The organism is Streptomyces sp. CB03234 (assembly GCF_001905885.1).
Classification (GTDB): domain Bacteria; phylum Actinomycetota; class Actinomycetes; order Streptomycetales; family Streptomycetaceae; genus Streptomyces.
Genome location: NZ_LIYH01000003.1, coordinates 681,422 through 739,092 on the forward strand (window position 1 = coordinate 681,422; position 57,671 = coordinate 739,092).

31 protein-coding genes (2 of these 31 running past the window's edge) are annotated in these 57,671 nt (G+C 73.9%); 6 read left to right on the forward strand and 25 right to left on the reverse strand.

The window, feature by feature from the left end; all coding sequences use genetic code 11:
- Positions 1-484, reverse strand: the beginning of a protein-coding gene (locus tag AMK26_RS16175) for a glycoside hydrolase family 78 protein (protein WP_073755323.1). 1,823 nt of this gene lie to the left of the window's left edge; only the first 484 of its 2,307 coding nucleotides appear in the window; the start codon lies at positions 482-484; its stop codon lies beyond the left edge, outside the window.
- Between the two features lie 47 nt (positions 485-531).
- Entirely contained in the window at positions 532-2,001 is a 1,470-nt protein-coding gene (locus AMK26_RS16180) for an MFS transporter (protein WP_073755324.1), read from the reverse strand.
- Positions 2,002-2,256: 255 nt separating this feature from the next.
- On the opposite strand from AMK26_RS16180, the gene AMK26_RS16185 reads away from it, so the two are divergent.
- The gene (locus AMK26_RS16185; protein WP_073755325.1) at positions 2,257-2,880 is read left to right on the forward strand and encodes a TetR/AcrR family transcriptional regulator; all 624 of its coding nucleotides are present in this window, start codon (positions 2,257-2,259) and stop codon (positions 2,878-2,880) included.
- A gap of 485 nt (positions 2,881-3,365) precedes the next feature.
- Positions 3,366-3,728: a hypothetical protein gene (locus tag AMK26_RS16190; protein ID WP_073755326.1), complete on the forward strand. Its 363-nt coding sequence runs from the start codon at positions 3,366-3,368 to the stop codon at positions 3,726-3,728.
- 181 nt (positions 3,729-3,909) lie between these two features.
- On the opposite strand, the gene AMK26_RS16195 is transcribed toward AMK26_RS16190, so the two are convergent.
- The 18 genes from AMK26_RS16195 to AMK26_RS16280 all read right to left on the reverse strand — a co-directional run bounded on the left by AMK26_RS16195 (position 3,910) and on the right by AMK26_RS16280 (position 21,926).
- Positions 3,910-4,671 carry a thioesterase II family protein gene (locus AMK26_RS16195; protein ID WP_073755327.1) on the reverse strand — a complete coding sequence of 254 codons (762 nt, stop codon included), beginning with the start codon at positions 4,669-4,671 and terminating at the stop codon, positions 3,910-3,912.
- A gap of 8 nt (positions 4,672-4,679) precedes the next feature.
- The gene (locus AMK26_RS16200; RefSeq protein ID WP_073755328.1) at positions 4,680-5,204 is read right to left on the reverse strand and encodes a YbaK/EbsC family protein; all 525 of its coding nucleotides are present in this window, start codon (positions 5,202-5,204) and stop codon (positions 4,680-4,682) included.
- On the reverse strand, positions 5,201-6,838 hold the full coding sequence (gene serA / locus AMK26_RS16205) for a phosphoglycerate dehydrogenase (protein WP_073755329.1): 1,638 nt from the start codon (positions 6,836-6,838) through the stop codon (positions 5,201-5,203). Before serA ends, AMK26_RS16200 begins: the two co-directional genes overlap by 4 nt.
- 72 nt (positions 6,839-6,910) lie before the next feature.
- Positions 6,911-7,936 (reverse strand): 2,3-diaminopropionate biosynthesis protein SbnA, encoded by a 1,026-nt coding sequence (gene sbnA / locus AMK26_RS16210; RefSeq protein ID WP_073755330.1) that lies wholly within the window; start codon positions 7,934-7,936, stop codon positions 6,911-6,913.
- A gap of 38 nt (positions 7,937-7,974) precedes the next feature.
- Positions 7,975-9,015, reverse strand: coding sequence for a 2,3-diaminopropionate biosynthesis protein SbnB (sbnB, locus tag AMK26_RS16215; protein WP_073755331.1), 1,041 nt, complete (start codon positions 9,013-9,015; stop codon positions 7,975-7,977).
- A 107-nt stretch (positions 9,016-9,122) separates the two neighbouring features.
- Entirely contained in the window at positions 9,123-12,653 is a 3,531-nt protein-coding gene (locus AMK26_RS16220; RefSeq protein WP_073755332.1) for a non-ribosomal peptide synthetase, read from the reverse strand.
- A 60-nt stretch (positions 12,654-12,713) separates the two neighbouring features.
- On the reverse strand, positions 12,714-13,448 hold the full coding sequence (locus AMK26_RS16225) for a 2-hydroxychromene-2-carboxylate isomerase (RefSeq protein ID WP_241837920.1): 735 nt from the start codon (positions 13,446-13,448) through the stop codon (positions 12,714-12,716).
- A complete protein-coding gene (fabG, locus tag AMK26_RS16230) occupies positions 13,445-14,188 on the reverse strand; it encodes a 3-oxoacyl-[acyl-carrier-protein] reductase (RefSeq protein ID WP_073755333.1) in 744 nt (247 codons plus the stop codon). The genes AMK26_RS16225 and fabG overlap by 4 nt, the downstream gene beginning before the upstream one ends.
- Entirely contained in the window at positions 14,185-14,682 is a 498-nt protein-coding gene (locus AMK26_RS16235; protein WP_073755334.1) for a 3-hydroxyacyl-ACP dehydratase FabZ family protein, read from the reverse strand. Before AMK26_RS16235 ends, fabG begins: the two co-directional genes overlap by 4 nt.
- On the reverse strand, positions 14,679-15,092 hold the full coding sequence (locus AMK26_RS16240) for a 3-hydroxyacyl-ACP dehydratase FabZ family protein (RefSeq protein WP_073755543.1): 414 nt from the start codon (positions 15,090-15,092) through the stop codon (positions 14,679-14,681). Before AMK26_RS16240 ends, AMK26_RS16235 begins: the two co-directional genes overlap by 4 nt.
- A 5-nt stretch (positions 15,093-15,097) precedes the next feature.
- Positions 15,098-16,201: a beta-ketoacyl synthase N-terminal-like domain-containing protein gene (locus tag AMK26_RS16245; protein ID WP_073755335.1), complete on the reverse strand. Its 1,104-nt coding sequence runs from the start codon at positions 16,199-16,201 to the stop codon at positions 15,098-15,100.
- Positions 16,198-17,205 carry a hypothetical protein gene (locus tag AMK26_RS16250; RefSeq protein WP_073755336.1) on the reverse strand — a complete coding sequence of 336 codons (1,008 nt, stop codon included), beginning with the start codon at positions 17,203-17,205 and terminating at the stop codon, positions 16,198-16,200. The genes AMK26_RS16245 and AMK26_RS16250 overlap by 4 nt, the downstream gene beginning before the upstream one ends.
- 51 nt (positions 17,206-17,256) lie before the next feature.
- Entirely contained in the window at positions 17,257-18,003 is a 747-nt protein-coding gene (locus tag AMK26_RS16255; RefSeq protein ID WP_073755337.1) for an alpha/beta fold hydrolase, read from the reverse strand.
- Positions 18,000-18,968, reverse strand: a complete 969-nt coding sequence (locus tag AMK26_RS16260; RefSeq protein WP_073755338.1) for a beta-ketoacyl synthase N-terminal-like domain-containing protein — start codon at positions 18,966-18,968, stop codon at positions 18,000-18,002. Before AMK26_RS16260 ends, AMK26_RS16255 begins: the two co-directional genes overlap by 4 nt.
- Complete coding sequence (locus tag AMK26_RS16265) at positions 18,965-20,098, reverse strand: beta-ketoacyl-[acyl-carrier-protein] synthase family protein (RefSeq protein ID WP_073755339.1); 1,134 nt, start codon at positions 20,096-20,098, stop codon at positions 18,965-18,967. The genes AMK26_RS16260 and AMK26_RS16265 overlap by 4 nt, the downstream gene beginning before the upstream one ends.
- Complete coding sequence (locus tag AMK26_RS16270; RefSeq protein WP_073755340.1) at positions 20,095-21,390, reverse strand: beta-ketoacyl-[acyl-carrier-protein] synthase family protein; 1,296 nt, start codon at positions 21,388-21,390, stop codon at positions 20,095-20,097. The genes AMK26_RS16265 and AMK26_RS16270 overlap by 4 nt, the downstream gene beginning before the upstream one ends.
- Positions 21,391-21,427: 37 nt before the next feature.
- The gene (locus AMK26_RS16275) at positions 21,428-21,679 is read right to left on the reverse strand and encodes an acyl carrier protein (RefSeq protein ID WP_073755341.1); all 252 of its coding nucleotides are present in this window, start codon (positions 21,677-21,679) and stop codon (positions 21,428-21,430) included.
- A gap of 28 nt (positions 21,680-21,707) precedes the next feature.
- On the reverse strand, positions 21,708-21,926 hold the full coding sequence (locus AMK26_RS16280) for an MbtH family protein (RefSeq protein ID WP_073755342.1): 219 nt from the start codon (positions 21,924-21,926) through the stop codon (positions 21,708-21,710).
- Between the two features lie 392 nt (positions 21,927-22,318).
- On the opposite strand from AMK26_RS16280, the gene AMK26_RS16285 reads away from it, so the two are divergent.
- Positions 22,319-23,071 (forward strand): thioesterase II family protein, encoded by a 753-nt coding sequence (locus tag AMK26_RS16285; RefSeq protein WP_073755343.1) that lies wholly within the window; start codon positions 22,319-22,321, stop codon positions 23,069-23,071.
- 51 nt (positions 23,072-23,122) lie between these two features.
- Here AMK26_RS16285 and AMK26_RS16290 read toward each other — a convergent pair whose 3' ends face one another.
- Positions 23,123-23,674 carry a hypothetical protein gene (locus AMK26_RS16290; RefSeq protein WP_241837921.1) on the reverse strand — a complete coding sequence of 184 codons (552 nt, stop codon included), beginning with the start codon at positions 23,672-23,674 and terminating at the stop codon, positions 23,123-23,125.
- Between the two features lie 141 nt (positions 23,675-23,815).
- Here AMK26_RS16290 and AMK26_RS16295 point away from each other — a divergent pair, with 141 nt between their 5' ends.
- The 3 genes from AMK26_RS16295 to AMK26_RS16305 all read left to right on the forward strand — a co-directional run bounded on the left by AMK26_RS16295 (position 23,816) and on the right by AMK26_RS16305 (position 27,003).
- A complete protein-coding gene (locus AMK26_RS16295; RefSeq protein WP_079277620.1) occupies positions 23,816-25,099 on the forward strand; it encodes a sensor histidine kinase in 1,284 nt (427 codons plus the stop codon).
- A gap of 80 nt (positions 25,100-25,179) precedes the next feature.
- Positions 25,180-26,127 carry an ATP-binding cassette domain-containing protein gene (locus AMK26_RS16300; protein WP_241837922.1) on the forward strand — a complete coding sequence of 316 codons (948 nt, stop codon included), beginning with the start codon at positions 25,180-25,182 and terminating at the stop codon, positions 26,125-26,127.
- Between the two features lie 24 nt (positions 26,128-26,151).
- Entirely contained in the window at positions 26,152-27,003 is an 852-nt protein-coding gene (locus tag AMK26_RS16305; RefSeq protein ID WP_073755346.1) for an ABC transporter permease, read from the forward strand.
- Between the two features lie 100 nt (positions 27,004-27,103).
- Here the strand turns inward: AMK26_RS16305 and AMK26_RS16310 are convergent, their stop codons facing one another.
- The 4 genes from AMK26_RS16310 to AMK26_RS16325 form a co-directional block, all read right to left on the reverse strand.
- Positions 27,104-28,228, reverse strand: a complete 1,125-nt coding sequence (locus AMK26_RS16310; RefSeq protein WP_241837923.1) for an NYN domain-containing protein — start codon at positions 28,226-28,228, stop codon at positions 27,104-27,106.
- Positions 28,229-28,505: 277 nt separating this feature from the next.
- Positions 28,506-29,570, reverse strand: a complete 1,065-nt coding sequence (locus AMK26_RS16315; protein ID WP_073755348.1) for a hypothetical protein — start codon at positions 29,568-29,570, stop codon at positions 28,506-28,508.
- A 216-nt stretch (positions 29,571-29,786) separates the two neighbouring features.
- On the reverse strand, positions 29,787-44,546 hold the full coding sequence (locus tag AMK26_RS16320; RefSeq protein WP_107420956.1) for a non-ribosomal peptide synthetase: 14,760 nt from the start codon (positions 44,544-44,546) through the stop codon (positions 29,787-29,789).
- A gap of 14 nt (positions 44,547-44,560) precedes the next feature.
- Positions 44,561-57,671, reverse strand: partial view of a non-ribosomal peptide synthetase gene (locus AMK26_RS16325; protein ID WP_073755350.1) — the 3' portion only. Its footprint extends 2,396 nt past the window's final position; the window shows 13,111 of its 15,507 coding nt (coding positions 2,397-15,507); its start codon lies off the right edge, out of view; its stop codon occupies positions 44,561-44,563.

The following is a 57,671-nucleotide window of genomic DNA, read 5'->3' on the forward strand; positions in this document are numbered from 1 at the left end:
CCCCCTCGTACAGGCCGGCGGCGGTGACCGGACCGGCCGCCGCGCGCCAGCCCGGACCGGTCGTGACCGTCTGGACGCTGCCGTCGGCGTACTCGATCCGCAGCTCGGCGAGCAGTCCGGTGTGCGGTCCGTAGATGTCGCGGTTGCCGCCGTTGAAGCCGAGCAGGCCCCGGTACCAGCCGTCCGCCAGGTGCGCGCCCCAGGCGTTGGGACCGGGGCGCAGCATCCGGGTCACGTCGAACGACTGGTAGCGGTGGCGGTGGCGGTAGCTGGTCCAGCCCGGCGCCAGGACGTGGTCACCGACCACGGCGCCGTTGAGATGCGTCTCGTACACCCCCAGGGCGGTGACCCTCAGCTCCGCCTGCCTCACCTGGCCGCTCACGGTGAACACCTCACGCAGCAGCGTGGCCGGGCGGCCCGACGTACCCGGTGGATCTTCCGGCCAGGCGTGGGTGATGACCTGAGCGGTCCAGGTGTGTGGCATGTCTGCCTTTCTCGGTGTCGGGGGGAGGCCGTGCGGGCGAGGGCCGTTCAGACGGCGGGGGCGGCGTCGGTTTCCGCCGGGTCCCGCAGTGGGGGAATGAACAGCGAGATGGCGAGAGTCAGCGCGGTGAGCAGCGCTCCCGTCCAGAAGAGCCAGGCGTAGCCGCCGTCCTGGTAGAAGGCGGTGCCGTCCACGACGGTGCTGTGGGTCGCGAGGGCGGCGAACGAGAGGGCGGTGACGATGGCGCCGAAGAAGTTGATGCCCATGTTGAGCATGCCGCTGCCCAGCCCCTGCTCGTCCTTGGACACCACGCCGACGACCAGCGCAGGAGCTCCCGCGACGACGAGGCCGGAGCCGAGGTTGGCCAGGCAGGAGGTGAGGATGAGTTCGGTCTCATCGGCGTGGAAGAAACCCACCAGGCCGTAGCCGACCGCCATCAGAGCCAGCCCCGCCCACCAGATCAGCCGGGCGTCGACGGTGCGCAGGAGGCGGCTGGCGACGATTCCGGTACCGAACATCACCACGTTCCAGGTCACGCTGACGACGGCGTTGTGCTGTGCGGTCCACCCGAGACCGGCGGAGACGCCGGGGATGTGGGGGTAGAGGGCGAGCAGGATCGCCATGCCCGGCATGGTGTACGCGACGGCCTGAGCGAGTCCGCCGCTGACGAGGACCAGCGCGACCGGGCGCCGGCTGAGTACCTTCAGGTCCAGGATCGGGTGGGCACTGGAGCGCTCCACGAAGAAGAAGACGACCAGTGCGGCCAGGCCGGCGGCGAGCCAGCCGAGCGTTTTGGCGTCGGCCCAGCCCCAGCTCTGCCCCTGGCCGACCGCGTAGACGACCGCGGTCAGACCTCCGCCGAGGACCAGACCACCGAGCCAGTCGAAGCCGGGCCGGAAGTCGTGCCGTGGGGTCTGGGGCACCAGGAGGGCGATCAGCGCGAAGCCGACGGCGGAGGCCGCGGCGAGGAACCACATCACGCCCTTGTAGCCCCAGCCGTCGACCAGCCAGCCGGCGAGGAACGGCGCAGCCAGGGCGACCAGGCCGACGCTGCTGCCCAGGATGGCGCTGGCCGGCTTCACCAGCCGGGCGGGGAAGGTGTCCCGCACGGCGGGGAAGGCCAGGGCGGCGAACGGGCCGTAACAGCCGGCGACGGCCCGTCCGAGCAGAAGGAGCCAGAAACTGCCCGCCATCGCGGCGATGACGTCTCCGACGACTCCCAAGCCGGTCATCACGAGCATGAGCCGTTTCTTGCCGTAGCGGTCACCCAGTTTCATCACGAACGGCGTCAGCAGCGTCGAGACGAGGACGACGGTCAGACCGAACCAGGCCACGTGGGTGGTATGGAAACTCTGTGCCACATCGGCGGTCGCATTGGCGCCGAGGATGCCGGCGGCGGCCAGGAGCTGCGTCGGCCAGATGAGCGCGAGGAGTACGGCGACCAGGCGCGGGGTCCATCTCGCGGTGTCGTCGGACGAAGCTGCGTCGAGCGAGGGGCTGGCAGACGTCGGTGTCATGAAGCCGCTCCTTTCGCGAACAGGGAAGGTCGGGTTCGTGCCTGGAACGGCAGGCAGGCCGTCAGCCAGGGCTCGTATCCGGCCACAGGCGCGAAACGTTCCCTCGCTTTCGGATGATGATGAGACCAATACTTAGTGCGCGCTAGGCATTGGAAGAGTGACGCACATCACACGGCTGGGGGGTGGAGTGCCCCGTGCGGTGCGGCAGCGACACTCCCGTGGGGACCGGCCACGGCGCTCGGTACGGTGGTACGCATGGGGACACCACGCGGGCCGCGCGGCGGCTACACAACAGGGCTGGCCAGGCGCAACCAGATCCTCGAGGCCGCGCTGCTGCGCTTCGGCCAGGATGGTTATCGCAAGACCTCACTGGCCCGCATCGCCCGCGACGCCGACATCACCGACGCCGGGCTGCTCCACCACTTCCGCGACAAGCAGCAGCTACTGCTGGCCGTGGTGCAGTACTGGCACGAGCGGCTCGACGAGCAATGGGTACGCGTGCCCGACTCCGTCCGGGACGCCTTCCGCTGCCACCTGGAAGACACCGCCGAAGCACTGAACATGCCGGGGATCCTCGAACTCGCCGTCGTGATCGGTGCCGAAGCCACGGCACCGGACCACCCCGCGCACGAGTTCTTCTCCCAGTGGCAGGAAAAGGGCGTACGCGAACTCGCGGACCGCCTGCGCGCCGGCGCCGAGTCCGGTGAACTCAAAGCGGGACTGGACCACGAGAACATCGCCCGGGAGTGCGCGGCACTCGACGCCGGACTACGGCTCCAGTGGCTGGCCGGCGGGCGCTCATTCGATCTGATCGCAGTGATGCGCTCACATCTGGACCGCCTGATGAGCACGATCTCGGCCGACGGCGAGGGGCTGTAGCGCCCAGACGGAACCGGGGTACGCGGCTACTTCCACCGGAGCGCGCTGAAGACGGCCGGCTACCGGCCCGCCTGCGGTCCGCGGGCAGTCGTCGAGGTCGCCGGCGACGATGACGGTGAACGGCCCACAGGTGCTTGCCCTGCTTCACCAGGAAATCAGCCATGCCGTCCGCCGTCCTGGTCCGGGACTTCGGCGACTCCACTCGCCCCAGAACGGAAAATGAATCAAGTGTCCAGGAATCCGGCCCTTTCCAACCTGGAAGGCATCGTTCGACGTGTCCCTCTGGACGGGAAGTCGAGCCGGTACACCGACACCTGACGCGGTACGCGTCGATATGCCGTCGCATGTGACGGATCGGATCCGGGTGTCACATAAATGCCATTCGCCAGGAAAGGCTGGCATTTATCGGTCACTGACCTCCACCATCTGCGGCATCTGAAGCAGCATGATTCCGTCAAATTTCCCCCGACTACAAGGGATTTCACATGCGCATATCGTTCACGGCCAAGGCCGCCGTGGCCGCCGCCCTGGCCGCCGCCTCCCTGACCATCGCCGCCCCGGCCAACGCCGGTCAGCAGACGGTGCTCAGCGAGGTCAAGTGCACCACTGACAAGGACCAGCTGCAGTTCACCAAGTTCATGGGCTGGAGCCGCTGTTTCAAGGGCGTTGGCGACCTCGACGTGCAGCCGACGTTCAACACCGAGGCCAACTGGGTGAGCACCGGCAACCACTCGGGCTGGTTCAGCTACGAGCCCACCCCGGGTGACGTGAAGGTTCAGCACTTCGGCAAGTACCAGTCCCTGACGGGCCAGTTCTACCCGCTCCGGCACATCCACGTGGACGGTTGAGCCGGCTGATCCATCAGCGATGACCCGCCGGAGGTAGCCCGCCGGCTCGTCCTCGTCGCCGTCCCGGACGGCGACGAGGACGACTGGGATGCCGGGGGCGCGCCGTCGTCGAACGCGGTCGGCGCGGGCAGGGCCACGTGGTTCCGGGCCCGCGACAGCAGGTCTGTCCGGTGCCTGGCACTTATCGGGCCGGGCGGGCCCGGTTCGTCGACGGCGTCATGTGGTCGGAGATGGCACGTGTGAGGGTGGTGGGGTGGTCGAGGAGGTAGAAGTGACCGCCGGGGTAGGTGGTCAGGGTGAAGGGGTAGGGGGTGACGTCCGACCATGCCGCCATGTCGTGGGGGGTGGTGGACACGTCGTGGTCGCCCGCGTGGGCGTGCACGGGGCAGTCGACGGCGGCCGGGGGGCGGGGGCCGTAGGTGCCGACGATGGTGAAGTCGGCGCGGATGGCGGGGAGGACCAGCGCGCGGAGGTCGGGGTCCTCGAGGAGGGTGGTGTCGGTGCCGCCCAGGCGGCGGACCTCTTCGATCAGGGCGTCGTCGCTCTGGAGGTGCAGGGAGCGGGGGGTGAGGCGGTGGGGGGCCTTGCGGCTGGAGACGTGCAGGGCGGCGGGGCGGATGTCGTAGCGGTCCTGGAGGCGGAGGGTGACCTCGTAGCCGAGGGAGGCGCCCATGCTGTGGCCGAAGACGGTCAGCGGGAGGTCGAGCCAGGGGCGGAGGGCTTGGGTGACCGCGTCGGCGAGGACGTCCATGTCCGTGATGAGCGGGTCGGTCAACCGGTCGTGGCGTCCGGGATAGCGGGCGACGAGGAGTTCCGTGCCGTCGTCGAAGGCGCTGCCCCAGGAGTGGAAGAAGCTCGCGGAGCCGCCTGCGTGCGGCAGGACGAGGAGCCGGCGGCGGGTGCGGCCGGCGCTGCGGTAGCGGCGGAACCAGTCGGTGGTCATGGGACCTCTCAGGTGCGGACGGCGGCGAAGGACGCCCGCGGCTGCTGGGCGATGCGCGCCACACGGGGAGCGGCGAGCGCCACGTAGTCCGCGGTGGCCAGGGACATCGACCGGTCGAGCCGGGCCGCGTTGAAGAATATCTCGTCGTGTTCCAGCAGGTCCGGGTCGGCGACCAGGTCCAGGTCGGGGTGGAAGGCGAACGGCAGGATCGAGCCGCTGACGCTGCCGGCCAGGTCCTCGGCTACCGAACGGGTGGCGAAGGACGCCTCGGTGCCACCGTAGAGGGCGCACAGCCCGTCGAGGTCGACGCGACGGTCGCCGGGGACGACGGCGAGGACGTAGCGGCGGGCGCGCCGGCCGAGGGCGACCCGGACGACCAGGCATTTGGCCGCCTGGTCGAGAGGGTTGCCGCGCAGCAGGCTGGCGGGGCCGGTGTGGCCCTCGGCGGGGTGGTCGATCAGCCGGTAGCGGGCTCCGCCCTGTTGGAGGAGATCGAGGAGCCGGTGGTAGGTCGGGTGCGTGCTGGTGGTCATCCGGTCTGCTCCAGGAACCAGTTGCGGGTCGCGTCGATACGGGCGGCGGCGTCGGTCAGAACGTCCTCGGGGACCGGGACGGCGGTGCTCAGGGCGACCAGGACCTCGCCGGGGGCGGCGGGCGTGTGGGCGAGGTGGAGAGCGGTGATGGGGATGCCCGCGCGGCCGAGGACGTCACTGACCCCGCCGATGACGCCCGCACCGTCCGGGGCGCGGAGGAGGGCGATGTTTCCGGGCAGCGGCAGGTCCACCTCGAATCCGCCGACCTCGAGCAGGCGTTCCCCGCCCGGCAGGCCGGTGAGGGTGGCCGCGACGGAGACCTCGGCACCGGACGGCAGGCTGCCGAGGACGCGGATGAGGGCGCGCGCTGCGTCGAACACCGTGCTCGCGGTGGTGATGCTGCGCTCCTTGGCGATCAGCGGGGCGTTGACGTACGACACCCCTCCCTCCACGACCCCGGTCAGCGCACCCTTGAGCGCGGCGAGTTCGAGGGCGGAGGCGCCGTGACGGGCGACGTCCGCGGAGATCTCGACGCGGAGGGTGGCGGGCAGGGTGCCGGCCGTGGCGGTGAAGAGCCGGCCCAGCCGCTCCGTGAGGGCCAGCCACGGGTCGAGGCCGGCGTCCACCGTGCCGAGCCGGACGTTGACGGCCTCGGGGACGAACCGGCCCGCGAGGGCCTGGCGCACCGAACGGGCCACGGCGACGCCCGCGCGTTCCTGGGCCTCGGAGGTGCCGGCGCCCAGGTGCGGGGTCACCACGACGTTGTCCAGCTCGAAGAGCGGCGAGTCGGTGCAGGGTTCGGTGGCGAAGACGTCGAGGGCGGCGCCCGCGACCCGTCCCTCCTTGAGGGCGGCGTACAGCTCGGCCTCGTCCACGATCCCGCCGCGGGCCACGTTGACGATCCGGACGGAGGGCTTGACCTGGTGCAGCGCGTCGAAGCCGATCAGGCCGGCGGTCTCCGGGGTGCGGGGCAGGTGGACCGTCAGGAAGTCGGAGACGGCGAGGACGTCCGCGAGACCGGCGGTGCGTATGCCCAGCTCGGCGGCGCGTTCCGGCTGGACGTACGGGTCGTACGCCACCAGGTTCATGCCGAATGCGGCCATTCGACGGGCGACCAGGGTGCCGATGCGGCCCAAGCCGATGATGCCGAGGGTCTTGTCCGCCAGCTCCACGCCGGTGAACCGGCTGCGCTGCCACTGGCCGGCCTTGAGGGCGGCGTCGGCCTGCGGAATGTTGCGGGCGACGGCGAGCAGCATGCCCACGGTGAGCTCGGCCGCGCTGACGATGTTGGAGGTGGGGGCGTTGACGACCATGACGCCGGCCCGGGAGGCGGCCGTGACGTCCACGTTGTCCAGGCCCACGCCGGCGCGGCCGATCACCTTCAGCCGGGCCCCCGCAGCGACCGCCTCGGCGTCGATCCGGGTGGCCGAGCGCACCAGGACCGCGTCGGCTTCCGGCAGCGCCGCCAGCAGCGCCGCCCGGTCGGTACCGGCGACGTGCCGGACGTCGGCGTCCGGGCCGAGCGCGGCCATGGTGGCCGGGGAAAGTTCTTCGCAGATCAGCACGACGGGCCTGGCGGGCTGGGCGGGCCGCGCGGACTGGACGGGCCTAACTGGCTTGCCTGGCTGGGGCATGACTCGCTTCCTTCGGTGGCAGGAGGGCGCGGGGGCGGTTCCGCGCCCTCCGTCGGGAGGGCGCGAGGGGAATCAGCTCGCGCTGGTGACCAGCTGGGAGTCCCGGGGGGCGGCCGCGGACACGGGCGGCGTGACGTCCGGGTCCCAGGTACGGGGGGCACCGAAGTGCTGTTCCACCCACTCCGGGTCGTACAGCGTGTCCAGGTAGCGGTCGCCCTGGTCGGGAGCAAGGGCGACCGTGGTGAGCGCGGAGCCGTCGGGGTGCCCGGCCAGCCAGCGCAGCGCGCCGGAGACGACGGTGCCGGTGGAGCCGCCGAACAGGAAGCCGTGCCGGGCCATGGCGTGGCAGGCCTCCAGGGTGTCCCGTTCGGGCACCATCACCACGTCGTGCACCAGGCCCTCGTCGAGGAGCTGGGGGCGCACGCCCGCGCCGAGGCCGGGGATGTGGCGGGTGAGGGCGGGTCCGCCGAAGGTGACCGAGCCGACACTGTCCACGGCGACGATCCGGACGCGGGGGTGGTGCTCGCGGAAGTAGCGGGCGCAGCCCATCAGTGTTCCGGTGGTACCGGCGCCGACGAAGAGCACGTCGAGGCCCGGGAACTCGGCGGCTACGGCGGGCGCGGTGCTGCGGTAGTGCGAGAGCCAGTTGTTGGGGTTCACGTACTGGTTGAGCCAGACGTAGTCGGGGTCGAAGTCGCACAGCCGCCGGACGTAGTCGATCCGGGCGCCGAGGAGCCCCCGCTCCTTGTCGGGGCGGGAGATGACCAGCACCCGGGCCCCGTAGGCCTCCATCAGCCGGCGGCTGGCCGGGTTGCAGCGAGGGTCGGTGACGCAGACGAATCCGTAGCCCCGGTGGGCCGCGATCAGGCTCAGGGCGACGCCGAGGTTGCCCGACGACGACTCGACGAGCGTCGCGCCGGGGCTGAGGGTGCCGTCGCGCTCGGCGGCGAGCACCATTTCCAGGGCGGCCTTGAGCTTGACCGAGCCGGCGAGGTTGATCCCCTCGTACTTGAGGTGGAGCGGGACTTCGAAGACGGACTCCAGATTGACGAAGACGTCGTTCACGTTGATCTCGTACGGGGCGGATATGACCGTCACTTCATCACCGTGTTTCGTGTGAGGGCGCCCGCCGGGCCCTACTTGCGGCCGTAGCGGTCGAGTTCGTGGAAGAAGCCGTCGACGACGGCCAGGCGTCCGGAGGCGTGGAGCTGGTCGTGGACGAGGCGGCCGAGGGCCAGGTCGAGCACCCCGAGGCCGAAGGGCGAGAAGACGACCGGGCGGTCGGCGGGCGGTGTCAGCCGGCCCTCCAGCACGTCGAAGAGCGTGCCGTCGACGAAGTCCCGGTTGCCGGTCAGCTGTTCGACCAGGTGGGGGGAGGTATCGGCCTTCAGGCAGTGCTCGACGTCGTCGAGCACGTTGGTGGAGGCGAGCAGGATCTCGGGGGCGAGGTCGCGCAGCGACACGTTCAGGACCAGCGGGTTGTGGCCGAACCAGGACGGGTCGTGCAGGTGCGGGGTACCGGCGACGGTGGCCAGGATCACCAGGTCGCTGCCGCGGACCAGGTCTTCGGCGTTGTCGTGGACGGTGACGGCCGCGTCGCCGGATGTGTCGCCGAGGTAGCCGGCGAAGGAGGCGGCGTGCTCGGCCGACAGGTCGTGGACGCCGATGGCGTCGAACGCCCAGTCGGTGGCCTGCAGGTAGTGGTGGATGTAGCGGGCGATCAGCCCGGTGCCGATGAAGCCGACCCGGCGCGGGCGGCCGCCGCGCGCCGGGGTGCTGAGCCGGTCGGCGGCGAGCGCGGCCGAGGCCGCCGTGCGCGAGGCACTGATGATGGAGCTCTCCAGGCAGGCGAACGGATAGCCCGTGTCGTGGTCGTTGAGGATCAGCACGGCGGAGGCGCGCGGGATACCGGCGGCGACGTTCTCCGGGAAGCTGGAGATCCACTTGATGCCGTCGGTGGACTTCGCGCCGCCGATGGAGGCGGGCAGGGCGATGATCCGGGAGCTGGGGCGGTCGGGAAAGCGCAGGAAGTACGAGGGCGGGTTGACCGAGTCGCCCCGGCCGTGCAGCCGGTAGGTCTCCTCGACGACCTCCACGACGAGTTTCTCGTTGCCGGTGAGGGTGTCGGCGACCTGCTCACCGGTGATCACGGCGAAGGACGGGCGGGCGGCGGGCATGTGCGGCTCCAAGCGGAAGGTTGCGGGCGGGTCGGTCCGGGGCGGTCGGTCGGTCGGTCCGGGGCGGTCGGCCGGTCCAGGGCGGTCGGCCGGTCGGGCGGGCAGGTTCAGGGGAACGTGATCGGGTCGCCCAGGATCACGGCGATCTCCCGGTCCCCCTCGTACGGCTCCCTGCTGTGGGCCATGCGCAGGTTGTCCACGAGCATCACGTCGCCCGCGCGCCACGGCTCGCGAAGCGTGTGCTTCTCGTACACGGCGTTGATGGCGAGGACCGTGTCCTCGTCGAGGGCGGCGCCGGAACCGTAGCGGCTGTTGAACGGCAGGCCGTCGGGGCCGAACTCGAAGGTGAGGTATTCGCGGATGATCGGGTCGAGGGTCCACTCGTTGAGGAACGCGATCTGGTTGAACCAGCCGCGCCGGCCGGTCAGCGGGTGGGTCAGTACGGCGGGAGCGTGTTGTCGGGTGCGCAGGTCGCCGTTCGGCTGCCAGTGGCATTCGATGCGGCGGGCGGCGCAGTACGCCTCGATGGCGGCGCGGTCCCCGGTGCCGAAGGCGTCGCGCAGCGGCACGCCGACGGTCTCGGTGTAGTTGCGGTCCAGGCGCCAGCCCTCCGTCTCGAAGCGGCCGGCCAGGTCGGCGGGCAGGGCGCGCAGCACCTCATGCGAGTCGGCCACTCCCGTGACGCCGCCGGACGCGGGCGCGGTGAGGCAGGCGAAGAGCAGGGTGCCGGGCACCTCGCGGGCGTAGCTCAGCTCGTGGTGCATGCACATCGGCTGGTCCACGGGCCACTCCGAGGAGGAGTACACGCCGGGGGCGAGCCGCTTGCGTACGGCGAAGCCCTCGCGTTCCTCCATGACCTCGTCGAGCAGGACCCGGCCGAACGCGCCCGCGGTGTCCGCGTCCGTGACGCCGAGGCCGCGTACCAGGACGGCGCCGTGCTCGGCGACGGTGGCGCGCAGCCGGGCGCGGTGCTCGGTGGCCCAGGAGAGGGGGTCGCCCGCGTCGCCGGGCACCAGCAGGACGGCCGGGGCGGCCTCCGTGCGGGAGACGTCGAACGGGGCGGCGGTGACGGCCCGTCCGGGCCGGGGCGCGGGCGAGGCGGAGGCGGCCGGGGCCGTCCCCGGGGCCGCTTCCGACTCGTCCGCCAGGGCCTTCGCGGCGGGCGCGCCGTCGATCAGGGCGGCCAGCGCGGCGAGTGTCGGGTGTGCCATGACCTCGCGCAGGCTGAAGGCGCGGTCCATGCGTACGATCAGGCGCACGGCGGACAGCGAGGTGCCGCCCCGGTCGAAGAAGTCATCCGTACGGGCGAGCCGGTCGACGGGCACCTTCAGCACCTCGGACCATGCCTCGGCCAACCGGCGCTCTGTGTCGGTGCGGGGCGCGTCGAGGGGGTGCCCGGCGGTCTCGGCGGCCCGGGCGGCCAGTTCGTGGGCGAGGGTGGTCAGGGCGCGCTTGTCGGTCTTGCCGTTCGGAGTGAGCGGAAGTGCCTCCAGGCGCTCCAGCCGGCGCGGCACCATGTAGGCGGGAAGGGTGCGGGCCAGCCGCGCGCGCAACTGCTCGGCGCCCTCGTCCGAGCCCGTCTGGAAGCCGACCAGGTGGCGGCCCTCGTCGACGCTGTCCACCACCACCACGGCGCCGTCCCGCACGCCCGGCAGCTTCAGCAGCTGGTTCTCGATCTCGCCGATCTCGATGCGGAAGCCGCGGATCTTGACCTGCGCGTCGCGGCGGCCGAGGAACTCCAGGGTGCCGCCCGGCAGCCAGCGGCCGAAGTCGCCGGATCGGTAGAGCGGCCGGCCGGGGCGGTGCGGGTCCTGCGTGAACGCCTGGGCCGTGCGCTCGGGGTCGTTGATGTAGCCGCGGCCCACGCACACGCCGGAGAAGACGATCTCGCCGGGGGCGCCCAGCGGCACCGGCCGCAGCCGCTCGTCCACGACGTACACGGTGACATTGCCGACCGGGCGGCCGAGCGGGACGGAGCCCCAGGCCGGTACGGCGGTCATCACCTCGTGGTTGGTGTCGTCGGAGGTCTCGGTGAGGCCGTAGGCGTTCATCAGCGCGATGTGCGGGAAGTGTGCGAACCAGCGCACGGCCAGTTCCTTCTTCAGCGCCTCGCCGGTCACCGACACGCAGCGCAGCGCGGGCAGTTCGCGCGGGGATTCCTCCAGGCGGGCGAGGACCACCTCCAGGTAGGAGGGGACGGCCTGGAGGACGGCGACCTCGCCGCGCTCGACGGTGTCGAGGTAGCGGTCGACGTCCAGGATCGCTTCCTGCTCGACGATGAGGGTGCGGCCACCGACCACGAGGGCCGCGACGAGCTGCCACAGCGAGATGTCGAAGGACTGCGGGGCTGTCTGGGCGACGGTCATGCCCTCGGTGATGCCCTGGTCGTCGATCTTGGCGTAGAGGTGGTTGACGAATCCCGCGTGCTCGCACATGGCGCCCTTGGGTTCGCCGGTGGAGCCGGAGGTGAAGTACAGGTATGCGAGCTGCCCGGGGCCGACCGGGACGCCGGGGTCGGTGTCGGCGGCGCCCTCGGCGTACGCGGCGGCGACGGTGAGGAGCGTGGGCGGTTCGCTGAGGGAGTCGGCCGCCTCCTGGAGGTGGCCGGGGCCGCCGTCCTCGGTGAGCACCAGGCGGGTGCCGCTGCGGGCCAGGGTGCGGGCCATCCGGTCGGCGGGGGCGTGCGGTTCGACGGGCAGGTAGGCGGCGCCGGCCTTGAAGATGCCGATGACGGCCGCCAGCCAGTCGAGGTTGCGTTCGGTGACGACGGCGACGACGGCCTCGGGGCCGAGGTCGCGGGCGAGGAGGGTGTGGGCCACGCGGTTGGCGCGGGCGTTGAGTTCGGCGTACGTCCAGTCCGTGCCGGCGTGGGAGGCGGCGACGGCGTCGGGGCGGCGCGCGGCCTGCTCCTGGAACAGTTCGTGGAACCGCCGGTCCGGGAGCTCCCGCGCGGGACCGGAGAGGCCGGTGAGCTGGTGGTCGAGCTCGTCCGGGGAGAGCAGGGACTGCGAGCGCACGGGGCTGTCCGGCGCGGCGGTGAGCTGGTCCAGGGCGGTGAGGTGGTATCCGGCGACGCGCAGGGCCGCCTCGGCGTCGAGGACGTCGGTGCGGTGGCCGAGGGCGAGGGCCAGGCCCTCGGGGCCGGTGCGCAGCGCTGCCGTGAGGACGACGGGGCCGGTCAGCCGGTCGTCGACGGCTCCCTCGCCGAGGTCCAGCACCGTCTCGAAGGGGCCCCCGGCGGACCGGCCGGCGGCGGTGGCGGAGGCGGTGTTCCCTGCGGCGGCCGTGGCGGTGTCCCCGGCCTCGGGGGTGGCGGCGTGGGCGGCGGTCAGGGCGGCGGCGGCCAGCTCCCCCCAGGTCTCGTGCTCCAGGGCAAGCGCGAGGGGCCGGGGGGCGCCGCCGGAGGGTGCGACGTATCCGGTCACCATGGCCTGTTCGCCGCTGATCGCGCTGAGAACGGCGGCGTGCGCGGCCAGTGCCAGGGCCTCCCAGCGGATTCCGGACCTGCGGGCCAGCAGCCGCGTCCGGGCCGCCAGCCGGGGCGGCACCGGCAGGGTGAGCACGGCCGGCGCGGCGGGGGTGCTGCCCGGGGTGACCCAGCGGGGCACGAGCCTCTGGGGGGCTCCAGTGATCGTCATCGGTCAGTCTCTCCTGTCAGGCAGGGCGGGGCGGCTCGGCTTCCCTGGGTGGTGCTCGGGCTACTCGGCGGCGAAGGCGGAGGCGGGCGCGGAGGCCGCGGGCAGCGGGGCCGCGGCCACCGGCTCGGCCGTGAACGGGGCGTCCGACTCGCCGTCCCAGGGCTCGCCGCGCACCGAGGCGACGAAGGCGGACACCCGCTCCGCGCCCCAGAACGCCTCGCGCCCGTTGACGAAGAAGGGCACGCCGAACGCGTCGTCGTAGTAGGCGGCGACCAGGCACTGGGCGCCCTTGGTGCGCAGCCCCGGGTCGTCGGCGGCGTCCGCAATGGAGCGGTCCAGGCCCAGCTCGTCGGCGATGTCGGCGATGACCGACCGCTCGGCGAGGTCCCGGCCTTCGTGCCAGCGCGCGCGGTAGGCGGCGGCCACGTACTCCCGCCCCTTGCCGAGCTCTTCGGCGGCCAGGTAGCCGAGGTGGGAGATCTCCCAGTGCGGGGCGCGGTCCACCGGCCAGGTGACCTTCCAGCCGCGGGCGTGGGCCCAGCGGCGGGCGTCGCGCAGGATGTAGAAGTTCTTCGAGCGGTGCATGTCGCGCACCGGCAGGGAGATCCCGACGTCGGCGAGCAGCTGCTGGGAGACGCCGTCCGGCTCCCAGTACGGGATCCACTCGATCCGGTCCAGTACGTCCGGGTACTTCTCGGTCAGGTCCCGGTAAGCGAACCAGGAGTAGGGGCTGCGCAGCGAGAAGTACCAGCGGGGGTGCTTCTTCTTGCGGTCGGCCGGGTGCACGGGGCTCACAGCGAGATTCCCCCGTCGATCTGGAGGACGGCGCCGGTGATGTAGGCGGAGCGTTCTCCGGCGAGGTACGAGATGAGTTCGGCGACCTCCTCCGGAGTACCCATCCGGCCCAGGGCGACCTGCTTGAGGGCGGCGTCGCGGGCCTTGTCGTGGACGGCGGCCACCATGTCGGTGTCGATGAAGCCGGGGGCGACGGCGTTGACGCGGATGCCGTAGCGGCCGACCTCCTTGGCCAGCGAACGGGAGAAGCCGATGATGCCGGCCTTGGAGGCGGAGTAGTTGGTCTGGCCGGCGTTGCCGTAGACCCCGGCGACGGAGGAGATGTTGACGATGGAGCCGGTACGCCGCTTCATCATCGAGAAGGCAACGGCGCGGCAGACGTGGAAGACTCCGTCCAGGTTGGTGGACAGCACGGAGCTCCAGTCCTCGTCGCTCATCACGACGAGGCCCTTGTCCCGGGTGATGCCTGCGGAGGTGACCGCGACCTCGACCGGGCCGAGTTCCTTCTCGGTGGCTGCGACCCAGCCGCGTACGGCCGCGGCGTCGCTGACGTCGACGCGCTCGTAGTACGCGCGGGCGCCGGCCGCCTCGACCTCCTTGGCCAGCACCTCGGCGGCGTCCTCGGCGGAGTGGTAGCAGAAGCTCACGTCGTATCCGTCGGCGGCGAGCTTGAGCACGGCGGCCCGGCCGATTCCCCGGGAACCGCCGCTGACAAGGGCGACGGGCCTGTTCTCGGTCATGCGGTGGCTTCTCCTTCGGAAGTGGGGCGCAGCTGCCCGGCGGGCCGGAAGGCCATCACCATGCGGGTCACCGTCATGACGGTCTCGTCACCGCAGTGGCTGGAGCCCTCGAAGACGACGGAGTCGGTCAGGGCGCGGGAGATCCGCACCCGGTGCTCGACGATGTCGCCGGGCAGCACCGGGCGGTGGAACACGGCGTCGGCGACCGAGCCGAAGAGCATGATCCGGTCGTCGGGCGTGGCCGCGGCGCCGGCCGGCACGATGGCCAGCAGTCCGGCGCTCTGCCCCCATGACTCGACCAGCAGTGACGGCGGGTAGGCGAGGTCGGTGTCGGGGGTCAGGCCGGCGTACCAGGGCTCGTTGAGCGTGACCGCCTTGACGGTCCGGATGCTGTCGCCGGGGACCAGGTCCAGGATCCGGTCCACCAGCAGCATCGGGTAGCGGTGCGGCAGCAGGTCGGTGACGCGGGGCAGGGCCGGGGTGGGGGTGGTCACCGGGTGCCTCCCGAGGGCTCGAAGCGCAGCCGGACCGAGGCGGCCTTGCCGCGCTCGGTGGCCGCCGTGGCGTCGCAGCGCAGCCCGGCGTCGGTGCGGCGCCACTTCAGTGCGAGGGTGAGGACGTCCCCGGGGTACGCGGCGCCGGCGAACCGCGCCGACTCCACGGCGGCGAGGTCGCGGGGGTCCGGGGCGTCGGGGCCGTCGGTGGCGGCGCGCTGGACGCACTCCAGCACGCACACCCCGGGGAAGATGGGGAAGTGCGGGTAGTGGCCGGCGAAGACGGGCTCGTCGGCGGCGATCGTCACGCGGGCGGCGACGGGCAGGCCGTCCTCGCCGCGCGTCTCGATCTCGACGCGGGCGGCGACCGGGCCGACCCGGGCCGGGCGGTTCTCCGCGGGGCCGGTCACGCCGGTCACGGTCCCACCAGCCTCAGGACGGCGCAGGCCAGCGAGCCGTCGCGGTCGACCGAGGTGGCCAGGGCTGCCCGGCCGGCCGCCGAGGGGTCGTCGGCGGCGGTGGCGAGCACCATGGCGATCTGGAAGGAGCCGGAGGCGGCGCTGAGGTCGCCGAGCCGGCCCACCGCGGGCACCCGGTCCAGCGCCTCGGTGCCCGTCATCGCGGCCAGCACCTCGCGCTCCACGTGACCGGCCATGCCGGGGGCGTCGCTGGGGCTGGCGGCCCAGACCTCCTCGGGCCGTACGGCGGCCGCGTCGAGGGCGTCCTGCACGCAGTCCTCCAGGGCGCCGCGCACCCGCGGGCCGGTGGCGACCCGGCTGCGCACGGCCAGCACCTCGGCCAGAGCCGGGCGGTCGGGCCGAACGGCGTCGGCCGGCTGCACCAGCAGGACGGCCGCGCCCTCGCCGAGAGGCAGTTCGGGGGCCTCCGCGCCGCGGCTGTGCTTCTCCAGCCAGTAGCGGGCGGAGGAGTACTCCTCGGCGGCGGCGCACAGGACGGTGTCGGCACGGCCGGCGGCGAGCAGCCGGGAGGCGTAGTTGAGGGCGAGGAGTCCGGCCGCGCGGCCGCCGGCGAGGGTGGTGTTGGGGCCTTTGATGCCGTACCAGATGGCGCACTGGCCGGCCGCGCAGTTCATCACCGCGTTGGGCATGACGGCCGGGTCCACGTCGTAGGGCCGCTGCCCCGTCAGCGAGCTGCGGGTGAAGTCCATCATGCTGAGCGCCGAGCCGGTGCTGGTGGCCAGCACCAGGGCGGCCCGCTCGCCGGTCTCGGAGTCCTTGGCGGCGCCGGGCCGGTCGAGCAGCGAGCCGACGGCGGCGACGGCGAGGCCGGTGACCCGGTCCATGGAGCGGGTGCCCTTCTTGCCCAGCACCTCGCGGGTCTCGAAGCCGGGCACCAGGTGAGCGCGGGCGGCGGGGACGTTCCAGCGGGCGGCGTCCACCGGGGCGACGGTGGCCCGGCGGGCACGCAGGCCCTCGGCGAGGGCGCCGGCGTCCAGGCCGTGCGGGGATACCGCGGACCAGCCGGTGATCACCGGCCGGGGCGGGGCGGGGGTGCTCATGACTCGGCCTTCCGAGGCGTGGTGAGCGCGGTGAGGACGGGCTCGTCGAGGGTGGCCATCTCCCACTGGTTGGGGGCGCTCTCGTGCAGGTAGCCGTGGGTGATGGTGCCCGTGGCGGTTCTGACCAGCTCGCCGCCGCGCAGCACGTAGCAGTCCATGCGGTGGGTGTAGAGGAGGCTCTTGAAGAAGTCCTCGACCGTGTAGACGGTGTAGATCTCCTCCTCCATCAGCGTCTCGTCGAGGAGTTCGATCCGGGACCGGGTGACGACCGGGATCCAGCCCTTGGTGTCCAGGACGTGCTTGATGGCCAGCCCGCGGTCGGCCAGGAACAGGTCCTCGGCCTCCTCCATCACGCGCAGGAAGCCCGACATCTGCATGCGCTCGTTGAAGTGGCAGTAGAAGTACGGCACGCGCCAGCGCCAGCCGAAGGCGTTGGTCTCGCCGATGAGTTCGGTCAGGACCGGGTCGGCGGAGGTGCCCCGGCCGGCCGTCAGCGCGGCGTACGGGACCGGTACGGCGGCGGTCTGCAGGCGTTCGCCGTGGCCCAGGCGGTTGACGGTGAACCGTTCGATCCCGGCGGGCAAGGGCTCCTGGGCGGGGACGTGGCCGTCGACGCGCAGCGCCACGCGGACCGTGGAGCCGGCGCACTTCAGCCGGGCGCCGTCGCGCTCCACGAACAGCTCGACCTTGAAGCGGAGCTGGTCCCCGCCTTTCTTCGGGGCAGGGGTGACGACCGCCTCCACCTCGTCGTCCACGGCGAGGAGGGCGCCGAGCCGGGAGTGGATGTCCACGATGTCGAACCCGAGTCCGAAGCGCTGGTAGAGCTCCCCGGCGGGCAGCCCGGCCTGCCGGAAGTGGGCCAGCACCGCTGCCTCGGCCGTGTAGTTGATGTGCTTGAAGCCGATGGCGAAGCTGATGTTGTTGCCCTCGAACAGCGGGCGCAGGCGCTCCCTGGTCGTGGTCTCCAGCAGCGCCGCCACGGCGGGATGGGGCGTCGGGCCCATCTGGACTCCTTCGTACGAGCGTGGGGTGAGCGGGTTGTCGGGTGGCGCGGGTCAGATGCGCGCGGGGGCCGGGGCGACGCGGCCCAGGAAGGCGCGGACGGTGTCCGCGAACCAGCCGGGGCGCTCCAGCATCGGGAAGTGCCCGGACTCGGGCGCGATCAGTTCCTCACCGCGGGGCAGCGCGGCGGCGAGGTGCCGGGCCTGCTCGGCGGGTGCCGAGCGGTCCTGTCCGCCGCCGATGACCAGCGCAGGGACGTCCACGAGGGACACCGGGAGAAGCGGGGTGCGCAGGTATGCCTCGAAGAACCGCAGCCAGCCGTAGGGGCCGATCCACTCGGTCATCCGGCGGGCCATATCGGCCCGCAGCGCCTCGTCGATGGGGCGGTCCAGGGTGCGCAGCCGGATCGACTCGGCCATGGTGCGCGGGAAGTCGTCCAGGGTCGGCGCGATCATGTCCCAGTGGAACGCGTCGGCGTCGGCACGGTAGAAGGGGTTGACCAGGACCACGCCGTCCGTGTCGAGGGGATTGCCGGCGGCGGCGCGGCGGCTGAGCAGGTCAAGCAGCAGCACCGAGCTGAAGGAATGGGCGACGATCAGGTCGGGCCGGGTCGGCAGGGCGTCGAGGACGTCCTGGAGGCGGCCGGCCGAGTCCGTCTCGTGGCGCCAGGCGGCGATGCCCTCGCCGTGCCAGGGCAGGCGGGGGGCGTGCACGGTGGTCTCCTCGTCCCAGTGTGGGGCGAGGACCGACCAGATCACCTCGTTGTTGCCGAGGCCGTGCAGCAGCACGACGTGTTTCACGCCGCCTCCCCTGGCGCTTCGCCTGGGCCGACTCCGGCTCCGGCGGTGGTCAGGGCGGCGGTGACGGCGCCGATCCGGGCGTACGCGGCGGCCGGCTCGCCGGGGCCGCGCCCGGCGAGCCAGGCCGTGGCGGCGACGGCCTGGACCACGCCCAGGGCTCCGGACAGCTCACCCCAGGCGTCCAGGGCCGGTTCCGGTCCGGACTCGCCCAGCCGCAGGCCGGCGGACCGGATCTGCGGCGGACCGCCGGCAGCGCCGGCACCGCCGTCGCCGGACGCGGCCGGGCCGACCGGGCCGAGCAGCGCCTGTACGGGGGCCGTTGGGGCGGTGCTGAGCACGAGTGCGGCGCCGCCGTCGGCGACGGGGCCGTCCACCAGCCGCCGGGTGACCTCGTTGTCGGGTTCTACGCCGAGGACGAGCATGTGGTCGGCGCGGCCGGCGCGCAGCAGCAGCGTGGCCCAGCGCAAGGCGTCGAGGCCGGAGGAAGGGCCGTTGCAGACCGTCAGGTTGGGGCCGCGCAGCCCGTACCGGATGGCCGTCTCCGACGCGACGATGTTGCTGGACGCGTTGGGGGTGGCCATCGGGCTCAGACCGCGGGTGCCCTCCTTGGCAATGGTCTCCACGGCGTGGCAGACGGTGTCGGCGTTGCCGAGGTTGGAGCTGACGACGATGCCGGTGCGTGCGCCGGCGGTGACCCGCGCCGGGGTGCCGGGGGCGACGGTGGCGAGCAGTCCGGCCTCGCGCAGCGCGGCGCACGCCAGGTGCAGGCCGATCCGGGTGGCGCGGTCCGCGAACCGCAGCCCTTTCTTGCCGATCAGCACGGTGGGGTCCACCGGGTCCGCGGCGGCGCGCACCGGGGCGAGCAGTCCGGCCGGCCGGGTGACGCCCGGCAGGGCGACGGCGGCTGCGGTGACCGCGAGGCCGACGGGAGCGGGCGGGGACGCGGGAGCGGGTCGCGTGCTCATGCCGCCTCCTTCGCCACGATCGCCACGGCGTTGACGCCGCCGAAGCCGAAGCTGTTGACCTGGGCGACGCGCAGGTCACCGGTGATCGGCTCGCCCGCCACCAGGCGCAGGCCCGCGCCCTCGGGCAGCGGGTCCGTCAGGCCCGCCACCGGCGGGACGACGGAGGTCTCCAGGGAGCGCAGCGCCATGATCAGACTGAGCAGCCCGGCAGAGCCGGAGGTGTGCCCGGTCAGCGACTTGATGCCGGTGAGGGCGGGCCGGTCGGCCCCGAACACCTCGGCGGTGACGGCGATCTCGGTGCTGTCGTTGAGGTGGGTGCCGGTGCCGTGCAGCACCACCAGGTCGATGTCGCCGGGGGTGACGGCGGCCCGGTCGTGGGCCTGCCGGACGGCGGCTTCGACGCCGGCCGCGTCGGGCGCGGTCTGGTGGTGGGCGTCGCAGTTGACGGCGACCGAGCGCAGCCAGCCGCGGACGGGGCGGTCCGCGCGCGGCGCGCGGCCGAGCACGACGGCGGCGGCGCCCTCGCCGAGGATGGTGCCGCGCCGCTCCTTGTCGAAGGGGCGCACGGCGGTCGGCGGTTCGAACTGGACGCGGTCGGCCTGCCCGTACATGGACTCGGTGACCACGTCGCAGCCCGCCACGATCACCGTCTCCGCCTCGCCGAGCTCCAGCAGGTCCCAGCCGAGGGCCAGGGCGTAGAGGGAGGCGGAGCAGGCGCCGGCGAGGGTGTGGGTGTCGGTGGCGCCGAAGCGTTCGCGCAGCGCGCCGTCGAAGTGCAGCCCGTCGGCGTCGAAGCGGGCGCCGTCGCGCCACCACAGCTCCAGCGAGCGCAGTTCGCGCAGGCCGGTGCCGACCAGTACGGGGATGCCGGCCAGGTCCTCGGGGAGCCCGGCGTCGGCGGCGGCCTGCCGGACCGCGTCCAGCAGGAAGCGGGTGGCGCGGGCGGGTTCGTCGGTGCCCTGCGTCGGCCGGTCGTCGATCTCGAAGAGCAGTTGGGCGTTGAATTTCGTACGGTCGAAGGCGCGCAGCGGCGCCAGTCCGCTGCGGCCGTCGCACAGGCTCCGGAAGATCTCGTGGGGGTCCGACCCGATGCTGGCGACGGCCCCGGTGCCCAGGACGGGGTACGTCATGACGCGCTCCCGGCGGCGGCCGGCTCCCGCGGCGCGGCGTTCTGCTCGCGGGCCGCGTCGTACTTGCCGAGGATGACGATCGCGTTGTTGCCGCCGAAGGCGAGGCCGTTGTTCTGCACGATGCGCAGGTCGGCGTCGACGGCGTGGTTGGGCACGCAGTCGATCTCGCACTCGGGGTCGGTCTGCCGGTGGTTGATGGTCGGCGGGATGAAGCCGTGGGTGATGGCCAGGCCGCAGGCGATCGCGCCGAGGGCGCTGGCGGCGCCCATGGTGTGGCCGAGCATCGACTTCAGTGAGATGGTGCGTGGGGTGGCGTCGCCGAAGACCTGGCGGATGGCGCCGGCCTCGGTGATGTCGTTGGCCTTGGTCCCGGTGCCGTGGGCGGAGATCAGATCGACCTCGTCGGGCTTGACGCCGGCGTTCTCCAGCGCGATGGCCATGCACTGGGCGACGCTGTCGCCGTTGGGCGCGACCTGGTGGTAGGCGTCGCAGTTCAGGCCGTAGCCGAGCACTTCGGCATAGATCTTCGCGCCCCGGGCGAGCGCGGAGTCCAGGCTCTCCAGGATGAGGACGCCCGCGCCCTCACCGGTGAGGATGCCCTTGCGCTCGACGTCGAAGGGCTGGCAGTACTCGGGGGCGATGGTGCCGAGCCGGTAGAAGCCGGTGAAGGTCTTGCGGCACATCGCGTCCGCACCTCCGCACAGGGCGTACTCCACCTCCCCGGAGCTGACCGCGTCGAAGCCGTAACCGATCGCGTAGTTGCCCGCGGAGCAGGCGGTCGCGATGGTGGGAGCCTCGACGTCGGTCAGTTCCAGCTCCTGCGCGATGGCCGTGGAGAGCCGGGCAGGGGAGACACGCCGCACGATCTGCTGGTCCATGTGCTCAGGGCCGTCAGCGAGTTCGGCGGCGACCAGCTGGTCCAGTTCGTACGACTCGCCGTCCGTGGTGCCGACGGAGACCAGGCCCCGTCGGCCGGCGAGGTACGCGGGGTCCAGGCCGGCGTCCTTGACCGCCATCCGCGCCGCCGCGACGGCGAAGCGGCTGGCACGCCCCAGCTCCCGGACCGGGGTGTGTGAGATCCACTGCTCGGGTTCGAACCCCTTGACCTCGCACCCGTTGACATGGGCGAAGCCTTCGACGTCGAACACCGATATCGGGCTGACGCCACTGCGTCCGGCCCGCAGACTGTCGGTGAATTCCGCGGTACCGATACCGATGCTGGAAATCACTCCGAAGCCGGTGAGGACCACACGGCGCTTCCCGGTTTCCGAGCCGGGGCGTACTGAGGACATGAATGTCTCCTCTTCAGATCGGCGTGGGTGGAGCCGGTCAGCGGCCCGGCGCCTCCGCGACGACCTGGTACACGCGCTCCAGATTGACCATCTGGCTCAGCTCGGACTGGTCGATGGTGATACCGAACTCCTTCTCCAGGGAGGCGAGGATCTCGATCGCGCGGAGGGAGTCGGCGCCGTGTTCCTCGATGAAGAGGCTGGTGTCGGTGACCTCGTCCTCCTGCAGCTCCAGGATGTCGCAGACGATTTCCTTGACGGCCGCGCGGCGCTCGTCGGTGATCGTGGGCATGTTTCGCGTCTCCTCGGGTTTCGTTTTCTCAGGCCGCGTCGGACGCCATGGCGGCGGCCAGACTGCGCGGGCGCATGTCGGTCCAGTGCCGGTTCACGTAGTCCAGGCACTCCTGGCGGGTGGTGGCGCCGTGGGCGGCGGTCCAGCCGGCCGGGATCTCGGCGAAGGCCGGCCACAGCGAGTGCTGGCCCTCGTCGTTCACGAGTACGTAGTACTCGGCACTGTCGTCCTCGAATGGATTGGCCATAGCGTTCGTCCTCCAGACGCTGTCACTCAATGCCGGACGACCATAATCAGCGGGATTTCGGAACGACAAGGGCCGACCGGCCGCAACTGCCGCCCGGCGTTTGAGACTTGCAATTCGAAGAATCCGATAATGCGTTGCGCCGCTTTCTCCGGAGCTCTCGCCCGCGGCCGGGCCGGGCAGGAAAGGGACGATTGCCACCGGCGCCGGGGGCGGGCCGTCACCCGTCGTCACCCCTTCCGGTCCACGCCGGTACCCAACGTCACGACCGGCAGCTTTCGGCCATCAAGAAGTTTCGCTGCCGTGGCCGGCGCCCGGCGCTGCGGAGTCGGTGGCCGGGTTACGGTGCCAGCCCGCCCGCCCCGCCCGCCCCGCCCGCCTGAGCAGGAGTCCACGTGTCAGGGTCGCTGTCCCGCCCGCTCCCCCGCCCGCGCGCCGCCATGACCCTGGTGTGCCTGAGCTTCTGCGGGGGCGGCACCGCCCCGTTCCGCCCGTGGGCGCGGGTGCTGCCCGAGGACGTGGAGCTGGCCCTGTATTGCTATCCGGGCCGCGAGGGGCGGTTCACGGTCCCGTACGCGGCCGACTGGGAGGCCCTGATGGCGGACGCGCTGGACGCCGTGGGCACCCTGCCGGCCCGGCCGTTCGTCCTCCTCGGCCACAGCATGGGCGCATGGGTGGCCGCCGACCTCGCCCGGCGGCTGGAGGAGGGGACCGGCCCCGAGCCCGCCGGGCTCGTGGTGTCGGCCGCCGACGCGCCGACCCGGCTGGAGCGTCGGCACGACACCGTGCCGCACCTGGGCAACACCGACGAGGAGATCGTCGCGTGGATGGCCGGGGTCGGCCAGGTCTCTCCCGAGGTGCTGGCCGAGCCCGAACTGCGTGACATGGCCGTCGAGGTGCTCCGCGCCGACCTGTGCGTCGTCGACTCCTACCGGCACCGTCCCGGCATGTCCGTCGGCGCGCCGCTGCGCGTGCTGTACGGCGAGCGGGACGGGGTCGGCGCCGAGGCCGCCGAGCGCTGGCGCCCGCTGGCGCGCGGCGCCTTCGAGGTGGAGCGGCTGCCCGGCGGCCACTTCTACACGCCGGAGGTCTGGGCGAGTCTGCCGGAGCGGATCCCGGCGCTGTACGGCGTCGGATCGGCCCGCTGAGCGGCGTCGGCACGGCCCGCCGGCCGGTGTCGGCACGGCCCGCGGGCGGTGTCAGCCCTGCCCGCCGGCGCGCTGGGCGCGGGCCCGGATCGCGCGCAGCATGGACCTGCGGGTGAGACCGCTGCCGCAGCGGATCACGAACCAGTAGCGCTGGAACGACCGGCGGGCCGACTCGTCGGTGGCCAGCACCCGGGTCTCGGTGCTCAGCACCCCGCCCGCATACCGCACGTTCATACCGACCTTGAGCAGGCCGGGGACGGCGCAGTGTGCGACGAGTTCGGCGGAGGTGCCCTCGGGGCGGGTCAGGCCGTCGTCCATGGACATCACACCGACGAACAGGAACTCGTCGCCGGGTGTGGGGACGACCTCGCCCATGGCGCCGAGCGAGTCGGCGACGATGCGGCGTCCCGCCGAGACGTCGGCCCCGGTGATGGCCATCAGGGCCCGAGCCAGGGGCGCTTCGCCCCAGGTGGTCGTGTGCACGGCGGCCATGACGGACTCCCGGGTCCCGGCCACCGGGGTGCGGTGGACCTCACGGAAGTGCCAGGCGGGCAGGATCCGGGCCAGCTCGGAACCGTCGGGCTTTCCGTGATGGGCTCGCACGGGACTGCTCCCCTCCGCCGTGGGCGCGTACTCCGGCGCGCCTGTCCGGTGCCAGCACGGTGCGGGCGTACCGCCCGATGCCGCAACTCCGCATCGAATTCCTGAAATTGGCGGAACCGAGGCGGCACTACACTGCGCGAAATGGTCATAAACCCTCCTCTCCGGCTGGCCCGCCGGGCCGCCCCGGCCGTCTGTCTCGCCGTCGCCGCCGCCGGGACCCTGGCCGCGCTGCTGTCCCTGCCCGCGGCCGGCTGGCAGACGGTCGTCCCGTCGGCCGTCTCGGTCGCGGTGCCGTTCCTGCTCCTGGCCGGATGGCCGGGAAGCCGGCCGCGGCTGGTGCCGGCGGCGGGTGCGATGGCCGCCGTCACGGCGCTCGGGACCGTCGCCCTCGCCGGCACGGAGCCGCGTTCGATGAGCCACGTGGGCCTCATGGCGCTCGTCGAGGTCGTGATGTTGCTGCTCACCCTCTTCCTGGTGGCGCGGTACGCCGCTCCGCGCGCGGCACTGGCCGTGAGCAGCGCGCTCGCCCTCAGCGAGTCGACCGTGATGCTGCGCGTGGAGATCGCGCCGACCGTCCTGGAGGTGCTGGGGCAGGTGTCCTTCTTCCTGCTGGCCGCCGGGCTCGCCGGGACCGTCGGCGGGTATCTGCGCTCGCTGGACTCCCGGCGGCTGCGCTCGGTGCACGAGGCCCGCAAGGCGCAGCGGCTCCAACTGGCCGCGGATCTTCACGACTTCGTGGCGCACGACGTGTCCGGCATCCTCGTGCTGGCGCAGGCGGCGCAGATCGTGGCGGGCCCCGGGGACGGCCCGCTGCTTCCGCTGCTCCAGCGGATCGAGGCCGCGGGCCAGCAGGCCCTCGCTTCGCTGGACCGGACCGTGCTCATGCTGGGCGACTCCGCCCCCGCGGCCGGGTCGCTGCCCGCGGACGGCGAAGGGCGGGACCGGGCGCGGAAATCCGAGACCCGCCCCGCCCCCTACGGTCTGGCGGACATCCCCGCCCTGCTGGAACGCTTCCGCTGCTCCGGGCGCACCGAGGTGGCCCTGGACTTCCCGCGCGCCGACGAGGTCACCGCCGAGGTGCCGCGCGAGGTCGCTGCCACCGCCCACCGGGCCGTCGTGGAGGCCCTGACCAATGTGCGCCGGCACGCCGGCCACGCCACGGCCGTGCGAGTGTCGGTACGTTCCGAGGCGCCGTCCGGCGAAAGCGAGCGCATGCTCGTGGTGTCCGTCCGCAACACCGCGCCGGCCATCGACAGGGCGTCCGCCCCCTTCACCGAGGGCCGGCGCGGCGGCGGCACCGGCCTGGCCGGCCTCCAGGAGCGGATCGCCGCCCTATCCGGCATCCTCACCGCGGGCCCGCACGGCGACGGCGGCTGGGAGGTGCGCGCCCGGCTGCCCTACCCGGTGGCCGCTTCGAAGAATTGACGCTGGAGTCCTTCTTCCCCCTCCGTCGCGTTTCGATGGTCCGGATGCCCTGTGGCCGAGGTCGAGCGAAGGACGAACGGGTGGATGCAGTGATGATCGAAGTGAGCGGTCTGACCAAGGCCTTCGGGTCGAAGACCGCCCTCGACGAGGTGAACCTGACCGTCCCCAAGGGGTCCGTCCTCGGGCTCCTCGGCCACAACGGCGCCGGGAAGACCACACTCGTCAACATCCTGAGCACCCTGCAGCGCCCCACCGCGGGCCGGGCCCGGGTGGCGGGCTTCGACGTGGTGTCGCACGGGGTCGAGGTGCGCCGCCGGATCGGCCTCACCGGGCAGTTCGCGGCGGTGGACGAGACCCTGTCGGGGCATGACAACCTGGTACTGATCGCCCGGCTGCTGGGCGCCTCCCGGCGGGAGGCCGCCGCCCGCGCCGACGAGTTGCTCGAGGTGTTCCGGCTCACGGACGCCGCCCGGCAGCGGGCCAAGACCTACTCGGGCGGGATGCGGCGCCGACTGGACCTCGCCACGAGCCTCGTCGGCCGGCCCGAGGTGATCTTCCTGGACGAGCCGACCACCGGGCTCGACCCGGTGGCCCGGCGGGACCTGTGGGATGTCGTCAATCGGCTCGTCGCCGACGGCGCGACCGTCCTGCTCACCACCCAGTACCTCGACGAGGCGGACGAACTGGCCGACTCCATCACCGTCCTCGCGGGCGGCCGGGTCATCGCCTCCGGCACGGCCGACGAGCTGAAGACCCGGGCCGGCCACCGCAAGGTGAGCGTGTCCCTGCGCGACGGCGCGGCACTGGAGCGGGCCGCCGGGGCGCTGCGCGGGGCCGGGCTGGCCCCCGTACCGGACGGGACGGGCGGGCTCGTGCTCACCGTGCCGGTACGGGACTCCACGGACATCGCCACGGTCGTGCGGGCGGCGGACGGGGCGGGCGCCGGGCTCACCGGCCTCGCCTACACCGAGCCGACGCTCGACGACGTGTACATGGCCCTCAACCACCACTCCACTGTCCGGCAGTGACCTAGGGACCAGGGAAGAGACCTCATGAGCATCACCGCCGACCAGGCTGCCGAAAAACCCGGGGCCGTCGCCGCGACCGTCCCCCCGCACCCCCAGCGCTACCGGGGCTCCGGCTTCGGCCGGCAGGTCGCCGTGCTGTCCGGGCGTTCCCTGCGGGCGCTGCGTGACCCGGCGCTGGTGCTGCCGGGTGTGCTGGAGCCCATCCTCATGCTGACGGTGTTCAGCCAGGTGTTCCGGAGCGTGGCGGAAACCTCCACCTTCCCCGAGGGCGTCAGCTACATCGACTTCCTGCTGCCGGCCTTCCTGGTCACCAGCGCGGTCAGCGCCGGCCTGAAGTCCGGGGTGGCGCTCACCACCGAGCTGGGCAACGGCATCATCGCCCGGTTCCGCTCGATGCCCATCCACACCGCTTCGATCCTCATTGGCCGGTCCGTCGCCGACACCGCCCTCAGCGCCGTCAACATGGTGGTGCTGCTGGCGGCGGGGGCGCTCATCTTCGGTTACGAGCCGGGCGGCGGATTCCTGGGCGCCGTGGGCTGCCTGCTGGTCGCGGTGCTGCTGAGCTGGTCGCTGGGATGGATCTTCATGGCGATGTCCGCGTGGCTGCGCCGCCCGGAAGCGCTCCAGCCGGTCGGCGGCATCGTCAACCTCGTGCTGCTGTTCGCGTCGAACGCCTTCGTGCCTGCCGACGGGCTGCCGGGCTGGCTGCGTGCCTTCGCCTCCGTCAACCCGATGTCCCACGCCATCACCGCGGCCCGCGACCTGAGCATGGGACGGGCTGACGCGGCGACCGTGCTGGCCCCGTTGGGCATCTGCGCGGTGCTCGTCGCGCTGACCGCTCCGCTGGCGGTCCACAGCTTCCGCCGCGCTTCCTGACCCGCCCGCGCGGACCCCCGTCCGCGCGTCCCCGGGCCCCGTACGGCCGAACGGCCCGGCACCGCCTCCGCAGCGTGCCGGGCCGTTCGCGTGGGCGGGGTCACGCGCCCCGGTGGCAGTAGGCGCACTCGCCGCGCCGGCGCAGGTAGTAGGAGAAGGCGGCGATGCCGAGTCCGACGCCCCAGAAGACCCAGAGGATGCTCGGGCCGAGCGCGCCCCATTCGGCGGTCTCGAAGTGCCGGATGCTCATCAGCCCGCCGGGCACGATGACGGCGGCCATCACCCCGGCGGGCACCAGGGCGGTGGCGGGATGGATGACACCGCCCTTCTTGAACCACACCCACCGCGGCCAGATCTCGCCCCAGCGGCTGATCAGACCGTGTGTCAGCAGGCTGCCCAGTGTGGAGGCGAGGCCCAGCGCCAGGCCCATCTCCAGCATGCCGGGGGTGTCCTGCATCTCCTTCAGGAAGCCGTCGGTGATCCCGAGGGGCCGGCCGAAGTACCAGGCGATCCGGGTGATGTCGTACGGGATGGTGGCCGCGACCGCTCCCCAGACCGCCCAGCGGCCCCAGCGCAACGCCGCCTCCGGCCGGGTCCAGGCCGCGGCGGCCTTGCCGCTGCGGCCGCAGCGCACGCACTGGCGGGCGGTACGGCGCTGGTGGGCCAGGGTCGCGCCGAGCCACAGCACGCCGCCGATGAACACGATGATGATGTTGATGCGGTGCCAGTACAGGATGTCGCCCAGGTCCTGCGGTCCCGGCACACCGGTGAAGACGAACACCAGCAGGGCCGGGGAGAACACCAGCAGGCCCAGGATCGAGTAGTCCGGGATCAGCAGTCCCAGCCCCACCGCGGCCGTCCAGCCGTAGCCCAGCAGCAGCTTGCGGTGGCGGGTGCTGTCGGGGGCCCGCAGCATACGAATCCCGGCGGCCACGCCCGCCGCGCAGAAGACGGCGATCAGCGGGGCGACGACGGGAGCGGGGCTGGGCTCCAGCAGCGAGGCCGAGGCCCGGTCGTTGTGGACCTTGGCGAAGGGGAAGCCGTCCCCGCCCAGGCTCCAGTACAGCGCCGCCAGCCCGTACAGGGCCGACCAGGCCACCGCCAGCACCGCCGACCACCGTGGCCAGGCGGACCACCAGCGCCGCCGCAAAGCGGGCTGCGCGCCGTCGAGGGCGGCCGGTGCCGTCCCGCCACCAGCGCGGGCTGAGGTAGCTGTAGTGGCCATGACCGGCCTCTTTCTGTCTGCCGCGTTCGGCGGCACCTGTCGTCGTGGGAACAGGCTCCCGCCCCCGGGGGCCGGCCCGCATCTGCCGATCGGCAGACTTCCCCGCGGCCCGGGCCCATTGCCCCGGCCGCCTGTACCGACCACCCTGGCGGACGTCGCTGTCGAAGCGGTTTCACCGCTTCTTCGACGGCGGCGGCCGGCACGACGGCAGCGACCCGGAACCGGTGACCGGTTCCGGGTCGCTGCCGCAAGGTGAGGGCGGGAGACGGAAAGGGGCTCAGCCGCGCCCGCAGCTGCCGCAGGCGCCGCGGCGGCGGAAGTAGTAGCCGAGGGCCGCCGTGGCCAGGGCGACGCCCCAGACCGGCCAGATGGTCTCCGGCACGGTCGCGCCCCAGTCCTCCGTGGGGTTGTCGAAGGCCCCCTGGAAGTGCAGCCGGATGTACATCACGCCGGCGATGGTGACGATGAACGCCACCAGGGTGGCCGGGATGACCGCCAGGCTGATCGGGACCCGCCGGCCGCGCAGGCCGATCATCCAGCGGGGGAAGACCTCGCCCCAGCGCTGTACCAGGCCCAGGGTGAGCAGCGAGCCGAGCGCTCCCATGGTGGCCAGGGAAGCGCCGAGGATCCACAGGTTGTCCTCCTTGCCCTCCTGCCACAGCTTGTCCGAGATGCCCAGCGGGTAGCCGAGCGCCCAGGCCCACCGGGTCGAGGCGTAGATCAGCGGGACGATCACGGCGGTGTAGGCGGCCTTCTTGCCCCACCTGGCGGCGGAGGCCGGCGAGGTCCACTCCGCGCCCTGCTCGGTGCGCCCGCAGTTGCCGCAGGCCCCGGTGGTACGGCGCTGGTAGGCCAGCGCTGCCGCCAGCAGCAGGACCGCCGCCGTGACCGCGAACGCCTGGTTGATCACGGTCCAGTTGATGGCGCTGAACTTCAGCATGAACACGTAGGCGAGGTTGCCCAGCAGCCGGAAGTCGGCCAGCGTGCCCAGCACCGCCGCGACCACGGCCAGCGCCGCGCTCAGTAGCACCGGGGTGGGGATCCGGCGGCGTCCGGGCAGGGCCAGCGCCAGGGCGAGGCCCGCGGCCGAGAGGTACCCGCCGGCGATCCAGGGCGCGAGCTGCGCCCGGCCGACGTGCTCGAAGGCGGAGTACTCGGGGTTGGCGTCGTCGGCGCCGAAGGGGAAACCCGACCCTCCCGCCGCCCAGTGGACGTGGGCGAGCCCGTAGGCCAGCAGCGCGACGAAGGCCACGTAGCCGATCCACTCCGGCCAGCGCGCCCACCAGCCGGCCGGCCGCGTGGTCTGTTCCGCCTGCGCCGGCCGCGTCTTCTGCGCGTTCATGGGGCCGCCTCCTTCGTCCGTGGTGAACAGCTTGCTGCGCAGGCTCCGGCCCGCACATCTGCCGATCGGCAGATCCCCGCGTCCGCCGCCCGGACCGCCCGGCCCGGACGGCGGGCGGCATCCGGCAGGGCACGGCGACGCCGGGCGGCCCGGTGCCCGTGCGCGGCTCGCCCGGGACACCGGGCCGCCCGGCGGGGGCGGCGCGGACCGCGGCGGTCAGCCGCGCGGAGTGCTCCGCAGGGCTTCCCGCACCAGGCGCCCGACCTCGGCGACCGGCACGGGCTGGAGCAGCTGCCGGTGCTCGCAGTCGACCTCGTACGGCGTCACCGTCCCCGTGGCGTACGGCTGCAGCAGGGCCGCCGAGTGCTCCGCCTTGCCGTCCGGGCGGTCCTCGTCCCGGGTGGCCACCACCAGCAGCACGTCGCCGTCGAAGACGCCGGGCTCGAAGTCCAGCGTCAGCCGCCAGTTGTTGTTGTTGACCTCGCCGATCCGCAGGATGTGGGCGTCGTCGAAGGTCGCCAGCGCGCTGCCCTCCTCCCGCAGGACGGCCATCACCCTGTCGTGCTCCAGCGGCCCGTCGCCGAACATCCCGGGATCCCGTCCGACGAAGTCCAGCAGGACCGTGAGCACCTTCTGCTCGTCGGCGGCGACATACTCCCCGCCGACCTCCTCCGAGCGGATCGGCGGCTGGTCGAGGTTGACCAGCAGGCCGACTTCGGCGCCCTGGCGCTGAAGCTGCACGGCCACCTCGTGCGCGATGAGCGCGCCCATGGACCAGCCGAGCAGGTGGTACGGGCCCTCGGGCTGCACCTCGCGGATCTCGCGGGCGTAGTGCTCGGCCATCTCCGCTACGGAGCCGGGCAGTTCGGCCGGCCCGTTCAGGCCGCGGGCCTGGATGCCGTAGATCGGGTGGTCGCTGTCGATGTGCCGCATCAGCGCTGAGTACATCCAGCTCACCCCGCCCACCGGGTGCAGGCAGAACAGCGCGGGCGCGCTGCCCCCGGCGCGCAGCGGCAGCACCACGTCGAAGGCGTCACCGCCGGTCTCGCCGGCGGTGCCCAGCAGCTCCATGAGGCCGGCCACGGTGGGCGCCTGGAAGAGGGCCCGGTTGGACAGCTCGGCCCCGAAGACCGCGCGGACCCGGCTGGTGAGCTGCAGGGAGACGATGCTGTCGCCGCCCAGCTCGAAGAAGTTGTCGTCGATGCCGACCCGGTCCAGCTTGAGCAGTTCCGCCCAGAGCCGGCACATCAGCTCCTCGCGGGGGCCGCGGGGGCCGCGCCCGCCGGCCGCCGGGCCGAAGTCCGGGGCGGGCAGCGCCGTGCGGTCCACCTTGCCGTTGGCGTTCAGCGGCAGGTCGGGCAGGACCACGAAGGCGGCCGGGACCATGTAGTCGGGCAGCTTGCGGGCGAGCTGGTCACGCAGTCCGCCCGGGTCGGCGCCGGGCACCGGTACGACGTAGGCGACCAGCTTCTTGTTGCCGGGCTGCTCCTCCAGGACGGTGACCATGGTGCGGGACACCTGGGGCTGGGCCTCAAGCACGGCCTCGATCTCGCCGAGCTCGATGCGCAGACCGCGGATCTTGACCTGGTGGTCGACGCGGCCGACGAACTCCAGCCGCCCGTCCGCGTCCCAGCGGACCATGTCGCCGGTCCGGTACATGCGGTCGCCCGGAGCCCCGTACGGGTCGGCGGTGAAGCGCTCCGCGGTCAGGCCCGGGCGCCCGTCGTAGCCGCGGGCGGTGCCGGTGCCGCCGAGGTAGAGCTCGCCCGGCACACCGACCGGGACGGGCCGCAGCCGGTCGTCGAGGACGTACGCGCGCTGGTTGTCCATGGGGCGCCCGACGGGCACGTTGCGGCAGGCTCGGTGCGGGGCGCGCATCGGGTGGCAGGTCGCGAAGGTGGTGGTCTCGGTGGGCCCGTAGACGTGGACGACGGCGGTGTCCGGGCAGGTGTCCAGCACGCGTTGGAAGGCCCCGGGCGAGCACTGCTCGCCGCCGGTCCAGATCTCGGCCAGCCCTCCGAAGCAGCCCGGGTCCTCCTCGGCCAGCAGGTTGAACAGGGCGGTGGTCATGAAGACGGCGGTGAGCCCGTCCTCGTCGGACAGCCGCCGGAGCCGGGCTGCGTCGAGCTGCCCGGAGGGCGCCACCACGACCCGTCCGCCGCCCAGCAGCGGGGCCCAGATCTCGTAGGTGGAGGCGTCGAAGGCGTGCGGCGAGTGCATCAGCACCGCGGCGTGGCCGGCGTCCCAGCTCCGGTCGGCGCCGAGCGAGACGATGTTGCCGTGGGTGATGCCGATGCCCTTGGGCCGGCCCGTAGAGCCGGATGTGTACATGATGTACGCCAACTCGTCGGCGTACCGGGCGGGTTCGGGCGTGCCCAGCGGGCCCGTACCGGTGCCGTCCGCGCCGTCGTCCACCCGCAGAACCAGGGCGTCGTGGCGGAACTCCACGCCGGCCATGGCCGCGTCGGTCAGCAGCACCTTGCTTCCCGTCTCGGCGACGATCAGCTCCAGCCGGTGCCCGGGGTAGCGGACGTCGAGCGGGACGTACACCGCTCCCGCCTTCAGCACCGCGAGCGTGGCGACCACCAGGTCGGCCGAGCGCTCCTGGAGGATGGCGACCCGGTCGCCCCGGTCGACGCCGGCCCCGGCGAGCCGGGCTGCCAGCCGGTCGGCGCGGACGTCCAGTTCGGCGTAGGTGAGGCGGGTGTCCCCGGCGGTGACGGCCACCGCGTCGGGGGTGTCCGCCGCACGGAGGGCGAACCGCTCCGTGACGGTGCCGGACGGGACGGGGGCGGCCGTGTCGTTGACCTCGCCCAGCAGCAGGGTCCGCTCGTGCGGCAGCAGCAGGTCGATGTCACCGACGGGCCGTTCGGGGTCCTCGGTGGCCGCGGTGAGCAGCAGCACCAGCCGGTCGGCGATCGCCCGGGCGGTGGCGTGGTCGAAGAGGGCGGTGCTGTACTCCAGTGTTCCGCCGACGACCTTGTGCCCACCCTGCTCGGCCAGGCCGAAGTTGAAGGACAGGTCGAACTTGGCCAGAGCTCCCCGCATCGGCTGCGGGGCCAGGGTGAGGCCGGGCAGCTCCAGGTCGGCCTCCTCGTTGTTCTCCAGGCTGATCGCCACCTGGAACAGCGGGTTGCGGGAGAGGGTACGGACCGGGTTCAGCTCCTCCACCAGGCGTTCGAAGGGCACGTCCTGGTGGGAGAACGCCTCCAGGTCGGCGGTCCGGACACGGTCGACGAGCTGCCGGAAGGCCGGGTCGCCGGAGACGTCGGTGCGCAGCACCAGCGAGTTGACGAAGAAGCCGACGAGGTCGTCGAGAGCTTCGTCGCCCCGGCCGGCGACCACGGTGCCGAGCGGGATGTCGGTGCCCGCGCCGAGCCGGTGCAGCAGCGCGGCCACGGCTGCGTGCAGCACCATGAAGTGGCTGGCGCCCGTCTGCGCGTTCAGCAGCTCGATCCGCCGGGCGACCTCGGCGGGCAGCTCCAGCGGCACCTCGCCGGCCGGGTGTCGGGCCTCGGCCGGGCGCGGCCGGTCGGTGGGCAGGCCCAGCTCCTCGGGCAGCCCGGCGAGCGTGGTGCGCCAGTAGCCGAGCTGGCGGGCGTAGTCGCTGTCCGGCTCGTCCTCGCTGCCGAGGGTCTGCCGCTGCCAGAGGGCGTAGTCGGCGTACTGCACGGGCAGCGGGGTGAACTCGGGCGCCCGTCCGGCCTGCCGGGCCGCGTAGGCGGTGCCCAGGTCCCGGGCGAGCGGGGCCAGGGAGGACCCGTCGCCGGCGATGTGGTGCAGGACCAGCGCGAGGACGTGCTCGCGGGGGGCCAGGCGCAGCAGGCAGGCGCGCAGCGGGAGCTGGGCGGCCAGGTCGAAGCGGGTGCCGGCCAGCTCGGTGAGCTCGGCGTCGAGCCCGGCCTCGGTGGTCTCGCGGACGTCGAGGTCGAACCGGAAGCTGTCCGCGGCGAGGACGTGCTGCCTGGGCACCCCGCCGTCGGCGGGGTAGACGGTGCGCAGGCTCTCGTGGCGCTCGACCACGTCCCGCAGGGCATCCCGGAGAGCGTCGGTGTCGACGGTGCCCAGCAGCCGGGCGGCGAGCTGGATGTTGTACGAGCCGTCGCCCTCCTCGACCGAGTCGATGAACCACAGCCGGCGCTGGGCATGCGACAGCGGGACCACGTCGGGCCGCTCGACCGGCGTGAGCCGACGGCGGGCGGCGCCGGCGGCGGCGACCCGGACGGCCAGCGCGGCCGGCGTGGGGTCCTCGAAGACCGCGCGGACCGGAACCTCCACGCCGAGGGCGGTGCGGATCCGGTTGACCAGGCGGGTGGCCAGCAGCGAGTGGCCGCCCAGCTCGAAGAAGTGGTCGTCGATGCCGACGTCCGGCACGCCGAGCAGGTCGGCGTACAGGGCGGTGAGGACGGTCTCGCGCTCGTCGCGCGGGGCGCGCCGCTCGCCGGCCGGGCCGTGGTCGGGCGCGGGCAGGGCCCTGCGGTCCACCTTGCCGTTGGCGGTCAGCGGCAGCGCGGCGATGAGGACGAGGGCGGAGGGCACCATGTAGTCGGGGAGCCCGGCGGCCAGGTGCTCCTTCAGCGACTCCGCCAGCGCGTCCTCGTCCCCGGGCCCGGCCGGTACGACGTAGCCGACCAGCCGCTTGTCGCCGGGGCGGTCCTCACGGACCACGACGGTGCTCTGGGCGACGGCCGGGTGACCGGCGAGCCGGTCCTCGATCTCCCCCGGCTCGATGCGGAAGCCGCGCAGCTTGATCTGGTCGTCGGCGCGTCCGGCGAACTCCACGACGCCGTCACGGGTCCACCGGGCCAGGTCGCCGGTACGGTACATGCGGGCGCCGGCCGGACCGAACGGGTCGGCGGTGAACCGGCCGGCGGTCAGCGCGGGCCGGCCGGTGTAGCCGCGGGCCAGGCCCGCGCCGGCCAGGTACAGCTCGCCCTCGACGCCGGCCGGGACGGGACGCAGCGACCCGTCCAGGACGTACGCCCGCATGTTGTCGAGGGGGCGCCCGATGGGGATCCGGGCCGGGACCGGCGCGTCGGTGCCCAGGGCGTGGCTGAGGGCGAAAGTGGTGGTTTCGGTGGGGCCGTAGCCGTTGCAGACGACCGTGCCGGGGCAGGCGGCGCGGACCCGGCGGACGGCCTCCGCGGGCACCACGTCGCCGCCGGTCCAGACCTCGCGGACGGTGCCGAGGGCACCGGGCGACTCTTCGGCGACGAGCCGGAACAGGCCGGCGGTGAGCCAGAGACCGGTGACCCGCTCGGCGGCCAGGATCCGTTCCAGGTCGGCGACGCCGAGGTCACCAGCCGGTGCGACGACGACGGTGCCGCCGGTGAGCAGGGGCACCCACAGCTCGTAGGTGGAGGCGTCGAAGGCCACCGGGGAGTGCAGGAGCACCCGCTGGTGGGCGCCGTTCTCCCAGCGCCGGTCGAAGGCCAGTTCCGCGATGTCGCGGTGGGTGACCTCCACGCCCTTGGGCAGGCCGGTGGAGCCGGAGGTGTACATGATGTACGCGCGCTGGGCGGTGTGCACGGCGGGCCGCGGGGCCTCGCCCGGCAGGTCCTCGTCGGCGGCGAGGACGGTGACGCCGAGCCCGGCGGCGCGCCCGGTGAGCGCCGCGTCCGCGAGGACCACCGGGGCACCGGTGTCGGTGACGATGCGCCGCAGCCGGGCCGCCGGGTCGTTGACGCGCAGCGGCACGTACGCGCCGCCCGCCTTGAGGACGGCGAGCAGGGCGACCGGGAGGCTCGCGGAGCGCTCCAGGAGGGTGCCCACCGGCGTCTCCGGGCCCACGCCGCAGGCGGCGAGGCGGCCGGCGAGCCGGTCGGAGCGCTCGTCGAGTTCCCGGTAGGTCAGGGTGGTGCCGTCGTGGACGACGGCAGGCGCGTCCGGGGTGCGGGCCGCCTGGGCGCGGAACAAGGCGGCGACGTCCCCGTCGGGGACGGCACGGGCGGTGTCGTTCCACTCCACGAGGATCCGCTGCCGCTCGGCGGCGTCGAGCAGGTCGAGGGTGCCGGCCGGCTGCGCGGGGTCGGCGGTGAACAGCTCCAGTACGGTGCGGAGCCGCTCGCCGAGGGCTCGGGCGGAGTCGTCGTCGAACAGGTCGGGGCGGTAGTCCAGCTTCAGGGACAGCACCCGGCCGTTGTCGGAGGCGCCGAGCTGGAGCGGATAGTGGGTGCCGTCCTGGATGGCGGCGTCCACGATGCCCAGGCCCTGCGCGGAGTCCTCCAGGTGCTCCGCGTCCACCGGGTAGTTGTCGAAGTCGGTGGAGGTGTCGAAGAGGGTGCCGGTGCCGGTGGTCCGCTGGATGTCGGTCAGTCCCAGGTACTTGTGCGGCAGCAGGGCGGCCTGCTGGTCCTGGAGCCGGGTGAAGAGGGTGAGCAGGGTGTCCTCGCGCCGGATCCGGACGCGGACGGGCAGGGTGTTGATGAAGAGCCCCACCATGGTGCCCACGCCGGGCAGTTCGGCGGGCCGGCCGTTGACGGTTTCGCCGAAGACCACGTCGTCGCGGCCGGTCAGCCCGGCCAGCAGCAGCCCCCAGGCGCCCTGGACGACGGTGTTCTTGGTCAGGCCGCAGCGGCGGGCGGCCGCGGTGAGGGCGGCGGTGGCCTCCTCGGTCAGGGCGACGTGCAGCGAGCGCGGCCGCAGCGGCGCGCGGCCGGGGTCGGCGGGCGCCACCAGGGCCGGCTCGTCGAGCCCGGCCAGTGCCTCCCGCCATGCCGCCTCGGCGGCGTCCCGGTCCTGACCTGCGAGCCAGGCCAGGTACTCCTTGTACGGGGTGATCGCGGGCAGCTTGCCGGCGTCCGCACCGTTGCCGTACAGCTCGAACAGCTCGGCCAGGACGACCGGGCCGGACCAGCCGTCGAAGAGGATGTGGTGGCTGGTCAGCAGCAGCCGTTGGGCCTGCTCCCCGTGCTTGATCAGGGTGAAGCGGAGCAGCGGGGGGCGGCGCGGGTCGAAACGGTGCGCCAGGCCCGCCGCGGTGACCCGGTCCAGCTCGGCGGCCCGCTCGGCGGGGTCGAGACCGGTCAGGTCGCTCTCGTGCCAGGGCAGTTCGACGTCGCGCGGGATGACCGCGAGCGACTGGCCGCGGGCGCCCGGCCGGAAGGCGGCGCGCAGGCTGTCGTGGCGGTGCAGAACGGCCCGGGCCGCGTCGCGCAGTGCCCCGGTGTCCAGCTCGCCGCGCAGGTCGAGGGCTATCTGGGTGGTGTAGGCGTCGGCGCCGCGCTCGTCGTACAGGGCGTGGAAGAGCAGCCCCTCCTGGAGCGGGGAGAGCGGCAGCACGTCGGTGAGCCCGCGCTGGGCGGCCTCGAGCTGGTCGATCTCGTCCTGGGTGAGGGAGACGAGGGGCAGGTCGGAGGGGACGAGCCCGCCGGCCGCGTCCTCGGGCGCGGCCTTGACGTGGGCGACCAGCGACTCCAGTGCCCGGAACCAGGTACGTGCCAGGTCCTCGATCTCCTCCGCGGTGAACAGCTCGCGGTGGAAGATCCAGACGGCGGAGAGCCTCGGCCCGTCGGGGTGGCTGACGGCGGTGGCAGTGAGGTCCAGCGGGTGCGGCAGGCCCAGCGCAGCGTCGGCGACGGAGGACAGGTCGGCGCTGAGGACCGGCTCGTCGAGGCCCTCGGTGAGGGGCATGGAGCCCAGGCGGCCCAGGTAGTTGAAGCCGATCTGGGGCTTGGCGCCGCGGGCGAGCACGGCGGACGTCTGCGGGTTGAGGTGGCGCAGCAGTCCGTAACCGATGCCGTTGTCGGGGATCGCCCTGAGCTGTTCCTTGACCGCCTTGAGGGCGGTGCCGACGGCCGGGCCGCCGGAGAACAGCTCGTCGGCCCCGTGCGCGCCGGGGTCCAGGGCCAGCGGGTGGAGGCTGGTGAACCAGCCGACCGTGCGGGACAGGTCGACGCCGTCGAACAGGTCCTCGCGGCCGTGGCCCTCGAGGTCGATGAGGACCCCGCTGCCGGTGCCGCGCCCGCTGCGCTCGCGCCAGTCGGCGACGGCGATGGCGAGCGCGGTGAGCAGGACGTCGTTGACGCCGGCGCGGAAGGCGGCGGGGACCTGGCCGAGCAGCGGCTCGGTGATGGCCGGCGGCAGGTTCAGGCGCAAGGAGGAGGCCGAGCCCATGGTGTCCTGGCCAGGGATGAGCGGGCGGGGGGTGAGCTGCGGGTCGGGGGTGGCCAGGATCCGGCGCCACAGCGGCAGTTCGCGCATCCGCTCGGGTGCGGTCGACTGCTCGGCCAGCCGCTTGGCCCACTCGCGGTAGGAGGTGCCGACCGGGTCCAGTTCGACGCGGTGCCCTGCGGTCAGGGCCGTGAGGGCGGTCTCGAGGTCGGGCAGCAGGATGCGCCACGAGACGCCGTCCACGACCAGGTGGTGGGCGATGACGGCGAGTTGTCCGGGCGCTTCCGGGCCGGCGTCGAACCAGACGCAGCGCACCATGACCCCGGCGTCGGGGTCCAGGCCGGCCTGCGCGGCGGCGACCTCCTCGGCCGCCCGGGCGTCCAGCTCGGCCTCTCCCAGCCCGGCGGCGACCAGTGCCGCCGCGTCGACCCGCCGGACGCGGGTGGCCGCGTCCACCGTGCCGGGCGGCGCGGTCCGAAGGGACCAGCCGATGTCCTCCGCGATCCGGTTGAGAGTCATGCGCAGCGCGTCGTGGTGGTCCAGGACGGCCTGCACCGCGCCGGTCACGGTGTCCAGGGTGGCGCCGGCCGGCACCGGCAGCGACATGGTCTGGTTGAACTGGCCGATGGAGCCGCCCAGTTCACGCAGCCAGTCGATGATCGGGGTGATGTGCACCTCGCCGACGCCGTCGCCCGTGACCACGGCCGGCGCCTCGGCGTCCTGCCCGGCGGTTCGGGCCGCGGCCGCGAGGGCCGCGACCGTCTTGTGCTGGAAGATCTCGCGGGGCGTGAGGACCAGGCCTTCCTTGCGGGCCCGGCCGACCAGCTGCATGGTGAGGATGCTGTCCCCGCCCAGGGTGAAGAAGCTGTCGTCCACGCCGACCCGCGGCAGGCCCAGGACCTCCGCGAAGAGCACGGCCAGGGTCTCCTCGGCGGGCGTGCGCGGGGCGCGCCCGCTCTCGCCCGCGGTGGTTTCCGGGGCGGGCAGGGCCGCCCGGTCCACCTTGCCGTTGGCGTTCAGCGGCAGCGCGTCCAGGACGACGACGGCCGACGGCACCATGTAGCCGGGCAGCGCGGCCGCCGCGTGGGCGAGCAGCTCCTCCGGCTCGGGCCGGGCTCCCTCGGCGCACGCCACGTGCGCGACCAGCCGGCGGTCACCGGGCCGGTCCTCGCGGACCCCTGCGACGGCGCGGCCGACCCCCGGGTGGGCGGCCAGCACCTCCTCGATCTCCCCGAGTTCGATGCGGAAGCCGCGCAGCTTCACCTGGAAGTCGGTGCGGCCGATGTAGTGCAACCGGCCGTCGCCGGTCCAGCGGACCAGGTCGCCGGTGCGGTACATCCTGCTGCCCGCGGGGCCGTGGGGGTCTGCCACGAAGCGCTCCGCCGAGAGGTCGGGGCGGCCGTGGTAACCGCGGGCCAGGCCGGCGCCCGCGATGTACAGCTCTCCGGCGACGCCCGGGAGCACCGGGCGCAGCGCCGCATCCAGCACGTACACCCGGGTGTTGGCGACGGGCCGGCCGATGGTGATGCCGCCGGGGGTGTCGTCGATGACGGTACCGGTGGAGTAGACGGTGGTCTCGGTGGGCCCGTAGAGGTTCGTCAGTGTGCCGCCGAGGACGCGGAGCCGGTCCGCCAGGTCGGCGGGCAGCGCTTCGCCGGCCGTGACCTTGTGCAGTCCGCGCAGCGCGTCCGGCACGGCGCTCTCCAGGACGTTCCACAGGCTGGGCGGGGCCTCCATGACGGTGGCCCGGGTACGGGTGATCAGCCCGGCCAGTGCCTCGGGGTCCTTGACGGTGTCGGATCCGGCCAGGACGACGGTCGCGCCGGTGGTCAGCGGCAGGAACAGCTCCATGACCGCGATGTCGAAACCGACGGTGGCGAGCGCCACCATCCGACCGCCCGGGGTCAGGCGCAGCACGTGCTGGGCGGCGTCGAGCAGGTTCGCCATGGAGCCGCCGCTCAGGACCACGCCCTTGGGGCGGCCCGTGGAGCCGGAGGTGTAGATGACGTACGCGGCGTGGTCGGGCAGGCGCACCTCGGCGGGGGCGGTGGCCGGGAAGGCGTCCAGGTCCGCGGCGGCGACCGCCTCCTCGGTGACCGTGAGCACCGGGGCGGCGCTCTCGCGGATGTAGGCGATGCGGTCCGCGGGCAGCGCCGGGTCGACGGGTACGTAGGCCGCGCCCGCCTTGAGGACGGCCAGCAGCGCGGCGACGAGGTCCCCTGTACGCGGCAGCTGTACGGCGACGAACTGCTCGGGGCCGGCGCCCGCGGCACGCAGCCAGTGGGCCATGCGGTTGGCCCGGGCATCGAGCTCCGCGTAGGTGAACTCACGGTCCTCGGTGATCAGGGCGACGGCGTCCGGGGTGCGGGCGGCCGTCTCCTCGAAGCGCCCGGCGACGGACCGGCCGGTGCCCTCCAGGGCGGTGTCGTTCCAGTCCTGGAGCAACCGCCGGCGTTCGCCGGCCGTGAGCAGGTCCAGCCGTGCGATGGGCAGTGCCGGGTCGGCGACGAAGGCGCGCAGCACCCGCTGGAAGCGGTCGGCGGTCTCCCGTACCCAGGATTCGGCGAGCACGTCGGCGCGGTAGGACCAGTCCAGGGTGATGCGCTCGCCGCGCTGGGCGGCCAGCAGGGCCAGCGGGTAGTGCACGGCGTCGCGCACCTCGGCGTCCACGACGCCCAGGTGCCGAGCGGACTGCTCCAGGGACTCCTGCTCGACGGGGTAGTTCTCGAACACGACGAGCGTGTCGAAGAGTTCGGCGAGGCCGGCCAGGCGCTGGATCTCCCCCAGGCCGACGTACTGGCAGGCCGTCAGCCGGGTCTGCTGTTCCTGGAGCCGCTGGAAGACCTCCGCGAGGGTGGCGCCGCGATCGGCGGTGAAACGCACCGGGAGGGTGTTGATGAACAGGCCGATCATGCGCTCGACGCCGGGCAGTTCCGGGGGGCGCCCGGAGACGGTGGCGCCGAACACCACGTCGTCCCGGCCCACAGACGCGCCGAGCACCAGGCCCAGGGCGCCCTGCACCAGCGTGTTGACGGTCAGGCCGTGCCGGCGGGCCGCATCGACCAGGCGTGCCGAGAGTTCGTCGGGGAGGTCGGTGCGCAGCCGGTCGGGCACGACCGACGGGGTGCCGGCGGCCTCCGGCGCGATCAGCGTGGCCTCGTCGAGTCCGGCCAGCGCCTCGCGCCAAGCCGCGTGAGCCGCGTCCCGGTCCTGGCCGGCCAGCCACTCCAGGTAGTCCCGGTAGGGGGCGGGCGCGGGCAGGGACGCGGGGTCCTCTCCGCGCTGGAGCATCCCGTACAGCTCGAACAGCTCCTGTACGAGCAGCGGCATGGACCAGCCGTCCACGGCGATGTGGTGCACCGAGAGCACGAACCGGTGGACGTCCTCCGCCAGGCGGACCAGCGCACAGCGCAGCAGCGGGGGCACGGCCAGGTCGAAGCGCCGGGCCCGGTCCTCGGCGAGGAACTGTTCCAGTGCGGCGGCGTGGTCGGCCTCGTCCCGGGTGCTCAGGTCGAGTTCGGTGTACGGCAGGTCGGCCGTGGCGGGCACGACCTGGAGCGGGTGCTCGCCGAGGGTGAAGCAGGCACGGAGGTTGCCGTGGCGCTCGAGCAGGACGCGGGCGGCGGCGCGCAGGGTGTCGGACGCGACCGGGCCGCGCAGTTCGAGCACCGACTGGATGGTGTACACGTCGGAGGCGGTCTCGTCGTACCGGCCGTGGAAGAGCAGGCCGCTCTGGAGCGGGGAGAGCGGCAGCAGGTCCGCGAGTCCTCCGTCGGCGGCCTCCAGGCGCTCGATCTCCTCCTGGGAGACGGTGACGAGCGGCAGGTCGGACGGGGTGCGGCCGCCTGCGCCCGGCTCGGCGGCGGCCGCGGCCAGTCCGCGCAAGGCCTCGAACCAGTACCCGGCCAGGGTGCGCACCTCGGCGTCGGACAGCAGCTCGCCGGGCCAGGTCCAGGAGGCCACCAGCCGCTGCCCGTCCGGGTAGGCGACCGAGGCGGCGTTGAGGTCGAGGAGGTGGGTGAGCGGCATGGCGTCGTCGCCGGTGCCGGCGAGGGAGCCGACGGTGCCTTCGGCGGCGGCCTCGGCCGCGCCGGCCTCGCCGATCCGGCCGAGGTAGTTGAAGCCGACCTGGGGGGTGGCGGTGCCGGACAGTTCGGCGGCCGTGTCCGTGTTGAGGTGGCGCAGCAGGCCGTAGCCGATGCCCTTGTCGGGGATGGCGCGCAGTTGCTCCTTGACCGCCTTGAGGGCGGCGCCGGGGCGGTCGGGGGCACTGCCCGGGTCGACTGCCACCGGGTAGGCGCTGGTGAACCAGCCGACCGTGCGGGACAGGTCCACGCCGTCGGCCAGCTCCTCACGGCCGTGGCCCTCAAGGGCGACCAGGACCGGGCCGGCCGGGTCGCCGCCGGGCGTGCCGCGTTCGGCGCGCCAGCGGGCGACGGCCTGGGCGAGGCCGGTGAGCAGCACCTCGTCGGGGCCCGCGTGGAAGAGGTCGGGCACCCGGCCGAGGAGTTCCCCGGTGACGCCGGCGTCCAGCGAGAGGGTGAGGCGGCGTGCGGTGCCCGCGGTGTCGCGGGCGGGGTCGAGCGGGCGGGCGGCGAGCAGCGGGTCCGGGGTGGCGGCGATCTCGCGCCACAGCGGCAGCTCGGCGCTACGGGCGGGGGCGGCCGAGGCCTCGGTCAGCAGCCGGGACCAGCTGCGGAAGGAGGTGCCCACGGGTTCCAGGGTGACGGTCCGGCCCGCGCGCAGCGCGGTGAAGGCGGCCTCCAGGTCGGACAGCAGGATCCGCCACGAGACGCCGTCCACCACCAGGTGGTGGATGACGAGGGTGAGTTGGCCCTCGGTCCCGGGGCCGGCGTCGTACCAGACGGCGCGCACCATGCGGCCGGCCGTCGGGTCGAGGGCGGCGATCGCCTCGGCGGTACGGGCGGGCAGCGCGCCGCGGTCGCCGGGGGCGACCCGGACCAGGCAGTCCGCGGCGCTGACGGCGCCCGGGGCGGGCACCGTCAGCTCGGCCCGGCCGGCGTCCAGGGCGGCGCGCAGCATGGCGTGGTGGTCCAGCAGGGCCTGCAGCGCGGCGCGGACCGCCGGCTCGTCGAGGCCCGCCGGGAGCGGCACGGTCATGGTCTGGTTGAAGCGGCCGAGCGGGCCGCCGCGCTCCAGCAGCTCCCGCATGACGGGGGTGGCGGCGGCGGTGCCGACGCCGTCGTCGGCACGGCCGCCGGTCCCGGCGGCCGCCTCGCCCGCGACGCGGGCGAGGGCGGCGAGCTTGGCGACCGTCTTGTGCTCGAAGACCTCACGCAGGGTGAAGAGCACGCCCTCCTTGCGGGCCCGGTGGGCCAGCTGGATGGAGCTGATGCTGTCGCCGCCGAGCGCGAAGAAGCTGTCGTCCGCGCCGACCGGGCGGGCGCACTTCAGGACCTCGGCGAAGAGCCCGGCGAGGAGCCGCTCGCGGTCGTCGCGCGGCGCGCGGTACTCGGCCGTGTCCGCCTCGGCGGCGCCGGCGTTCCCGGCCGCGGCTGCCGCGGCCGGCATCAGCCGCGCCAGCTCGTCGGCGGAGAACAGCGTGACCTCGCCGAGCGTGCGCTCGGGCTCGTCCGTGATGGTCTCCAGGGCGCGCAGGAAGCGGGCCAGGATGAGCCGGCCGTCCTCCGGGGTGAAGCGGTCGGGGCGGATGTCGAGCCGGAAGTTCAGCTCGTCGCCGCGCAGGACGCCTTCGAGGCTGAGCGGGTAGTGGGTGGCGTCCACCGTGGTGGCCGCCACCGCGCCGATGCCCTCGGCGGCGTCGGACAGCGCGTCGGTGTCGACGGGGTAGTTCTCGAACAGCGCCATGGTGTCGAAGAGTTCCCCGTGACCGGTGGCGCGCTGGATGTCCGTGAGGCCCAGGTACTGGTACGGCAACAGCTCGGTCTGGGCCGCCTGGTGGCGCTGCACGGCCTGGCGCAGTGTCAGGGCGCCGTCCAGCCGGAACCGTACGGGCAGCGTGTTGATGAACATGCCGACCATGGACTCGACGCCGGGCAGCTCCGGCGGCCGGCCGGAGACCGTCTCGCCGAACACCACGTCGTCACGCCCGGTCAGCCGGCCCACCACCAGGCCCCAGGCGCCCTGGACCACGCTGTTGGGGGTGACACCGAGGGCGCGCGCGGCGGCCGTGAGCCGGCCGGCCAGGCCCTCGGGAGCCGGCTCCAGCAGGGTGTGCGGCAGCGTCGCGCCCCGGGCGGCGGCACCGGGGGCGATCAGGGCGGGGCCGCTGACGCCGTCCAGCCGGAGCTTCCAGGCGTGCTCGGCCTCGGCGCGGTCCTGTCGGCCCAGCCAGGCCAGGTACTCGCCGTACGAGACCGCCGGGGGGAGCCCCGACGCGTCGCCGCCGTGCAGGTAAAGGTGCATCAGCTCGCCGAGCACCAGGGGCATCGACCAGCCGTCGAGCAGGATGTGGTGGGCGGTGAAGACGAAGCGGTACGTGTCCTCCGCGAGCCGCACCAGGGTGAACCGCAGGGGCGGCCTGGACAGGTCGAAGCGGCGGGACCGGTCGGCGGCCAGCAGCTTCGCCAGCTCTTCCTCCCGCTCCGGCCCAGGCAGGGCGGACAGGTCGGCCTCGGCCCACTGCGGCTCGGCGGCGCGCAGGATCACCTGGACCGGCTCGCCGCTCTTGCGGTTGCGGAAGCCGGCCCGCAGGTTGTCGTGGCGGCGCAGCACCTCGGCGACCGCGCCGCGCAGCGCCCCGGCGTCGACGGCGCGGCGCAGGTCGAGCGCCATCTGGATGACGTAGACGTCGCTGCCGCCTTCGTCCTCGAGAGCGTGGAAGAACATCCCTTGCTGAAGGGGGGTCAGCGGCCACACATCCACAAAGCCGCGGTTGGTCATCTCGCTGTTTCCTCTCATCGGCTCAGGTCGCTCTCGAACTCGTCGATCTCGTCCTGGGACAGCTCGATCAGGGACAGATCGGAAGGGGTGAGGCCGCCGGCCTCGGGGTTGTCGGCGTGCGCGGCCAGCGACCGCAGCGCCTCGAACCAGTAGCCGGCCAGCTGCCGGACGTCCTGCTCGGAGAACAGCTCCTGCGGCCAGGACCAGACGGCGACCAGGTGCGGGCCATCGGGCCGGTCCTGGGTGATGGCGTTGACCGTCAGGGAGTGGGCCATCGGGACCTCGGGGGCGCTGCCGCCGCCCAGGGTCTCGGTGGCCTCCGGCGGGGCCGACCAGTCCTCGGCGGCGGCCGCGGTGGCCTCCGCCGCGGCGAACCGGCCCAGGTAGTTGAAGCCGAGCTGCGGGGCGGGCGTGCCGGCCAGCTCCGCGGCGGTGCCGGGGTTCAGGTAGCGCAGCAGCCCGTAGCCGATGCCCTTGTCGGGGATCTCCCGGACCTGCTCCTTGACCCGCTTGAGCGCGTCGCCCGCGGCGGGGCCGCCGGACCACAGGCCGGGGGCCGCGGGGTCGCCCGGGTCCACCGCCACCGGGTACAGGCTGGTGAACCAGCCGACCGTGCGGGACAGGTCGACGCCCTGGGCCACTTCTTCGCGGCCGTGGCCCTCCAGCCCCACCAGCACGCCGGAGGCGTCGCCGCGGCCGTGCTCGGCGCGCCAGCGGGCGACCGCCAGGGCGAGGCCGGTCAGCAGCACCTCGTCCACGCCGGCGTGGAACAGCGCCGGCACGCGGCCCAGCAACGGCTCCGTCGCGTCGGCGGACAGTTCCACCGTGATCTGGCGGGCGCTGCCCGCCACGTCACGGGCGGGGTCGAGCGGCCGTTCGGCGAGCAGCGGGTCGCGGGTGCCCGCGATCCGCCGCCACAGCGGGAGTTCGGCCAGCCGCGCCGGGTCCTGGGCGACCGTGGTCAGCAGCCTCGACCAGCGGCGGAAGGAGGTGCCCACCGGTTCGAGCGCGACCGGGCGGCCTTCCGCGACCGCCTCCCAGGCGGCCTTCAGGTCCTGCTGCACGACCCGCCAGGACACGCCGTCCACCACCAGGTGGTGGGCCAGCACCAGGAGCCGTCCGTGCTGCCCGGCCCCGGCGTCCAGCCACACGACGCGCACCATCGCTCCCCGCTCCGGGAGGAGTTCGCGCTGCGCCAGCTCCTGCCGGCGGCTGACCTGCGCGATCAGGCCGCCGGGCGCCGCCGGGTCGGCCTCCACCCGCGTGATCAGGGCGGCGGCGTCGACGGCGCCGCGCTCGGCGATCTCCAGCCGGGGCCGCGCGGCGTCCCGTACCAGCCGGGCCCGGAGCATGTCGTGGTGGTCCACGACGGCCTGCACGGTGGCGGTGATGCGGTCCGCGTCGGCGCCGAGCGGCAGTTGCAGCAGGGCCGCCTGGTGCACGGTCTCGACCGGTCCGCCGCGCTCGAGCAGCTCGTGCATGACCGGGGTGAGGTCGAGTTCGCCGACAGCGTCCTCGGGGTCCTCCTCGGCCGCGCCGGTGCTGTCCTGCGCGTGGCGGGCCAGCGCGCGTACGGTCTTGTGCTTGAACACGTCCCGCAGGCTGATCACCAGTCCGGCCTGGCGGGCCCGGCCGGCCAGCTGGATGGAGACGATGCTGTCGCCGCCCAGCTCGAAGAAGTCGTCGTCGAGACCGACCGACGGGAGCCCGAGGGCTTCCGCGAACAGCGTGGCCAGCAGTTCCTCCCGGGTCGCGGAGGCGGGCGCCTGGGGTGCGGCGTCGGACGCGGGCCCGGCCGCGGGGGGCGTCGCGCGGCCGGCGACCAGGGGGCTGACCTCGGCCGCCCAGCGGTCCAGGCCCCCGGCGGTGGTCCGGCCGGCCGGCCGGTCCGGGTCGGCGGCCATCTCCTCCAGCGTGCCGAGCAGTCCGGCGACCAGCCGGTCGGCCTCCTCCGGCAGGAACAGGTCCGGCCGGTAGCCCAGGCGCAGCAGCAGCTCCTGGCCGGCCAGGCCGGCGTCAAGGGTGAGCGGGTAGTGGGTGGCGTCGCTGGTGTGGACGTCGAGGATCCGCACGGCGTCGGTGGCGGCGTCCTCCACCCCGGCCTGGTCCACCGGGTAGTTCTGGAAGACCAGCAGGGTGTCGAAGAGCTCGCCGGCGCCGGCGGCCTTCTGCAGGTCCACCAGGCGCAGGTACTGGTGGTCCACCAGCTCGGTCTGCTGGTCCCGCAGCCGCACGAGGAGGTCGCGGACGGGCTCGTCGGCAAAGGTGCGCAGGCGCACCGGGACGGTGTTGATGAACAGCCCGACCATGCGCTCGACCCCGCGGACCTCCGGTGGCCGGCCGGAGACGGTGGCGCCGAAGACCACGTCCCGGCTGCCGGTGGCCCGGCCGAGCACCAGGCCCCAGGCGGCCTGGACCAGGGTGTTGACGGTGACCCCGAGCCGGGTGGCCAGGTCCGTCAGGGCAGTGGTGAGTCCCGGCCCGGCCTGGGCCATGACCCGGGCCGGCAGCACCGGCGCGCGGTCCGGGTCGGCCGGGGCGAGCAGTGTCCCGCCGGCCAGTCCGGCCAGTTCCGACTGCCAGGCGCGCTCGGAGGCGTCCTGGTCGCGGCCGGACAGCCAGGCCAGGTAGCTGCGGTAGGGCGGGGCGGGCGGGAGGGCGGAGGCGTCGCCGCCGGCGTGGTAGAGCCGGATCAGCTCCTCCAGCAGGACGGGCGCCGACCAGCCGTCCAGCAGCAGGTGGTGGTGGGTCAGCACCAGCCGGTGCCGGTCCGCCGCCAGCCGCACCAGGGCGCAGCGCAGCAGCGGCGGGGCGGTGAGGTCGAAGCGCCGCGCGGCCTCGGCGGCCGTCAGCCGGTCGAGCTCGGTCCGCTGCCGCTCCGGGTCCAGCGCGCTCAGGTCGGTCTCGTGCCAGGCGGGATCGGCCTGGGCGGGGATGACCTGCACGGGCCGGGCGAGACCCTCGTGGACGAAGGCCGCCCGCAGGTTCTCGTGCCGTGCCAGCAGGGCGGCGACGGCCGCGCGCAGCGTGTCCGGGTCCACCGGCCCGGCCAGGTCGATGCCGAGCTGGGTGGCGTACACGTCGAGGCCGCTCTCGCTGTAGAGCGAGTGGAAGACCAGGCCCTCCTGGAGGGGGGCGAGCGGCAGCACGTCGAAGGAACCGGTGCGGCCGGCTTCGAGCAGGTCGATCTCCTGCTGTTCCAGGCGTACGAGGGGGAAGTCCGACGGGGTGCGGCCGCCGGCCGCGTCCTGCCGGGCGTGCCGGACCAGCGCCGCCAGCGCCTGCTGCCAGGTGGTGGTCAGTGCCTCCATCTCGTCGGTGGTGAACAGCGCGTCGGGCCAGGTCCAGCGGGCGAACAGGCGGGGCCCGTCCGGGTGGTCCCGGGTGGACAGGTTGATCTCGATGGGGTGGGCGACGGGGGTGTCCGGGTGATCGCTGCTGCCCGCCAGCTCGGTGCCGGTGATGTCCCAGGCCCGGGCCTCGCCGGGCTCGGCGACGTCGAAGCGGCCGAGGTAGTTGAAGAGGATCTGGGGTGCGGGGCAGCGGGCGAGCAGCGGAACCGTCTGCGGGTTCAGGTACCGGAGCAGGCCGTAGCCGAGGCCCTTGTCGGGCACGGTGGCCAGCTGTTCCTTGATCCGCTTGACGGCGTCGCCGATCTCGGGGCCGCCGGCCAGGGCCGCCTCCCAGCGGTCGGTGCCGGGGTCGAGGCGTACCGGCGACAGGGCGCTGAACCAGCCGACCGTACGGGACAGGTCGGTGTCCGGGCCCAGTTCCTGGCGGCCGTGGCCCTCCAGGCCGATCAGCACGTCCGTGCCGGGCCGCCCGCCGCGGCCCGCACGCCAGTGGCCCACGGCCACCGACAGCGCGGTGAGCAGAACCTCGGTGACGCCGGTGTGGAACAGGCCCGGGATCTCGGCCAGCAGCGGCTCGGTCTCCTCCGGGGACAGCGTGAGTTCCACACTGCGCACGGTGCCCGCGACGTCGCGGGCCGGGTCGAGCGGCCGGTCGGAGAGCAGCGGGTCGGGGCCGGACAGGGTCCGGGTCCACAGCGGCAGTTCCTCACTGCGGGCCGGGTCGCACGCCTCGGCTGCCAGGCGCTGGGCCCAGGCGCGGTAGCTGGTGCGCACGGGCTGGAGCCGGGGTTCACTCCCGGCGGCCAGCGCCTCCCATGCGGCCCGCAGGTCGGGCAGCAGGATCCGCCAGGAGACCCCGTCCACCGCCAGGTGGTGGACGACGAGCAGCAGCCGGTGGTCGCCGCCGGGGCCGGCATCGAACCAGACGGCGCGCAGGATCGCGCCGTTGTCCGGGTCCAGCAGGGCCTGGGCGGCCGCCTCGCCCTCCCGGATCGCGGTGACGAGATCGTCTCCGGTCAGGCCCCGGACATCGGCCCGGGTCAGGACGCCGGCGGCGGGCACGGTGGAGCGCTGCCGGGCCTCCAGGCTCCACACCTGGTTGCCGGCCCGGCGGCTCAGCCGCAGCCGCAGCGCGTCATGGTGGTCGATCAGCGCCTGGAGCGAGCCGGTGACGAGGCGTTCGTCGGCGTCGCCGGGCAGCCGGACCATGACTTCCTGGTGGAAGCGCTCGACGGGGCCGCCGCGTTCGCGCCACCAGTGGACGACCGGGGTCAGGGGGATCTCGCCGATACCGGCGTCGGCTTCGCCGGCGTCCGCGGCGTCCGCCGCGTCGAGGGCGCGGGCGGCGGCGGCCAGTTCCTCGATGGTGCGGTGGCGCAGCACGTCCGCGGCGGTGAATTCCAGGCCTGCCTCACGGGCCCGGCTGACCAGCTGGATCGAGACGATGCTGTCGCCGCCGAGGGCGAAGAAGCCGTCGTCGATGCCGACGTACGGCACGCCGAGGAGGTCGCCGACGAGGGCGCAGATCAGCTGCTCCTTGGCGTCGCGCGGCGCGCGGCCGGCTGCCGAGCCGGCGCGGTCGCCGAGGTCGGGCTCGGGCAGGGCGGCGCGGTCCACCTTGCCGTTGGCGTTCAGCGGCAGGGCGTCGAGCGTGGTGTAGCCGACGGGGACCATGTACTCCGGCAGCCGGGCGGCGAGGTGCTCGCGCAGCTCGTCGGGGCCGGCCGGAGTGCCCACGGCGACGGTGCAGGCCACCAGCCGGCGTCGGCCGGAGGCGTCCTCGTGGACGGTGACGGCGGCGTGCGCGACGGCCGGATGGGCGGTGAGCGCGGCCTCGATCTCACCCGGCTCGATCCGGAAGCCCCGGACCTTGACCTGGTCGTCGGCGCGGCCGACGAACTCCAGCTCGCCGTCGGCGTTCCAGCGCACCAGGTCGCCGGTGCGGTACATCCGCTCGCCGGTTGCGCCGTAGGGGTGGGCGACGAACCGCTCCGAGGTCAGTGCCGGGCGGCCGAGGTAGCCGCGGGCGAGCCCGTCGCCGGCCAGGTACAGCTCGCCCGTGGCGCCGGCCGGCACCGGGCGCAGCGCGTCGTCGAGGACGTACGCCCGGGTGTTCCACAGCGGGGTACCGATCGGCGGGTGGACCGCTCCCGACTGGGGGCGGCTCATGGTGGCGCAGACCGTGGTCTCGCTGGGCCCGTAGACGTTGATCAGCCTGCGGCCCTCGGACCAGTGGGCGACCTGGTCGGGCCGGCACTTCTCGCCGCCGACGCCCAGGGTGCGCAGGGTGGGCAGCGGGGAGTGCGGCAGGGTGCCGAGCATGCCCGCGGTGATCTGGAGATGCGTGACGCCGTGGTCGCGGACCAGCGCCGCCAGTTCCTCGCCCGCGGGGGCCTTGTGGCCCTGCGGCAGCACCAGGGCGGCGCCGGTCAGCAGGGTCATCGCCAGGTCGGCCAAGGAGACGTCGAAGCTGGGCGAGACCGCCTGGAGAACCCGGCTGTCCGCGTCGATCGAGAAGTTCTCCGCGTGCGACCCGGCCAGGCCGGCGATGCCCCGGTGGGTGACGACGACGCCCTTGGGGCGGCCGGTCGACCCGGAGGTGTAGATGACGTACGCGGGGTGGGCGGGCAGCGGCGGCGTGTCCGGGTCGTTCTCCGGGGCGGCGGCCACGGCGGCGCGCACCTCGGGGTCGTCCACGCTGACGGCGGCCGTGCCCGCGGGCAGCGCGCCGAGCTGGTCGCGGACGTCCCCGGTGGTCAGCACCAGGGCGGGCCGGGCGTCGTCGAGGATGTACGCGATCCGCTCGGCGGGGTAGCCCGGGTCGACAGGCAGGTAGGCGGCGCCGGCCTTGAGGACGCCGAGGGTGACGGCGAGCCAGTCCGCCGACCGCGGCACGGCGACCGCGACGTGCTGCTCGGGGCGGACGCCGCGGGCGATGAAGTGGTGCGCCCACTGGTTGGCGCGCGCGTTCAGCTCGGCGTACGTGAGCTGCGTCCGGCCCGCGATGACGGCCGGGCGGCCGGGGGCGGCCTGGACGCGGGCGCTGAAGAGCGCCGGGAAGGTGCCGGCGTCGACCTCGTGCGCGGTGTCGTTCCATTCGGTCAGGACCCGGTGCCGCTCGGCCGGCGTGAGCAGGTCGATCCGGCTGACCCGGGTCTGCGGGTCGGCGGTGACCGCATCGAGCAGGGCTTGGTACCGGGCCGCCAGCGAGGCCACGGTGGCCCGGTCGAACAGGTCGGTGCGGTAGCTGATCAGCCCGCCGAGCCCGGCGGGCGCGCCGTCCTCGGTGAACGTCTCGCGCAGCTCCACGCCCAGGTCGGTCTTGGCGGAGGTCAGCTCGACATCGGCCGGGGCCGCGGTCAGGCCGGGCAGCCGCAGCGCCGGGGCGGTGTTGTTCTGGAAGGCGAGGAACACCTGGAAGAGCGGGGTGTGCGCCGGCGAGCGCTCGGGGGCGAGCCTGTCCACCAGCCGCTCGAAGGGCAGGTCCTGTTGGGCGTAGGCCGCGAGGTCCGCGGACCGCACCCGGGCCAGCAGCTCGGCGAAGGTCGGGTCCCCCGAGGTGTCGGTGCGCAGCACCAGCGTGTTGACGAAGAAGCCGACCAGCTCCTCCAGGGCCTCGTCCTGACGGCCCGCGACGGCGGTGCCGATGGGGATGTCGGTGCCCGAGCCGAGCCGGGTCAGCAGGGCGGCGAGTGCCGCCTGCGCCACCATGAACATGCTCACCTGGTGTCTCTGCGCCAGGCCCGTGAGCCGGGCGTGCAGGTCCGCGCCGAGGGTGAACTCGACCGCGGCCCCCGACGGGTCCGGCTCCGCGGGGCGGGGCCGGTCGGCGGGCAGCTCCAGCGCCGCCGGGGCGCCGTCCAGGGCGGCGGTCCAGAAGGCGAGCTGACGGGCCGCGAGGCTCTGCGGGTCGCTCTCGTCGCCGAGCAGGTCGCGCTGCCAGAGGGTGTAGTCGGCGTACTGCACCGCCAGCGGCGTGAAGGCGGGGGCCCGCCCGGCCTGCCGTGCCGTGTAGGCGACGGAGAGATCGCGTGCCAGCGGCGCGTTCGACCAGCCGTCGGAGGCGATGTGGTGCAGGTTCAGGAGGAGGACGTGCTCCTCCTCGGCAATGCGGAACAGAGTGGCCCGTATCGGCAGTTCGACGGCGAGGTCGAAGCCGCGGGCCGCCTCGCGCTGCAGCGCCTCGGCCAGCTCGGCCTCGGACACGTCCGCGGCCTCGAAGGGCACCTCGGCCCCCGCCGGGTCCGCGACGGCCTGGCGGGGCTTGCCGCCCGGGTCGGGGAAGGTGGTGCGCAGGGACTCGTGGCGGGTCAGCACGTCGGCCAGGGCGGCCCGCAGGGCGGCGTGGTCCAGGGTGCCGGTCAGCCGGATGCCGATGGGAATGTTGTACGAGCCCGTCGGGCCCTCCAAGCGGTTCAGGAACCACAGCCGGCGCTGGGCGGCGGACAGCGGGAGCTCCTCGGGGCGCTCGTACGGGGCCAGGGCGGGACGCTCGGAGCCGTCGGAGCCCCCGGAGGTGACCCGGGCGGCAAGCCGCGCCGGGGTGGGCGCCTCGAACACGGCGCGCACGTCCACCTCGGCGCCGAAGGCGGCGCGGACCCGGCTGAGCAGCCGGACGGCGCTGAGCGAGTTGCCGCCGAGCTGGAAGAAGTCGCCGTCCGCGGGGACCTGGGGCAGGTCGAGGACCTGTGCGAAGAGCGCGCACAGGATCTCCTCCTGCGGGGTGCGCGGGGCGCGGGCGCGGGTGGTGCCGAGGGCGGCGAACTCCGGCTCGGGCAAGGCCGCGCGGTCCAGCTTGCCGTTGACGGTCAGCGGCAGGGCGTCGAGGACGACGACGGCCTCGGGGACCATGTAGTCGGGCAGGGCGGCGGCCAGGGCCGCGCGGACGGCGGCGCCGTCCGGGCCGGCGCCGTCCGCCGGGACCACGTAGGCGACCAGGCGCTTGCCGCCCTCGCCGCCGTCGCGGACCACGACCGCCTGGGCGGCGACGCCCGGCAGCGCTGCGACGGCGGCGGCCACCTCGCCCGGCTCGATGCGGTGGCCGCGCACCTTGACCTGGTCGTCGGCGCGGCCGACGAAGACGAGGTTGCCGTCGGGCAGTTGGCGGGCCACGTCGCCGGTGCGGTACATCCGGGAGCCCGCCGGGCCGTAGGGGTCGGCGGTGAAGCGCTCCGATGTCAGGGCCGGGCGGTCGAGGTAACCGCGGGCCAGGCAGGGGCCCGCGAGGTAGAGCTCGCCGGCGACGCCCTCGGGGACCGGGCGCAGCGCGGCGTCCAGCACGTAGGCGCGGACGTTGCCCTGGGGGCGGCCCATCGGGACGGGGCCGGGGGGCAGGTCGGCGCCGGGCTCGATGCGGTATTCGGTGACGTTGACGGTGGCCTCGGTGGGCCCGTACACGTTCCAGACCACGGCCTGGGGGTGGCGCTCGCGCCAGGCGGCGACCGCTTCCCCGAGCAGGGCCTCACCGCCGAGCAGCAGCTCGGTCGCGGGCGAGTACCCGTCCGGGAGGGCGCCGAGCAGCGGCAGGTGGCTGGGTGTCGCCTTCATGAAGGTGACCGGGGCCTCGGCGAGCCGCGCGGACAGCTGCGGGGTCTCCTCCAGGGCCGCGATGATCACGGTGCCGCCGACGGTCAGCGGGGTGAACAGCGCGGTGACCGTGAGGTCGAAGGAGACCGGCGAGTGCAGCAGGGCGCGCCCGCTCGCGCCGGGATAGGCGAGCCCGGTCCAGCCCAGGTAGTCGGTCACCGAGCGGTGGGCGACCACGACGCCCTTGGGGCGGCCGGTGGAGCCGGAGGTGTAGATGACGTACGCCGGGTGGTCGGGGAGCGCGGCGCAGTCCGGCGCGGTGGCGGGGAGCGCGGCCAGGGCGGCGGCGGTGGCCGGCTCGTCGAGGACGAGGCGGGGCACGTGGGTGGCGGGCAGCCGGCCGGCGGCGGCTCCGGTGGTGACGAGCAGCCGCGGCGCCGCGTCGGCGAGCAGGTAGCCGAGCCGGTCGTGCGGGTAGGCCGGGTCCAACGGGACATAGGCCGCGCCGGACTTCAGGACGGCGAGCAGCGCGACGACGAGGTCGGCGGAGCGCTCCAGGGCGAGGGCGACCCGCTGCTCGGGGCCGGCGCCGCGGGCGGCGAGGGCGTGCGCGAGCCGGTTGGCACGGGCCTCCAGCTCGGCATAGCTGATCTCGGCGTCGCCGTCCACGAGCGCGATGGTGTCCGGGGTGCGGGCCGCCTGGGCCTCGATCAGCTCGTGGACCAGGGCGTCCGAGCCGGGCACGGTGACGCCGGCGGCGCCGGTCGTCCGCCGCCGGGTGTCGGCGGTGCCGAGCAGGTCGATCCGGCCGACCGGGGTGCCGGGCGCGGTGGCGAGGGTTTCCAGCACGCGGCGCAGCCGGCCGGTGACGGATTCCACCAGCGCGCGGTCCAGCAGGTCGGCGCGGTAGTACCAGTTGAGGGTGAGCCGGTGGTCGTCCTGCATGACCACCATGCCCAGCGGGTAGTGGTTGTCGCCCTTGGTGTCCACCTCGGACAGCGCCAGGCCGTGCGCGGTCTGCATCGCGCCGGGCTCCGCGGGGAAGTTCTCGAAGACCACGGCGGTGTCGAAGAGGCTTCCCAGGCCGAGGAGCTGCTGGATGTCGGCGAGGCCGAGGTAGTGGTGGGAGAGGAGTTCGACGCGGCGCTGCTGGACGTCGGCGAGGGTGTCGGCGAGGGAGCGCGCGGGGTCGACCCGGACGCGGACGGGCACGGTGTTGCTGAACAGGCCGACCATGGACTCCACGCCGGGCAGCTCCGGCGGGCGGCCGGAGACCGTCTCGCCGAAGAGGACGTCGTCCCGGCCGGTCAGCTGGGCCAGCACGATGCCCCAGGCGCCCTGGACGACGGCGTTGAGGGTGAGGCCATGGGTGCGGGCGGCGGCGGTGAGGCCGGCCACCAGCCCGGCGGGCAGCTCGTCGACGATGCGGCCCGGCAGGGCGGCGGCCGTGCCCGCGGCGGCGGGGGCCACCAGGGTCGGCTCGGCCACTCCGGCGAGCGCGGTGCGCCAGGCGTGCTCGGCGGCACTCCGGTCCTGCCCGGCCAGCCAGGCCAGGTAGTCCTTGTACGGGGCGACCGGCGGCAGTGCCGCGAGGTCGCCGCCGCTGCCGTACAGCGCGAACAGCTCGCCGGCCAGGATCGGCGCGGACCAGCCGTCCAGCAGCAGGTGGTGGGCGGCGAACAGCAGCCGGAAGGTGTCCTCGCCGAGCCGGATGAGGGTGAAGCGCAGCAGCGGCGGGCGCTCCGGGTCGAAGCGGCGGGCCCGCTCGGCCACCAGCAGCCGGTCCAGCTCGGCACGCTGCTCGTCGGCGTCGAGCGCGGTCAGGTCGATCTCGTTCCAGGGCACTTCGGCCTCGGCCGGGATGAGCTGGACGGGGGTCCCCTCGGCTGTGCGGCGGAAGGCGGCACGCAGGCTGGCGTGGCGGGCGAGCAGCGCGGCGACGGCGGCGCGCAGCCGGCCGGTGTCGAGGTCGCCGCTCACGTCCAGGGCGAGGCGGGTGATGTACACGTCCTCGGCCTGCTGGTCGTACTCGGTGTGGAAGAGCAGGCCCTCCTGGAGCGGGGAGAGCGGCAGGATGTCGGCCAGGCCCGGCTGGACCTGTTCCAGGGCGGTGATCTCGTCCTGGCCGAGACCGGCCAGCGGCACGTCGGAGGGGATCAGCCGGCCGGCGCCCTCCGGCCGCCGGGCGCGCTCGGCCAGCGCGGCCAGTGCCTCGAACCAGCGCTCGGCGAGCTGCCGTACGGCACCCTCGGTGAGGAGCTCGCCCGGCCAGGTCCAGGTGGCGGTCAGCCGGGGGCCGTCGGCGTGCGTCTCGGTGACGGCGTTGGCGGTGAGCGCGTAGGGCAGCGGGGTGGCCTGGTCCGCGCCGCCGCCGAGGCCGGCGTCCTGGGTGTCGTCCGCGCCCGACTCGCCGATCCGGCCGAGGTAGTTGAAGCCGATCTGCGGCTCGGGAAGCCGGGCGAGCGCGACGGCGGTTCGCGGGTTCAGGTAGCGCAGCAGGCCGAAGCCGATGCCGTTGTCGGGGATGGCGCGCAGTTGTTCCCTGACCGCCTTGAGGGCGGCGGCCGGGTCGGCGCCCGGCGCTCCCGGGTCGAGCCGGACCGGGTAGAGGCTGGTGAACCAGCCCACGGTGCGGGACAGGTCGGCGCCTTCGACGATGTCCTCACGGCCATGGCCTTCGAGGCCGACCAGCACGGAGGAGTCGTCGCCCAGGCCCTGGGCGCGCCGCCAGTCGGCGACGGCGGTGGCCAGCGCGGTCAGCAGCACATCGTTGACCTGTGCGTTGAACGCGGCAGGTACCGGACCGAGGAGGGCTCCGGTGAGGTCGGCGGGCAGCCGCAAGGTGAGGTGCCCGGCGGTGGCCAGGGTGTCACGCCCGGCGTCCAGGGGCCGCTCGGTGAGCAGCGGGTCGGGCCCGGAGAGTATGTCGCGCCACAGCGGCAGTTCGCGCAGGCGCCCTGCCTCGCCGGCGGCGGCGGTGAGCGCCTGCGCCCAGCGGCGGAAGGAGGTGCCGACGGGCTCGGGGGTGAAGGAGCGGCCCTCGGCGGCCGCGTCCAGGGCGGCCGCGAACTCGGGCAGCAGGATGCGCCAGGAGACCCCGTCGACGGACAGGTGGTGGATGACCAGCAGCAGCCGGCCCGGCTCGGCGGCTCCAGCGTCGAACCAGACGGCCTGGACCATGCGGCCCTGCTCGGGGGCGAGCCGGCCCTGCGCGTCGGCGGACTCCCGCTCGATGACGGCCCGCTGGGCATCGGCGCCGAGTCCGCTGACGTCGACACGGGTCAGCGAACCGGCGGCGTCGACGGTCCCGGGCGGGGTGATCTCGAGCGTCCACTCGTCGATGTCCTCGATGCGGGTCAGCCTGAGCCGCAGTGCGTCGTGGTGGTCCAGGAGGGTCTGGAGGACGCCCGTGACGCGGGCGGTGTCCAGTCCGGCGGGAACCGGCAGCGGCATCGCCTGGTGGAACGGGTCGACGGGGCCGCTGTGTTCGCTGAACCAGTGGATGATCGGGGTGAGCGGCACCGCGCCGACGCCGTCCGAGGGAGCGCGGCGGCGCGCCGGGGCGGCAGCCTCCTTGGCGACGGCGGCCAGCGCCTCGACGGTCTTGTGGGTGAAGACGTCACGCGGGGTGAAGCGCAGCCCGGCCTTGCGGGCCCGGCTGATCAGCTGGATGGAGCCGATGCTGTCGCCGCCCAGCTCGAAGAAGCTCTGGTCCACGCCGACCTTCGGCACGCCGAGGATCTCCGCGAAGAGAGCGCACAACAGCTCCTCGCGCTCGGTGGCGGGGGCGCGGCCCTCGCCGGCGGGGGCCTGCGGGGCGGGCAGCGCCTTGCGGTCGAGCTTGCCGTTGACCATCAGCGGCAGCGCGTCGAGGGTGACGAAGACGGCGGGCACCATGTACTCGGGCAGCGCGGCGCCGGTGTGCGCGCGCAGCGCTTCGGCATCGGGAGCGGCGTCGGGTCCGGGGACCACGTACGCCGCCAGCTGCTTGACGCCGGGCTGCGGTTCGTGGATGACGACGGCGCTCTCGGCGACGGACGGGTGGCGGCGCAGCACCGCCTCGATCTCGCCCAGCTCGATGCGGAAGCCGCGGATCTTGACCTGGTCGTCGGCCCGGCCGACGAACTCCAGCTGGCCGTCCGGGCGGTGGCGCACGATGTCGCCGGTGCGGTACATGCGGGTGCCGGGGGCGCCGAACGGGTCGGCGGTGAAGCGTTCGGCGGTCAGCCCGGCGCGCCTGAGGTAG

Bases quoted from the DNA above. Each gene is read 5' to 3' on its own strand.
- AMK26_RS16280 (WP_073755342.1), bottom strand. From the start codon at position 21,926: ATGGCCAATCCATTCGAGGACGACAGTGCCGAGTACTACGTACTCGTG.
- fabG (WP_073755333.1), bottom strand. From the start codon at position 14,188: ATGACCGAGAACAGGCCCGTCGCCCTTGTCAGCGGCGGTTCCCGGGGA.
- AMK26_RS16315 (WP_073755348.1), bottom strand. From the start codon at position 29,570: ATGAACGCGCAGAAGACGCGGCCGGCGCAGGCGGAACAGACCACGCGG.
- AMK26_RS16310 (WP_241837923.1), bottom strand. From the start codon at position 28,228: ATGGCCACTACAGCTACCTCAGCCCGCGCTGGTGGCGGGACGGCACCG.
- AMK26_RS16270 (WP_073755340.1), bottom strand. From the start codon at position 21,390: ATGTCCTCAGTACGCCCCGGCTCGGAAACCGGGAAGCGCCGTGTGGTC.
- sbnB (WP_073755331.1), bottom strand. From the start codon at position 9,015: ATGCCCGCCGCCCGCCCGTCCTTCGCCGTGATCACCGGTGAGCAGGTC.
- AMK26_RS16250 (WP_073755336.1), bottom strand. From the start codon at position 17,205: ATGGGCCCGACGCCCCATCCCGCCGTGGCGGCGCTGCTGGAGACCACG.
- serA (WP_073755329.1), bottom strand. From the start codon at position 6,838: ATGCCCCAGCCAGGCAAGCCAGTTAGGCCCGTCCAGTCCGCGCGGCCC.
- AMK26_RS16265 (WP_073755339.1), bottom strand. From the start codon at position 20,098: ATGACGTACCCCGTCCTGGGCACCGGGGCCGTCGCCAGCATCGGGTCG.
- AMK26_RS16185 (WP_073755325.1), top strand. From the start codon at position 2,257: ATGGGGACACCACGCGGGCCGCGCGGCGGCTACACAACAGGGCTGGCC.
- AMK26_RS16195 (WP_073755327.1), bottom strand. From the start codon at position 4,671: ATGACCACCGACTGGTTCCGCCGCTACCGCAGCGCCGGCCGCACCCGC.
- AMK26_RS16260 (WP_073755338.1), bottom strand. From the start codon at position 18,968: ATGAGCACGCGACCCGCTCCCGCGTCCCCGCCCGCTCCCGTCGGCCTC.
- AMK26_RS16320 (WP_107420956.1), bottom strand. From the start codon at position 44,546: ATGACCAACCGCGGCTTTGTGGATGTGTGGCCGCTGACCCCCCTTCAG.
- AMK26_RS16275 (WP_073755341.1), bottom strand. From the start codon at position 21,679: ATGCCCACGATCACCGACGAGCGCCGCGCGGCCGTCAAGGAAATCGTC.
- AMK26_RS16305 (WP_073755346.1), top strand. From the start codon at position 26,152: ATGAGCATCACCGCCGACCAGGCTGCCGAAAAACCCGGGGCCGTCGCC.
- AMK26_RS16245 (WP_073755335.1), bottom strand. From the start codon at position 16,201: ATGAGCACCCCCGCCCCGCCCCGGCCGGTGATCACCGGCTGGTCCGCG.
- AMK26_RS16295 (WP_079277620.1), top strand. From the start codon at position 23,816: ATGGTCATAAACCCTCCTCTCCGGCTGGCCCGCCGGGCCGCCCCGGCC.
- AMK26_RS16190 (WP_073755326.1), top strand. From the start codon at position 3,366: ATGCGCATATCGTTCACGGCCAAGGCCGCCGTGGCCGCCGCCCTGGCC.
- AMK26_RS16220 (WP_073755332.1), bottom strand. From the start codon at position 12,653: ATGACGATCACTGGAGCCCCCCAGAGGCTCGTGCCCCGCTGGGTCACC.
- AMK26_RS16180 (WP_073755324.1), bottom strand. From the start codon at position 2,001: ATGACACCGACGTCTGCCAGCCCCTCGCTCGACGCAGCTTCGTCCGAC.
- AMK26_RS16200 (WP_073755328.1), bottom strand. From the start codon at position 5,204: ATGACCACCAGCACGCACCCGACCTACCACCGGCTCCTCGATCTCCTC.